This window comes from Tritonibacter scottomollicae (assembly GCF_003003215.1).
GTDB classification, from domain to species: Bacteria; Pseudomonadota; Alphaproteobacteria; order Rhodobacterales; family Rhodobacteraceae; genus Epibacterium; species Epibacterium scottomollicae.
The window spans coordinates 224,679-282,049 of sequence record NZ_PVUF01000004.1; the positions used below are offsets into that span (position 1 = coordinate 224,679).

The following is a 57,371-nucleotide window of genomic DNA, read 5'->3' on the forward strand; positions in this document are numbered from 1 at the left end:
TGAGCCGCGACAGTCCCTGCGGGCCCTCATGCACGCTGAGATAGGCGCCGACGCCATGGCCTAGCCCATGGTTGAAGTCCTGACCGGCCATCCACAGGGGCAGGCGGCCGATCGCCTCCAGCTCGCGCCCTGAGCGCCCCTCGGGCCAGCGTAGGCGGGAGATGGCGATCATGCCCTGCAGCACGCGGGTGAAGGCTTCGGCCTCGTCGCGCCCCGGGGTGCCGATGGCGATGGTGCGGGTGATGTCGGTGGTGCCGTCGAGATACTGGCCACCGCTGTCCAGCACCAGCAGGTGGCCGTCCTGCAACGTTGTGTTGGTCTCCTCGGTGACCCGGTAGTGCATCACCGCGCCATTGGGCCCGGTGCCGGAGATGGTCTCGAAGCTGATGTCGCGCAAGCTCGGATCGGCAGCGCGGAAGCCTTCGAGGGTTTTGACCACGTCGATCTCGGTGATGCTGCCGGGGGGCTGCGCGTCGAGCCAGGCGAGGGTTTCCACCACGGCGGCGCCATCACGCAGATGGGCGGCGGCGCTGCCAGCGATCTCGGCGGCATTCTTGCGCGCCTTGGGCAGGGCGCAGGGATCGCCGGTCATGGCCATGCGCCCCTCGAGGAGGTTGGCAAGCGCTTGCGGCAGGCTGCGCTCGTCCACCGCGACCTGTCCGTTGAGGCCCGCGACCGCATCGGCAAAGCCCTCAGGCGCGTGGCAGGTGACATGGGAACCGAGGTCGAGGCCGCCGAGTTTTTGCGCCTCCATGAAGAGGTCCACACGCCCGTCGCTGTGCAGGATGGCAAAGCCATGCGCCACCGGGTTGCGCGGGATGTCGGCGCCGCGGATGTTCAAGAGCCACATGATGCTGTCGGGCAGGGTGATGACGGCGGCGGATTGGCCGGTCTTGCGCAGCCCTTCGGCCAGCCGCGCGGCTTTGGCGGCGGCACTTTCGCCGGCGATATCTTCGGGATGCGCGGTGGCGGGCTGCATCGGCGGCGCGGGCTGATCGGCCCAGATGCGATCCACCAGATTATCCGTCTCCACCAGCGTGATGCCACTGCCCTTGAGCCGTGTCGTCAGTTCGCGGATTTCGCGAGCGGCGTGCAGCCAGGGGTCATAGGCGAGGGTGCCGCCCTCGGGCAGCTGCTCCACCAGCCAGTCGCCCAGCGTGACCTCGGGCCAGGGCACGGGGGTATAGACATCGGCCACCTGCCGCTTCACCTGGGTGCGGTAGCGCCCGTCGATGAAGACGCCGGCACTGTCACGCAGCGCGGCGCAGAAGCCCGCAGAGCCGGTAAAGCCGGTGAGCCACGACAGGCGTTCGTCGCGCGGGGCGACATATTCGCCCTGATGGGCATCGGCGCGGGGGATCAGGAAGCCGTCATAGCCGTCTTTCTCCAGCTCCGCGCGCAGGGCGGCAAGCCGGTCCGGGCCTTGCTCGGGGCGTGCGGTGACGTCGAAGGTCTGGAACATCTCTCTCTCCTGAATGCGGAGCCCGGACCCGAAAGGCGGGCAGCAGGCAAGAATGTGGGGCATCGGTGCTGCCGCTGTGGGGGCCGGGTTACGGCGCGCGGTGACCGGGAGTTGTTTTGTTACAGATCACGCCTGCGCAGACAAGCCCATGTGACGTGATGACTGTGGAGCGTCGGGGGGGGGGCTCCCGCCCGTTGCCCAGGGTCCCTTGCAGGACCCCGTGCGCCCGTTGGGCCGGGCGCCGCGCCTCCCGAGGGGAGGCGCGGCGCGGTTGCGCCTTGATTGGGCCGAAGCACGACGGTCGCATGGGAGTGCGGGCGCCGCGCGCCGCAAGGCGCGCGGCCGGGCCCAAGGCTTTGGCTCGCATCTGTGATGCGGGGCAAAGGGGCGGGAGCCCTGCGCCCGCCGCAGGCGATGTCAGCTAACCTTGCGCATGCCCATGACGCGGGCACGGGCGCGCGGGTCGCTGTCAAACAGCGCGGCCAGCTGTTCGGTCATGGCACCGGCCAGCTGCTCCACATCGGTGATCGTCACCGCGCGGTCATAATAGCGGGTCACGTCATGGCCGATGCCGATCGCCAGCAGTTCCACCTGCTTTTTCTTCTCCACCATGGCGATCACGTCGCGCAGGTGTTTCTCAAGATAGTTGGCCGGGTTCACCGAGAGCGTGGAATCATCCACCGGCGCGCCATCGGAGATCACCATGAGGATCTTGCGCGCCTCGGGACGGCCCGCCATGCGGCGATGGGCCCATTCCAGTGCCTCGCCGTCGATGTTCTCCTTCAGGAGGCCTTCCTTCATCATCAGACCAAGGTTCGGGCGCACCCGGCGCCAGGGCGCATCGGCGCTCTTGTAGATGATGTGGCGCAGGTCGTTCAGGCGCCCGGGCAGCTGCGGGCGACCGTCGTTGAGCCAGGCCTCGCGCGACAAGCCGCCTTTCCAGGCCTTGGTGGTGAAGCCGAGGATCTCCACTTTGACGTTACAGCGCTCCAGCGTGCGGGCCAGAACGTCGGCGCAGATCGCGGCGATGGAGATCGGGCGACCGCGCATCGAGCCGGAGTTGTCCAGCAGCAGCGTCACCACGGTATCGCGGAATTCGGTGTCCTTCTCGACCTTGAACGACAGCGGCGTCGTGGGGTTGGCCACCACGCGCGCCAGTCGGCCGGCGTCCAGAACGCCTTCTTCCTTGTCGAACTCCCAGGAGCGGTTCTGCTGTGCCTGCAGGCGCCGCTGCAGCTTGTTGGCCAGACGCGAGACCGCGCCTTTCAGCGGCTCCAGCTGCTGGTCGAGATAGGCGCGCAGCCGTTCCAGCTCCTGCGGTTCGGCCAGATCCTCGGCGGCGATCTCCTCGTCATGGGTGTCGAGGAAGACCCGGTAATCCGGGTCAGCATCCGAGACCGGTTGCGGTGCGGGCGGCTCCAACGGCGCTTCGCCGTCGGGCATCTCGGTCTCGTCAGTGACCTCTTCCTCGGCCATGTCGTCGGCGGAGACCTGCGCCTGGCTCTCGTCCTGCTGCTGTTCCTGCGCCTGTTCGGGGGAGGCGTCGGCCTCTTCCTCGTCGCTGTCGTCCTGACCGGAGCTGTCGGGCTGTTCCTCTTCCTCGGCGGTCTCTTCCGACTCGTCGTTCATCTCGTCATCGAGATCATCCGGGTCGTCGCCCAGCTGGTCACCATAGCCGAGATCGGAAATCACCCGCCGGGCGAATTTGGCAAAAGCGGCCTGATCGGCAATCGTTTCATCTAGGTTTTCCAGCGTTTCGCCGGCCTGTGCCTCGATAAAGCCACGCCACAGGTCCATCACGTTGGCCGCGGCCTCGGGCAGAGGTCTGCCGGTGGCGAGGTGGCGGATCAGGTAGCCTGCGGAGACTGCCAGTGGCGCCTCGGAGGCGGAGGTCACCTGATCGTAGCCGCGCCGCAGCGCTTCGGTCTTGATCTTAACGTCGATGTTGGAGGCGGTGCCGGGCATGTCGCGGGCGCCGACGGCCTCGCAACGGGCGCTTTCCATCGCGTCATAGAGTTCGCGCGCCATGTCGCCGGAGGGGGCATAGCGGCTGGCGACGCCCTCGTCATGGTACTTGCGGCGCAGGGCAAGTGCGTCGGCGGTGCCACGGGCCAGCAGCACTTCCTCGCGGGTCATCCGGCGCGAGACCTGCGGCAGACGCATGGTGTCGCCGCTCATGCCGGAGGGGTCGACCGAGTAGTTCACCGTCAGTTCGGTGTCATCGGCCATCACCTTGGTGGCCTCGGCGAGGGCCTTCTTGAACGGATCTGCCGGGTTGTCGTTTGGTTTGCTCATGAACCGGTGCTCCTACGGGGCAAGCATTCGTCCTTTGCGCGGCGCTGTCCAGTCATTTGAAAAATGACCGTCCCCGCCCCGCCGGGGGCGGGGTGCCGAGACCCCCGTCGAGGGGGCCTCGGCACCGGTCGGACGGCGAAGCCGTCCGATCCCCGCTCCTTAGCCGAGGCTGACGTTTGCAGCACTTTCGGGCAGTTCTTCATCAAAGCAGCGCTGATAGAACTCTGCCACGGTCTGGCGTTCTAACTCGTCGCATTTGTTGAGGAAGGACAGGCGGAAGGCATAGCCTACGTCGCGGAAGATCTCGGCGTTCTGGGCCCAGTTGATCACCGTCCGGGGCGACATCACGGTGGAGAGGTCGCCGTTCATGAAGGCGGTGCGGGTCAGGTCGGCAACCGTCACCATGCGGGCGATCTGCTGACGGCCCTCGGCGGTGTTGTAATGCGGGGCCTTTGACAGCACGATCGCGGTTTCCGCATCATGGCTGAGGTAGTTCAGCGTTGCCACCAGCGACCAGCGGTCCATCTGGGCCTGGTTGATCTGCTGAGTGCCGTGATAGAGCCCGGTGGTGTCGCCGAGGCCCACGGTATTGGCGGTGGCAAACAGGCGGAAGAACGGGTTCGGCGTGATGATCTCGTTCTGATCGAGGAGCGTCAGCTTGCCGTCATGTTCCAGCACCCGCTGGATCACGAACATCACGTCGGCGCGGCCGGCGTCATATTCGTCGAACACGATCGCCACCGGGTTGCGCAGGGCCCAGGGCAGGATGCCCTCGTGGAACTCGGTGACCTGCTTGCCGTCGCGCAGCTTGATCGCGTCCTTGCCGATGAGGTCGATCCGGGAGATGTGGCTGTCGAGGTTGACCCGCACGGAGGGCCAGTTCAGGCGCGCCGCGACCTGTTCGATATGGGTGGATTTGCCGGTGCCGTGGTAGCCTTGGATCATCACACGGCGGTTGTGGCTGAAGCCTGCAAGGATCGCCAGCGTGGTGTCGGGGTCGAACTTGTAGGTCGAATCCATGGCTGGCACCCGGTCGGAGCCCTCAGCGAAGCCCTTCACCGTCATGTCGGTGTCGATGCCAAAGACCTCGCGGACCGAGATCGTCTCGGTGGGTTTTGCGTTCATGTCCTGCAGGCCGTTGGTCATAGGTGTCAGTCCTTGTCTTGTCAGTCTCGGCGCGGGCGTGGTGGCGTCTGTCAGGCGGCCCGTCGGCCAATCTCGGGATGCGTCTTGCGCACAATCGCAGGATTGGTGCCTGAAGATGCCGGGGAGGGCAAGGGAAACTCGTGTGTCGATACGCCAGAGCCGCAACGGTGAGCGGTTTTATCGCGGGCGTGGCTGCGTGCGGGCGCAAAGCTGGCATAAAAAGGCCCTGCACGCGGTGGACGCGGCAGGGCCAATCTGTCCCGGAATATGGCGCCTGAGCGCGTCGCCTCTGAAAGGGCCTCGGAGGGGGGCGTCAGAGCGCGGCGCGCAGGCGCTCCAGGCTGCGTTCGTCAACAAAGCGCGGTGTTGAGCGCATGTAGTCGGCAAAGGCCTGGCCGTAGCCTTTCATCAGCCAGCGTTCCTCGTTCAGCACAAACAGGAAATAGAGCGCAAACAGCACCAGTGCCAGCGCGACGGTCAGCCAGGAGCCGGTGGTGATGCCGAGGCCGATGGTCGCCAGCACCGAGGTCACATACTGCGGATTGCGGGAATACTCATACATGCCGCCTGTGACCAGCCCGCCGCTGTCGCAATAGGTGTTGTCCAGCCCCAGAAAGCGGTAGCCCCAGAGGGTGATGCCAAAGGCCACCACCATGATCGGCAGGCCCACCACATAGCGCAGCCAGTGGCCCCAGCCGTTGACGCCGATTTCGGCAAGCGCAAACACCACGGTGGCGCCGCAGAAGATCCGGAACAGGCCAAAGGCCAGGTGGTGGCGCCAGCCCTCAGAAGCGGGCCAGAGGCCGAGGTCGGGCCGCTTCAGGCTGTAACCGAGATGGGCGGCCAGGGCGAGGGCGGCCCCGGCGGCGATGAGGAGGGCGATGTCATGCAAGGTCAGGACAAGGTCGTACATGGCGGCAATTGATCCCTTTCTGGAGGTCTGGACGTCTGCTCTGAACGGTCGGTCCGGAACGTGGATCCGGTGTGCCGGGCGCACACCCGGTTGACGCCTCGCGTAGCAATTCAATGTAACAGAAAAGTGGTGCCGACCTGCGTGTCAGGCGGTTCAAACCGTGTCACGCCTGCGCGATTTTCCCAAAAGGAAACCGCCCGGACGCTGGGGGGCGTCGGGCGGTCTGGGCAATCGGATGTGGCACCGGCAGGGCGCAGCGCGGGGAGGGCGCAGCGCGTAGCCTACTTGAAGCTGCGGCTGTCCTTGACCTGGTCCCAGGCCCACATGACCTCCTGCAGCTGTTCTTCCTGGCTGCGGTCGCCGCCGTTCATGTCCGGGTGCAGCACCTTGATGAGCTTCTTGTAAGCTTTGCGAATCTCGGCCTTTGTCCAGTCATCCTTGGCCTCGAGGATCTCCAGCGCGCGGCGTTCTGGCGGCGGCAGGCGGCGGCCTGCGGCCTGGCCGTTCTTGCCGGGGTTCTGTGTCGCGTTTGCGCCGAGCACCTGATGCGGGTCCTCTATCCCGAGGCGGGCCCAGGCACGCGCCTCGGGATCGCCCAGCGGCTTGGTGGTGCGTTCCCACACCTTGTCCTTGGAGGCCTGTGCGTTCAGCTCGGCCTCGGTGGTGCCTTCGAAGAAGTTCCACTTCTGGTTGTACTCGCGCACATGCTGCTGGCAGAACCAGAAGAAATCGTCGAGAACATCGGGGGCCTTGGGGGCGCGGAACTTGCCGGCCTCCTCGCAACCTTCATGATCGCAGAGACGCACGGAGGTTTCGGAGGCGCCAGACATGCTGCGCCGCCCCCGCGGATTTTTCTTCTTCGCGGAGCGGATCGACATATCGAATCCAAAGGGATCGGATTTGGTCATGCGGGAGCACCTTCTAGACGCATCTGTTCGACTCGGAGGCAGCAGTTTAGTCTAACGGTCGAGAGATAAAAGGGGGGCGGGCACAGTTTTATGAACTACAGACGGAGTGACGCAGACATGAGCGTAAGAGACGAGATCGAAACGAGCCTGCGAGCCGCCTTTGACCCCAGAGAGATGGAGGTCGAAGATGACAGTGACAGTCATGTGGGTCACGCAGGGCATGACGGCAAGGGGGAAAGCCATTTCAATGTCAAAATCAGGGCCGCGGCCTTCGAGGGCATGAGCCGCGTCGCGCAGCATCGCGCGGTGCACAAGGCTATGGGCGACATTGTACCACGCATCCATGCGCTGGCCCTGGATATCGGGTCCTGACGGTCCTTACATCCGGCACGATCAACGCGTCCCCGGTCACCGCATGGTGACCGGGGCACAGAGATCAGACCACTGAAGCGATGAGCCTCACTCGTCCGGTTTGCCCCGACTGGCCCGTGCCTTCAGCGCGGCGGTGAGGCCGGAGACCGGGCTCAATTCTTCCACCCCATCATCGGAGACCATGCGTCGGGCACCGGGTCCCGGCACGGGAATCGCTTCTGGCGGGGCCTCTGGGTCGCCGGCAATGGCAGTCAGCGGTGCTGGCGCGGCTGCCGGCTGGGCGGATGGCGCAGCGACGCGCTCGGTTTCCGCGATCAGTTCTGCATTCGGCTCGGGGGCCGCGGCTTCGGAGGGTGTGGTTGCGGCGACAACGGGCTGTGCCGCGGTCGCGGGCGTCGGCTCTGTGGTCGCAAGCGTTGGAGTAGTACGGCTCGCGGCGGACAGCGCCCGGCGGAACACCAACAGGTTACGCCAGGTGGTCTTGGTGCCGGTCAGCCCGGAGCGTTCCTCGCTGGGCAGCATTTCGGCGCGCTGGTACTCCCAGCCCTCTGCCGCCATTTCGTTCAGCACGCCCTCAATTCCATTGGCAAAGCGGGCCTCTGGCGTTTTCACGCCGCGCGCCTTCTTGCCACGGTTGGGGGCGGGGACGACCTTGTACTCGTAGTTCTGCATCAATTGTTCCTGTGCGGCCCACGCCTGCAATCTAGCAGCATTGCGGGGCAGAGAGAAAGAAGATCAAAGGCAGATGTCACTTTTGCGTGGCGGCGGCACGGGCTGCCAGCTTCAGGCACATCTGCGTCGCCAGCGACATATCCTGAACCGAGATCCACTCCAAGGGGCCATGAATGCATTGCATGCCGGTAAAGACATTCGGCGTAGGTGTGCCGAATTCGGTCAGGCGGGAGCCGTCGGTGCCACCGCGGATCGGCACCGAGACCGGCTCCAGCCCGAGATCGCGGCAGGCGTCGCGGGCCAGCTCCACCGGAGTCATGTCCTGTTCCAGCCAGTAGCGCATGTTGCGGTATTGCGGCGTGATCTCGCAGGTGATCTCGGCCCTCGGTTCCGTGGCGGCGACCGCGGCACAGACCTGACGCAGCAGCGCGCCCTTGGCCTCCAGCCCGTCACGTTCGAAGTCGCGCAGGATGAAGCGGATCTCCATCTCGGAGGAGCCGCCCAGCATGTCGGTGGCATGGATGAAGCCGTCGCGCGCATCGGTGGTTTCCGGCGTCATGGTGGCCTGCGGCAGGGTCTGAACGATCTTTGAGGCGAGGTGGATGGCGTTGACCATCTTTTCCTTGGCAAAGCCCGGGTGGATCGACACGCCGGTGATTTTCACCACGGCGCGGTCGGCAGAAAAGCTCTCATATTCGATCTCGCCCACTCTGCCACCGTCGAGCGTATAGGCAAAATTTGCCCCCAGGTCCTGTTCCAGCTGTGGCTGCACGCCACGGCCGATTTCCTCATCCGGGGTGAAGGCTATGCGGATCGGCGGGCGGGGGGCATCGGGGGTTTGCAGCAGATGTTCGGCCATAGTCATGATGATCGCGACGCCGGCCTTGTCATCCGCGCCCAGCAGCGTGGTGCCGGAGGCGGTGATCAGGTCGTGGCCGATCTTTTCGGCCAGATAGGGGTGGTCGGCGGGGGAGAGTACCAGGTCGGGATCGTCCGGAAAGCTGATGTCGCCGCCGTTGTAGCCTTTGATGACGCGGGGTTTGACGCCGGTCGCGTTGAACTGCGGTGCGGTGTCCACATGGGCGAGGAAACCCACGGTGGGGGCGTCCGTTGTGCCGGGTATGGTGGCGAGCACAGCGCCGTAGCCGGTGAGAGTGACGTCCTGCGCGCCTATCGCGGTCAGCTCGTCCCGCAGGAGGTTCAGCATGTCGAACTGGATTTCGGTGCTGGGCGCGGTGGGGGAGTTTTCGTCGCTCTGGCTGTCGATGGCGGCGTAGCGGGTCAGGCGGGATTCGAGGACGGCGTTGAAGGCGTTGGACATCGGGGTGGCTCCTGCTGTTGGCGGCAAGATCGCGGAGGGGCGCGGGGAGGTCAAGCGCCCTTGCGGTGCAGCACGCGCCGGGGCAGGGTGCAGGGATTGGATGGGGACGGTTTGGGCAGGCAATGGTTCAGGTTGAAGAGATTACGGATCGCGAGAGTTTTGAGGTGTGGCTGGAGGCGCTGCCGGAGGATCGGCGCTATGAGGTCGCGGTCACTTTGGCGACACGCTGCGCGCTGCGGGTGTTTCCGATCTGGGCCGCGGCGATGCAGCAGCGCTGGGCGCGCACAGGTGATTTGATACCCTTACCGTCATTGCGCAGCATGTTGATATCCGGGGGGGCGGTCAAAACGCCAACCCCGGATATCAGAAACGCCGTCCGCGCCGCCGCCGCCGACGCCTACGCCTACGCCGCCGTCCGCGTCGCCGCCGCCGCCGCCGCCGCCGCCGCCGTCCGCGCCTCCGCCGCCTCCGCCGCCGCCGCCGACGCCGCCGCCTACGTCAACGCCTCCGCCGCCTACGCCGCCGACGCCGCCGACGCCGCCTACGCCTCCGCCGAAATATGGGGTCTTCTCCGTCAAGATATTCAGGTGATTGTTCGTGGGGACGACCTGCTGACGCTGCCACTTTGGCCCGAGGCGACCCCGGACAATATTGCAACCGCTTGGACCAGCGGTCGGACCTGGATGCAGGACACTCCCGGCTACAGCTTCTGGATACGCTGGTATGAGGCCATTCTAGAAGGGCGCCCGCTGACGGGTGACTGGCAGAGCCATTGGCGGTTGATGCATGACATCGCCCTGATCGCGCCAGAGGATTGGGACAAGGGGGCAGAGCATTTGGCGGGGGTGGTTGAGGAGATCGAAGATCGGAATAGACAAAAGAACCCGCCGGTTTCGACCCAGACTGCAACACTGTCCCAGATTTCTACGCGAACTGTGCAAGCCGCCCTTCGCAGTAATCGTTTGACGCTTCCACCGACACTGGATGCCATCTATGGGCACCTTGATCTTGAAATTCAACGTCTTAAGGGCATCAATCACTGGCCGGATCAGGCAACTCTGGATGAAGCGCGCGCGCTGATTGCGCGGCTTTGTGCAATGCTGGAGGCTGTGCGGCAGCTGAAAGAGGAAAGTGAGGCGCTGCCGCAGGTCCCGACGATGGAGGATGCAGAAAGGGTAAAATTCTCGCTCAGTAAGCTCCATCGCGAACTGACGTCTTGGCCCGCCGGAAAAGAGCCTGAACTTGCAGACGCCTCCTGGAGAATGGGGCTTGTTGGCTTGTCGGCAGGTGTCTTTTGCATGTTTGGTGCCCCAGCTTTGGTCGGTGCCGGGGTAGGGGCGATGTTCTTCGGTTCAAAGCACTTGGAGCAGGGGGCAAAAGCTGTGAAGTCTCTTCAGGGAATAAAGGTTGGTGCCGGTGACGGTGACGCTTGAACACGAAGGGCAGCGCCCGACCGAGGAGGGGCAAAGCCCCCGCCGTTTTGCCGGAGGCAAACCTGCGGTTTGACGCGGCGGGCGGGGGCTGCCCGGCCTGTCGTCCGGGCCGAGGGCTTGAATGGCTGTTTCATACCCACCCGAGGTCGGGCGCTGTCCAGTTGTTGCAAAACGAAAGAGGGCGACCCGATGGGCCGCCCTTTGTCATTCGATTGATCCCGAGCCTCAGCCCAGTTTCTTGGCAACCAGCTCGTTCACCGCCTTGGGGTTGGCCTTGCCACCGGTGGCTTTCATCACCTGACCGACGAACCAGCCCGCGAGTTTCGGGTTCTGTTTCGCCTTTTCCACCTGTGCGGGGTTGGCGGCGATGATCTCGTCCAGGGCGGACTCGATGGCGCCGGTATCCGTCACCTGCTTCATGCCGCGCTCTTCGACGATCTGCGCCGGGTCGCCGCCTTCGGTATAGACGATCTCGAACAGATCCTTGGCGATCTTGCCGGAGATGGCGTCCGAGGCGATGAGGTCGATCACGCCACCGAGTTGCGCCGGGGAGACCGGGCTGTCGGTGATGTCCTTGTCATCCTTCTTCAGGCGACCGAAGAGTTCGTTGATAACCCAGTTTGCAGACAGCTTGCCGCTGCGTCCCTCGGCCACGGCGTCGAAGTAATTGGCGCTCTCCAAGTCTGCGGTCAGCACCGAGGCATCGTAGTCGGTAAGGCCGAAGTCCTTGATGAAACGCGCTTTCTTTTCGTCCGGCAGCTCGGGCAGGTTGGCTTTGATACCGTCCACCCAATCCTGTTCGATCTCCAGCGGCAGCAGGTCCGGGTCGGGGAAGTAGCGGTAGTCATGCGCCTCTTCCTTGGAGCGCATCGAGCGCGTCTCGCCCTTGTCGGGATCATAAAGCCGGGTTTCCTGATCCACAGTGCCGCCACCTTCGACGATGGCGATTTGCCGGCGGGCCTCGACCTCGATCGCCTGCTGGATAAAGCGCATGGAGTTCATGTTCTTGATCTCGCAGCGGGTGCCGAGATGGGAGAAATCCTGTGTTTCTTGATATTTCTCATACTGACCGGCGCGGCAGATGGAGACGTTCACATCGGCGCGCAGGTTGCCGTTTTGCATGTTGCCGTCGCAGGTGCCCAAGTAGCGCAGGATCTGGCGCAGCTTGACGATATAGGCGGCGGCCTCTTCGGGGCCACGGATGTCAGGGCGCGAGACGATCTCCATCAGGCAGACGCCCGTGCGGTTCAGGTCCACAAAGGACATCGACGGGTCCATGTCGTGGATCGACTTGCCGGCGTCCTGCTCCATGTGGATGCGCTCAATCCGCACTGTGCGCGCGGTGCCGTCGCCCAGTTCCACCAGCACTTCGCCTTCACCCACGATAGGATGGTAGAGCTGCGAGATCTGATAGCCCTGCGGCAGATCGGGGTAGAAATAGTTCTTGCGATCAAAGGCGGACCAGAGGTTGATGTCAGCCTTGAGGCCCAACCCGGTGCGCACGGCCTGTTCGACGCAGTAGTCGTTGATGACGGGCAGCATGCCGGGCATGGCCGCATCCACAAAGGCGACGTTGGAGTTCGGCTCGGCGCCAAACTGGGTGGAGGCACCGGAAAACAGCTTCGCATTGGAGCTGACCTGGGCATGCACCTCCATGCCGATGACCAGTTCCCAGTCATGCTTGGCGCCCGCGATCACCTTGGGCTTGGGGAGTTCATATGTCAGGTCGAGCATGTGCAGCCCTTTTTTGATTGATCCATCTGTTCCCTCGCGTTCTAGGCGGGCGCGGGCAGAGGGGCAAGGGGGCAATGGTCCAAACCGTCGTCCACTGTGGCCTGCGAGGGGCCGCCGGTGGTGCAATGCCCTCTTGGCGGGCGTCGCGCGCGTCGGTATGACGGATGTCCCGGCGCGTCGTCGTGCCGCGAGAATTCTGACAGGAGGCCGTTCCTTGGACACCACGCCCGAGACCCATGTGCGCATTGCCCAGACGATTGCAGGCGAAATCAACGCCAGCGCCAAACAAGTCAGCGCCGCGGTGGCGCTGCTGGACGAAGGGGCGACCGTGCCCTTCGTTGCGCGCTACCGCAAGGAAGCCACGGGCGGGCTGGATGACACCCAGCTGCGGACGCTGAATGAACGGCTGGACTACCTGCGTGAGATGGAAAAGCGCCGCGCGGCGATCCTCGAGTCGATCCGGTCGCAGGACAAGCTGAGTGATGACCTGGCGCGCGCCATCGCCAAGGCGGAGACCAAGGCGCAGTTGGAAGACATCTATCTTCCCTACAAGCCCAAGCGCCGCACCAAGGCGATGATCGCGCGGGAAAACGGGCTGGAGCCGCTGCTGGAGGCCATTCTTGCGGATCGCAGCGCCGATCCCGAAGCGCTCGCGGCGGGCTACCTGTCAGAGGCGGTGCCGGGCAGCAAGGACGCGCTGAACGGTGCGCGCGACATCCTGACCGAGCGCTTGACGGAAAACGCCGATCTGCTGGGCCGCCTGCGTGGATATATGCAAAGCGAGGCGGTGCTGACCGCCAAGCTGGTCGAGGGACAAGAGCAGGCGGGGGCGAAATTCTCCGACTATTTCGATCATTCCGAGGCCTGGAAAAACGTGCCTTCGCACCGGGCGCTGGCGATGCTGCGGGGATCGAACGAAGGCGTGTTGACGCTGGACATCGCCCCGCCGGGCGAGGAGGGCGTGACCCGCGCCGAGGAAATGGTTGCGGCCGTCCTCGATGTGCGCGGCAGTGCACCGGGTGACAAATGGCTGCGCAAGGTGGCGGGCTGGTGCTGGCGGGTGAAGCTGTCGCTGTCGATGATGCTGGAGCTGATGGGCGATCTGCGGGGTCGTGCGCAGGACGAGGCAATCCAGGTCTTTGCCCGCAATCTCAAGGATTTGCTGTTTGCCGCCCCGGCCGGTGCGCGACCGACTCTCGGGCTGGACCCGGGCATTCGCACCGGCGTCAAGGCGGCGGTGGTTGACGCCACCGGGAAAGTGGTGGCCACCGAGACCCTGTACCCATTCCAGCCGAAGAACGATCTGCGCGGGGCGCAGGTCTCCATCCTGAAGCTGATCGCAGAACATGGCGTCGAGTTGATCGCCATCGGCAATGGCACCGCCAGCCGCGAGACCGAGCGCATGGTGGCCGAGGTCATCAAGAACCTACCCGCAAAGGTGAAGACCCCGACCAAGGTGGTGGTCTCCGAAGCGGGGGCCTCGGTCTACTCGGCCTCCGAGCTGGCGGCGCGGGAGTTCCCGGATCTGGACGTCAGCTTGCGCGGTGCAGTGTCGATCGCCCGCCGCCTGCAGGACCCGCTGGCGGAACTGGTCAAGATCGAACCCAAGAGCATCGGCGTGGGGCAATACCAGCACGATGTGGACCAGCACAAACTCTCCAAATCGCTGGAGGCAGTCATCGAGGATGTGGTGAACGCGGTGGGCGTCGACCTCAACATGGCCTCGGCGCCGCTCTTGGCGCATGTCTCGGGCCTTGGTCCCGGTTTGGCCGAAGCCATTGTGGCCCATCGCGACATCAACGGGGCCTTTGCCACCCGCAAGGAGCTGCTGAAAGTCGCCCGCCTCGGTCCCAAGGTGTTTGAGCAATGCGCCGGGTTCCTGCGTATCCAGAGCGGAAAGGAGCCGCTGGACGCCTCCGCCGTGCACCCCGAAAGCTATGACGTGGCGCGCAAGATCGTCGCCGCCTGCGGGCGTGACATCCGCCAGATCATGGGCGACGACAGCGCCCTCAAGGGCGTGCGGGCAGAAGAGTTCGTCGCCGGGGATGTCGGCCTGCCGACGGTGCGCGACATCTTTGCCGAGCTGGAAAAACCGGGCCGCGACCCGCGTCCGAGTTTCGTGACAGCAAGCTTCACCGATGGGGTGGAGCAGATCACCGACCTCAAACCCGGCATGGTGCTGGAAGGCACGGTGACCAATGTCGCGGCCTTCGGGGCCTTTGTCGACGTCGGCGTGCATCAGGACGGGTTGGTGCATGTCAGCCAGCTGGCGGATAAATTCGTCAAGGATCCGCATGAGGTGGTCAAGACCGGTCAGGTGGTGAAGGTCACCGTGGTCGAGGTGGATGTGCCCAGAAAGCGCATTGGCCTGACCATGAAGAAGGACGGCGGTGCCTCGGCACGGGATGAGCGCAACGCCCGTGGCCCGGCCAAAGGCGACAGCAAGGGCGGCCCCAGGGGGCGCGGTGCGCAGGCGCCACGGGGCAAGATGTCCGCGGCACCAAAGGGCAGCAAGCCGGGCAATGACACCGGGGCGCTGGGCGCGGCCCTGATGGACGCGTTCAAGAAGAAATGAAGCGACAGAGGGGGCCCGGCGCCCCCTCTTTTACATTCAGTCGAAGATCCCGGAGCTGAGGGGGCAAGGCCTGGGCCTCTTAGCCCGCCATCACCTCTGGTCCATCGGGGGTGAACACCACCCGGTGGCCAGCCTCGATCTCGTCCCGGAACAGATCGGCAATGGCGCGCAGGGCATCCTTGCGGCCCCGCTCGGCAAATTGCCGGACAGAACGCACCTGGGCATCATTGTCGAACCCCGCCGCCGCATGAGCCCAGATCATCGGATGCAGTTCGCGCAGGTGATTGCGGATCAGCCAATGGGCGGCCTCGGCGATCTCGGCGCGCACCTGTGCGGCTGCTGGCGGGGTGTCCTGTCCGGGTTTCAGCGCAATGCTGCAATAGGCCGACAGCAGGTTGATGCGCTCCTGACTGGGAGCGCGGGCCACGATATCGGCCACCCCGTCCAGAAAGAACGCCACATCCACCCCGAGACAGGCCGCATCGGAGCGGGCCAGCGCGTCGAAATAGACCCACGTGTAACCGGCGGCACCCCAGTGGTCCTGCACCTGCGCCGCGACACGGCGGGCCTCCAGCTCCAGCGCCGAAAGGCCGCTTGGGCCCTGTTCGGCCAGATGGGTGCCCAAGGCGCGCAGGTGGCGCGGATTGAGCGGATCAAGCCGGATCAGACCGATATAATCATCAGCGATCTGGCGCAGGTCGGAGCCGGTGTCGCCACAATAGAGCGCGCAGCGCGCGGCGGCCACGAAGGGGCGCGCGGCATCAGGTACTTGCGACAGGAGCGCGCTGGCGCGGCTCTGATGAGCCTCGGCGCGGCTGGTCAGCGAGGCCCGTGCCCTGTGGTGCGGCTTGCGGGCGAGGGTGCGGCGGCAGGCCCAGGCAATATCCAGATGCGTCAGCGCCACCATCGTCGACAACAGCGGCGCGCGGGCCTGCTCCAGGCGCACCCGTTCCAGTGACATGATACCATCCAGCGTGACCCGCTCTGTCAGGGCCAGACCTTCGTTCAGTGCGTGCTCAACAGCATTCACCACATCGGCGCGGGCGCCATAGGCGATGAGGTCGGCCATGGGCGCCCCGCCCGGGGTCGCCTCGCGCGCGGCATCGGCGGCGGCGATGCGCTGTTCCAGCGCCTCCCAGCGCTCCTGTCGGGCGAAGAACCGGCCTTCGGCAATGGCGGCATCGGCGGCCTCGTCCTCGGCATTGGTGGCAAGCACCGGGATCGACAGCACGTCCTCCAGGCTGAGGGGGGCGGCACGATCCGGCGCAGCATCGCCCTTGCGGGACAGCGGCATGGAGCGCGGCAGGGATAGCCCGCCGGACGACCGCAGCGGTGGTACGTGGCTGGAGATCAGGCGCAGCGCCTTCTTCAAGCCGTCTTTTGCCGGAAGAGCAGAGAGTGGCATCAGGTGGTCCCGGAGTTGTTCAGCAGTCTTTGGTCTGTCTCCGAGTGTCGGCAAGGTTTGGGGCGCAAACATGGCAATGAAGGGGTGTTCGGCGGATGAATTTCGACAGGTCGCCGAGGAATGGCGGCAAAAGCGCGGCATTCTGCCGAATGCGAGCGAGAACTGCGCGAAATTCGGCTGATTGATGCAGCTCAGAGAACAGTAAAATGCTGTCTTTTAACGACGATAGACCGTTTGGCCAACGCTTCTTCCAGCGCCTGCGGCTTTGGCGTGACTTCGGCCGGAATGCGGTGATGGGTGCCGATCTTGGTATGCACGGTGGCCCGGATGGAGAAATCCCAGCGAGTGACCAGCATCACATGGTCGATCTCGTGCAGCGCAATGTCGGCGGTGCTGCGCGCAGCTTGCCAGCGCAGGTGGTCATCCGTCAGTTCCAGCCAGGCGGCGGGGTTGCGCCACAGCTCCCACAGGGCGGGCAGCACCGGCAGGGCCAGCAGTACCACGATCCAGCCGCGCGCCTGAAATACCGCCCAGAGTGCGATGAGCGCACAGAGCCAGGCGGCCAGCACGAGCAGGGCGGCGACAGAGCGCGCGTTCCGTGTGAAACGGAACGCGCCGGGGGCGCCGGGATCAGGCATCGAGGATGCGGCTCACCATCTCATTGGTGTCGCGGCTGAGGCCCGAAGTCGATTTGATGCGCTCCAGCTCGGCCAGCATCAAGGCCTGCCGGGCGTCGTCATAGCGCTTCCAGGTCTGGAAGGCGGTACACATGCGCGCGGTGGTCTGCGGGTTCAGCGCGTCCAGCGCGATCAACTGATCGGCCAGCAGGCGATAGCCGCTGCCATCCGCCTGATGGAAGCCTGCGTGGTTCATCGACAGCGCCCCCATCACCGCGCGGAACCGGTTGGGGTTCTTGATGGTAAACAGCCGGTGCTTGGTCAGTTCCGCCGCCACGGTGGGCGCGCGTTCAGGACGGGCCGTGGCGACCTGCAGGGCAAACCACTTGTCCATCACCAGCCGGTCGTCTTGCCATTGTTCGAAGAAGGCGCGGCTTTGGCTCTCGCCCTTTTCGGCCTTCAACAGGCAGGCCAGCGCGGTGTTCTGCACCGTCATGTTGTCGGCCTCTTCGTATTGCCGCGCCGCCGCTTCGCCGCCGTCGATGCGGGTCATGAGGCCGAGCAGGCGACCGTTGAGGGCGCGCGAACCGGCGCCGATGGCATCGGGCTGATAGGGGCCGTCGACCAGCGTGGCGGCAAACAGGCGCGGCAAGCTGTCGGAGAGGCTCTGCGCCAGGGTTTGGGAGAAGGTCTCTGCCGCGTCGTGGATCGCATCCGGGTCCGGGGTGACGCCCTGATCCGCCAGCGCCTGGGCAATCTCGCTCTCGCTGGGCGGGGATAGCACGAGGGCGCGGAAGGCCGGATCAAGCGTGTCGTCGCGGACCAGCGTTTTCAGCGCCTCCAGATAGGCCGCATCCGGGCTGGCGCCGTCCTTTACCATGGCGATGCGCGAGGCCTTGGCCAGTTCGCGCCCCGCTTCCCAGCGGGTGAAGGGGTCGGTGTCATGGGCCAGCAGGAAGGCACGTTCCTGCGCCGAGGTTTCGCGGTCAAGGATCACCGGCGCGGAGAAATCGCGCAGGATCGACGGCACCGGCTGGGCGTCGAGACCCTCAAAGGAGAAACTCTGCTCCGCCTGCGTCATCTCCAGCACCGTGGTCGGGACCAGCTCCGCGCCCTCGGCGCTCAGCAGGCCAACGGCGATGGGGATCACCTTGGGATCCTTGTGGTCCTGACCCGGCGTCGGCGGGGTGCTCTGGCGGAAGGTCAGCGTATAGGTGCCATCGGCGAATGTCTCCGAGACCTTGAGGCGCGGGGTGCCGGCCTGACTGTACCAGTTTTTGAACTGCTGCAGATCGCGGCCGGTGCTGTCCTCGAAGACCTTGATCCAGTCCTCGATGGTGCAGGCCTGACCGTCGTGACGGTCGAAATAGAGATCCACCGCGGTGTAGTAGGCCGCATCGCCAACCAGTCGTTTCAGCATGCCGATCACCTCGGCGCCCTTCTCGTAGACGGTGGCGGTGTAGAAGTTGTTGATCTCCTGAAAGGACTCGGGCCGCACCGGGTGGGCGAGGGGGCCGTTGTCCTCGGGGAACTGACGGGCGCGCAGGTCGATGGCATCCTCGATCCGCTTCACCGGGGCGGAGCGCATGTCGGCGGTGAACTGCGCGTCGCGATAGACCGTCAGACCCTCTTTGAGGCAGAGCTGGAACCAGTCGCGGCAGGTGATCCGGTTGCCGGTCCAGTTGTGAAAATACTCATGGGCGATAATCGCCTCAATTCTCTCAAAATTGGAATCAGTTGAGGTCTCAGGGCTGGCGAGGACGCAGGAAGAGTTGAAAATGTTCAAGCCCTTGTTCTCCATCGCTCCCATGTTGAAGTCATCCACGGCGACGATATTGAACACGTCGAGGTCGTATTCGCGGCCATAGACTTCCTCGTCCCAGGTCATCGACTTCTTTAGCGCGTCCATGCCAAAGGCGCATTTGTGCTCATCGCCCGGACGCACCCAGATGTTGAGCATAACCTCCTTGCCCGATCGGGTGGTGAAGCGGTCGGGGTGGTTGACCAGATCGCCCGCCACCAGTGCAAAGAGGTAGGCCGGTTTGGGCCAGGGATCGTGCCATTCGGCAAAACCGCCACCAGCATCCACCGGGTTGCCGTTCGACAGCATCACCTTTTCGTCGCCCTCGATGCGCACGCTGAAGGTGGACATCACGTCGGGGCGGTCGGGGTAGTAGGTGATCTTGCGAAAGCCCTCGGCCTCGCATTGGGTGCAATACATGCCGTTGGACATATATAGCCCTTCGAGCGCGGTATTGGCCTGTGGGTTGATCTCCACCTCGGCTTCCCAGACGAAGGGCTGGTCCGGCACATCGCAGGTGAGGCCGCTGGCAGTGAGCTCGGGCGTGACCTCGGCGCCGTCGATGCGGGCGGAGATCAGCGACAGCTGCTCGCCATGCAGAAAAAATGTTCGATCCGCGGCATCTGATTTCGGGGTGAAATGGATCTTTGACAGCACCCGCGTGGTGTCCGGAGCGAGGCGAAAGATCAGCTCGACACGATCCACCTCAAAACCGAATGGCGTGTAATCTTTCAGGTAAAAGGTCTCGGGCTGCGTGGCTGGAGCGGCATCGTTCATAAAAGCATCCTTCGAGAAATTTTGGAACCTGCGCGGCGGACGCGCGTTTGTCTACCAAGACCTATGCAAGAGAGGGCAGGCGGGCAAGCGCCCTTCGTGCTCTCGCTATGAAAGGAGAAGCTCATGGCTGAAGCTGATACACCAATGACCACCCAGCGTGAGGTCCGTGAACGCAAGCGCGGGCTATATTGGCTGATCGCGGCACTTGTTCTGCTCGTGCTCTGCTTTGCCGTCTTTGGCCTGGCATATGACTTCGCTGAGGAAGGTGCCGCGACGCTGGGCGATGATAGCAGCGCTGTCGTTTCCGGAGAGGCCGAAGCCGTCGGTGTCGACGGGGAATAGTTCCCGGCCGAGAGGCGCTCCCGCCAAGAAATACCCTAAACGCACAGACCCGGAGGTCACATGTCCGCACCTGACACCAACATCGAAAAAGAAGAGAAGCGCCACAAACCCAGCCTGATTGCCATTCGCGTCTCCATCGTCGTTGTATTGGTGATGCTTGGGGTTTTCCTGCTGTCCGTCGCCAACAACGCGTCTGATGAGGAGGTGGCCACCGATGAGGTTCCCTCGCTGACGGATGAGCAGGTCGGTGTGAGCGACTAAGATTTGTTGAGCGCGAATATGTAGAACTCGCGGTTCAGGTGCAGCCCGTCATCGTAAAGGGCAGGGTGGTCGTGTGCGGTCGTTGAAAGATGCAGCGACCCTCGTCGGTGTATCGCGCTCTCGTCCCTCGGTGGTTGCTGGAAATTTTGAGCACTTTCTTGGAAAACAAGAAGATGCGTTTGCATTTCCAGTTTGCCGGTTTTGTTGCCGATGCGAAACTTTTCCCGTATCACACGGCATGCAATCGTGTACCGCCAAGAGGGGTGAACTATGAGCCGGATCGAACGGAATGGACTTCAGGTGGCCTCCACACTGGCGGCCTTTGTCGAAGAAAGCGCCCTTCCGGGCACAGGGATCAGCGCCGACGCGTTCTGGGACGGGCTGTCCGGTCTGGTGAACGGAATGGGCGACGAGAACCGCGCACTTCTGGCCAAACGTGAGTCCATTCAGGGTCAGATTGACGCCTGGCATCTTGAGCGGCGCGGTCAGCCCCATGACGCTGCTGCCTACAAGAGTTTTCTCGAAGAGATCGGCTATCTGGTACCTGAGGGCGCGGATTTTGAGGTGGAGACCACCGATGTCGATCCCGAGATCGCGCATATTCCCGGCCCTCAACTGGTGGTGCCGATCACCAATGCGCGCTTTGCGCTGAACGCGGCGAATGCCCGTTGGGGCAGCCTCTACGATGCGCTCTATGGCACTGATGCCATGGGCGATCTGCCGACCGGCAAAGGCTATGACGCCGCGCGCGGTGCACGGGTGATTGCCTGGGGGCGCAGCTTCTTGGATGAGATTTTCCCGCTGGCCGAGGGATCGTGGAGTGACGTGGCCGCGCTGGCGGTCAAAGACGGACAGTTGGTGCCTGGACTGCAAGACGCTGCAAAATTCGCCGGCTTTGCTGGCGACGCGGCTACACCCTCACGTGTTTTCTTGAAAAACAATGGCTTGCACCTGATCCTTGAAGTGGACCGCTCCGGCAATATCGGCGCTGTGGACACTGCTGGGATCAATGACATCACGCTTGAGTCGGCGCTGTCCACGATCATGGACTGCGAAGATTCCGTGGCCTGTGTTGATGCCGAAGACAAGGTGACGGCCTATGCCAACTGGCTTGGCCTGATGAGACGTGACCTGGCCGAAGAGGTCTCCAAGGGCGGCAAGAGCTTTACCCGCGTGCTGAACGGCGATGTGGACTACACAACCCCCGCAGGCGAGGCGGCATCCCTGAAGGGGCGCTCGCTCCTGCTGGTGCGCAACGTGGGCCACCTCATGACCAACCCGGCGGTGCTGGACAGCGAGGGCCGCGAGGCGGGCGAGGGGTTCCTTGACGCCATGATCACCGTGCTGATCGCGATGCACGACCTGAAAGCAGAGGGCGGCAACTCGCTGCATGGCTCTGTCTATGTGGTCAAGCCGAAGATGCACGGGCCGGAGGAAGTCGCCTTTGCGGTGAAGATCTTTGATCATGTCGAGGACGCGCTGGACCTGCCGCGCAACACCGTCAAGATCGGCATCATGGACGAGGAGCGCCGCACCTCGGTGAACCTCAAGGAATGTATCCGCGCCGCAAAATCGCGTGTGGCCTTTATCAACACCGGGTTCCTTGACCGCACGGGGGATGAGATTCACACTTCGATGGAGGCCGGCCCGATGCTCATGAAGGGTGAGATGAAGGGCACCGCCTGGATCGCCTCCTACGAGGATCGCAATGTCGATATCGGGCTGGCCTGTGGTCTCAAGGGGCGCGCGCAGATCGGCAAGGGCATGTGGGCCATGCCGGATCGTATGGGCGAGATGCTGGAGGCGAAAGTCGGCCATCCGCAGTCCGGTGCGACCTGCGCCTGGGTGCCATCGCCCACCGCCGCGACCCTGCACGCAACCCACTACCACCGTGTCGATGTGCATGCCCGTCAGGACGCGCTGAAGGCGGCGGGCGCCCGTGGGACGCTGGCTGATCTGCTGACCATTCCAGTCATGGACGGCCAGAACCTGTCAGATATCGAGATCGCGCGCGAAATCGAGAACAATGCGCAAGGCATCCTCGGCTATGTCGTGCGCTGGGTCGATCAGGGCGTTGGCTGCTCCAAGGTGCCGGACATCAACGACGTGGGCCTGATGGAAGACCGCGCCACCTGCCGGATCTCCAGCCAGGCGCTGGCAAACTGGCTGCACCATGGCGTTGTGTCCGAGGAACAGGTGATGGCTGCGATGCAGAAGATGGCCGCCGTGGTTGACGGGCAGAACGCGTCTGATCCGACCTACCACGCGATGTCGCCGGGGTTCGACGGTGTCGCGTTTCAGGCCGCCTGTGATCTGGTGTTCAAAGGTCGTGTGCAGCCCTCAGGCTATACCGAACCAGTGCTGCATGCGCGGCGTCTGGAGTTGAAAGCAAAAGGCTAAGTCGCCTGCTTGATTGATTTTGAATGTCCGGTTGAGCCGTATGGCTGACCTGAACAGAAAGCCGGGGGCGCACCCCGGCTTTTCTTTTGGGGACGCGCGCGCCGCTCTCTCGGTGCTATCTGTCGTCGCGTATCTTTCATGCAAAGGTGTGCCGACTGAGTGTGTCCGATTTATCAACGATTTGCGTACACCATGCGCGTAGCGCGCGCAGAATACGTCAGCGAAGACGCAGATGCGGTCATGTGCGTCAGTGAACAGAGCTTTGCGCCATTGGCGGACTTGCGCTAAAATCGAAAGGCGCTTTAGGGTGATGTGCAGCGTCTGATCTCATGAACAAACCTGAACTGGAGACCTCTATCGTGCGCCCCACAGTCGGCATTATCGGCAATTCCTACCTGATGAATGATCAATATCCGACCCATGCGGGAGGGACGATGAACTCGGATGCGGTGGCCAATGTTTCTGGCTGTCTGCCGCTGCTGATCCCGACCGATCCGCGCTACGTGAGCGTTGAGGAGCTTCTGGAGAGTTTTGACGGTTTCCTGCTCACCGGTGGGCGCCCCAACGTGCACCCGGAGGAATACGGCGAGGATCCGACGGAGGCGCATGGGGATTTCGATCGGGCGCGGGATGCGATTACGCTGCCGCTGGTGCGGGCCTGCGTGGAGCGCGGTCAGCCGTTTCTAGGGATCTGTCGCGGTTTTCAGGAGGTGAATGTTGCGCTTGGCGGGACGCTCTATCCGGAAATTCGTGATTTGCCGGGGCGGTCCAACCACCGGATGCCCCCCGATGGCACCATCGAAGAGAAATTCGCACTGCGCCATCCGGTGACGCTGACCGAGGGCGGCCTGTTCCACCAGCTGTTCGGTGCGACCGAAGTGATGACCAATACGTTGCATGGGCAGGGCATCAAGACGGCTGGCGCGCGTATCGTCATCGACGGTCAGGCGCAGGACGGCACGCCGGAGGCGATTTACGTCAAGGACGCGCCGGGGTTCACGCTCGCGGTGCAATGGCACCCGGAGTATCGCGCTGGCGAAGACCCGGTGTCGAGGCCGCTGTTCGAGGCCTTTGGCACCGCAGCGCGATCCTGGCTGGCGGGGGTGAGACCGGCCCCCCTGCAGCTCTCGGCCTGAAGCCGCCGGGGTTGGCAGCGAGGCTCTGCCTCGCGCTCCGAGATATTTTTGAAAAGATGAAAACAGGGCCGTGCGCTCTGCGTCTGGCCCGGGAAGAACTTCAGGATCAGGGGGTGAGGCCCAATCTCCGATGCGCTGGCGCAACTTAGATCTGTCCGCCGGCGATCTCGATGGCCTGGCCGCTGACCGACTCCGACCCTGGCCCACAGAGCCATAGGGCGGCGGCGGCGACCTCTTCCGGGGCGATCAGTCGTTTGTGGCGGTTCGACTTCACCATCATCTGCAGCGCCGCGTCGGGGTCTATCCCGGCACGGTCGGCGATGGAGGCGGTATTGCGCGCCACGATCGGGGTGTCGACATATCCCGGGCAGAGGGCGTTGAAGGTGAACGGTGTGCCAAGGTAATCCTCGCTCAGCGACCGGGTCAGACCGATCAGCCCGTGTTTGCTGGCGCTGTAGCAGGGCGCGCCCTTCAGCCCCCGGACCCCGGCGATGGAGGAAATGGTGAGCACACGTCCCCAATCCGTCTGGTGCATCGATTTCATGCATTCGCGAATGGTCAGAAAGGCGCCGTCCAGATTGGTGGCCATCATGTCGCGCCAGAACTGCAGGCTCATTTTGTGCAACGCCTTGCCTTCGGCCACGCCGGCATTGGCGACGCAGATCTGGATCGGCCCGCGCGCCGCGACCGCAGCGGCCACCCGGGTGCGCACATCCTCTTCGTCGCGTACATCCATCGTCATTGCGTGCAGCCCTGCGGTGGCGACCTCCTCGAGCACCTGTTGGCGCCGTCCGGTGATGGTGACCTGCGCGCCTTCGGCGGCGAGCGCCCGCGCAATGGCAAGACCGATCCCGGTGCCGCCGCCGGTGACAAGCGCGTGTTTTCCAGAAATGCTCATGACGAAGTCCTCCCTTGATGACTGAGCCTATCCCGAGCCTGCGCCAGGGCAAGCACGCCGTCCCGTCATAATGTTGTGCCGGATTGGACAATCTGGCAGTTTGCGGGGTGAAATTGGCGCGAACAGAGGTTGAATTGTCGCAATGGGCGAGAATTCTGAGGAGGATGCTTTTCATTCTCGCGCACATCTGTTGCTTTGAGCGCGAGCGTCCGGTGTCCAGTGACTGGTAGGTTCCATGCAAGACGCGGAACTGCCTGATATCCCATGGACTTGCCGCGACGCAGCGAAAAGCTTGCGCAATAATATTGCGCCGTGTATGTAGGGTATTTGCGAAACGTGCGCAGCCGGTCGAGGTGATCGGTGCAGACAGGGGGAAGACTGGTGAAAATAGGCACACCAAAAGAGATAGCTGAGGGCGAGGCACGCGTTGCAATGACGCCTGCGTCGGCTCTGGATCTTCAGAAACTGGGGTTTGAATGCTGTATCGAGGCCGGGGCCGGACAGGCGGCGGGCTTTACCGATGCAGCCTATTCCGAGGCTGGCGTTGAGGTGGTCAAGACCGCCGCCGCGCTGTGGAAAACAGCCGACATCATCGCCAAGGTGCGGCAGCCAAACGAGACCGAGCTGAAGCGATTGACCAAGGCAAAAACGCTGATCTCCTTCTTCAACCCGGGCGGCAATAAGGATGGGCTTGAGCTGGCCAAATCCAAGGGCGCCACGGTGATCGCCATGGAAATGGTGCCGCGGATCTCCCGCGCGCAGAAGATGGACGCGTTGAGTTCGATGGCGAATATCGCCGGCTATCGCGCGGTGATCGAGGCAGGCAACAACTTTGATCGCTTCTTCACTGGCCAGATTACCGCGGCGGGCAAGGTGCCCCCGGCCAAGGTGCTGGTGGTGGGCGCGGGCGTGGCGGGGCTGGCTGCCATCGGCACGTCCACCAGCCTCGGCGCTGTGACCTATGCCTTTGACGTGCGCCCCGAAGTGGCGGAGCAGGTCGAGTCCATGGGCGCGGAATTTGTCTACCTCGATTTCGAGGAAGAACAGCAGGATGGCGCGGCCACCGGCGGCTACGCCGCTGTGTCGAGCCCGGAGTTCCGCGAGGCCCAGCTGGCCAAGTTCCGTGAGCTGGCACCTGAGGTCGATATCGTCATCACCACCGCGCTGATCCCTAACCGCGAGGCGCCCAAGCTGTGGCTGGCCGATATGGTCGCCGCGATGAAGCGTGGCTCGGTCATTGTGGACCTTGCGGCAGAGCGCGGCGGCAATGTCGAGGGCACCGTTCGGGATGAGAAGATCATCACCGACAATGGTGTGACCATCGTCGGCTACACCGATTTCCCCAGCCGGATGGCGAGCCAGTCCTCCAGCCTCTATGCCACCAACATCCGCCACATGATGACCGACCTGACGCCTGAAAAGGACGGCCAGGTGGTGCATGACATGGAGGATGACGTGATCCGTGGCTCCACCGTGACCCACGCGGGCGAGATCACCTTCCCGCCGCCGCCGCCAAAGGTGCAGGCGATCGCGGCGCAGAAGAAACCCGAGCCGCCCAAAGAGCTGACGGCAGAGGAAAAACGCGCTCAGGAAGTCGCTGCCTTCAAGCAGCAGACCAAGAACCAGGTCACCCTTCTGGCGGTGGGCGCAGCCCTGCTGCTCGGCGTTGGTCTGGTGGCCCCTGCGAGCTTCATGCAGCACTTCATCGTCTTTGTGCTGGCGGTCTTTGTCGGCTTCCAGGTGATCTGGAACGTCTCGCACTCCCTGCACACGCCTTTGATGGCTGTCACAAATGCGATCTCCTCGATCATCATCCTGGGCGCGCTGATGCAGATCGGCTCTGGCTCCTGGCTGGTGATTTTCCTTGCGGCGCTTAGCGTCTTTATGGCCGGAATTAACATCTTCGGCGGCTTCCTCGTGACACGGCGCATGCTCGCCATGTTCCAGAAATCCTGAAGGAGGAGAGATCATGGACTATGGATTCACGACGGCGGCCTATGTGGTCGCGGCGGTTCTCTTTATCCTCAGCCTCGGCGGTCTGTCGGGACAGGAAAGCGCCAAGCGCGCGGTCTGGTACGGCATTGCCGGCATGGGGCTGGCGGTCTTTGCAACCCTGATTGGGCCGGGCTCCGGCCTTTGGTTCCTGTCGTTGGTGCTGATCGGTGCCGGCGGTGTGATCGGCTATATGCTGGCCTCGAAGGTCGAAATGACCCAGATGCCGGAGCTGGTGGCAGGCATGCATGCGCTGGTCGGTCTGGCCGCCGTTCTGGTGGGCTTCAACGCCCATATCGAGCTGGGCCGGGTGCTGGCGATGGACGAAGGCACGCGCAAGACGTTGGAAGGCTTTGCCGCGCTGTTGGCCAAGAAAGACAGCGTCGAGATCAACATCCTGCGGGTCGAGGTCTTCCTCGGCGTGTTCATCGGCGCGGTGACATTCACCGGCTCGGTGATCGCCTATGGCAAGCTGTCGGGCAAGGTGTCGTCGAAGGCGGAGAAGCTGCCGGGCGGGCATATGCTGAACCTCGGCGCTGCGGTGCTGTCGCTCCTGTGCCTGTTCTGGTATCTCGGCTCCGGTGGTTTTGTGCCGCTGGCCCTGATGACGCTGGCCGCATTGTTCATCGGCTATCACCTGATCATGGGCATCGGCGGCGCCGACATGCCGGTGGTGGTTTCCATGCTGAACAGCTACTCTGGCTGGGCGGCGGCGGCGATCGGCTTCTCCTTGGGCAATGACCTCCTGATCGTGGTCGGCGCACTGGTGGGCTCGTCTGGCGCGATCCTCAGCTACATCATGTGCAAGGCGATGAACCGGTCGTTCGTGTCGGTGATCCTGGGCGGCTTTGGCGGCACCACGGGCCCTGCAATGGAGGTCGAGGGCGAGCAGGTGGCGATCGACGCCGACGGTGTTGCCACGGCGCTGGACGAGGCCGACAGCATCGTGATCATCCCCGGCTACGGCATGGCGGTGGCGCAGGCGCAGCAGAATGTGGCGGAACTCACCCGTCGCCTGCGCGCCAAGGGCAAAAACGTGCGCTTTGCGATCCACCCGGTGGCGGGCCGTCTGCCGGGGCATATGAACGTGCTCTTGGCCGAGGCGAAAGTTCCTTACGACATCGTGCTGGAGATGGACGAGATCAACGACGACTTCCCGGAGACGGATGTGGCCATCGTGATCGGTTCCAACGACATCGTGAACCCGGCCGCACAAGAAGACCCCAACTCTCCGATCGCCGGCATGCCGGTGCTGGAGTGCTGGAAGGCGAAACAGGTGTTTGTCTCCAAACGCGGTCAGGGCACCGGATATTCCGGCATCGAGAACCCGCTGTTCTTCAAGGACAACACCCGCATGTTCTACGGTGACGCAAAACAGTCACTCAGCACGCTGCTCAACCTGATCAGCTGATCGCGACCAGCTACAAGAGAACAGAGGGCGCCCCGTTTGGAGCGCCCTTTTTGCTTTCACCTTTTCCATAAATATCTCGGGGAGGCCCGCTCAGGGCCGGGGGCAGCGCCCCCAGCTCCCTTCGCAGAAGAGACCGCCCCCATCACAACACGCGCCAGAGCATTTATGCGGATCTTCGAAAGGCGGGGCCGCTTGATGGCCGTCTGGTCGCCGCAACCAACGATCTCAATGCCGCAAACGATGTGTTCGGGGCAAAAATGTGCTGTTCTGTATACCGTTGCATCCCGCTAACATATTGATTGGGAAGTAAAACTTTACAACACACGCCCGCTTTGGCTAGGATCTGGCAACTCATGCCGGAAGGGTGCCATGGCCGCGATAGAAGATCATCCCCTGCGCTATCAGCTTGTCAACGAGCTGCACGCGCGACCGTTTCCCACCATTGGGGTGCCCGCCACCGTGGCCTATCTGGCGGTGAAACAGCCCAAGGAGGCAGTGCATCGGGACCGGATGGCAGACCTTCAACACCTGAAGGATCTGCTGGATCGCCATGGCGCGCCGCATCCGCAGCCGGGCGCCACACACCACACCGCGCAGCTGGGCCGCCACACCTTGAAGTGGGAGCAGCACACCGAATTTGTCTCCTACACGCTGCATGGCGATGGGGTCAGCGACCGTGTCTTTGATCCGCAGGATTTTGAGCTGTTCCCTCCGGACTGGCTGGCGCAGGCGCCGGGACAGCGCGTGACCTCGGCGCTGATCCGCATCGTGCCGCGACCGGCGCAGGAGCAGATCAAGGACAAGGTGCGCAGCTGGTTTGTGCCCGAAAGTCTCGCCATGGCCTCGGTTCTGGATGACAATGCGATGGTGGCGGGCGATTTCCGCATCGACCCGGCCGGGCATGTGCGCTTTGCGCTTTTTGTCAACGAGGACACCGGCCCGCAGCGGGTGGGACGGGTGGTGCAGCGGCTTTGTGAGATCGAGACCTATCGCGCGATGTCGATGCTCGGGTTCTCGCGGGCGCGGGGCCTGACGCCGACCATCAGCGCCATGGATGCCTCCCTGTCCGAGATGATGGGTGAGATGACCCGCGGCCACGTGCCGGCGGAGCAGACGCTGACACAGCTTCTGACGATCTCGGCAGAGCTGGAGGCAATGGCGGCGCAATCGGCGTTCCGGTTTGGAGCCACTGGCGCCTATGAAGCGCTGGTGAACCAGCGCATCGCCCTGTTGCGGGAAGAGCGGTTCGAGGGCTTCCAGACCATGGCGGAGTTCATGCTGCGCCGGTTCGAACCTGCGATGCGCACGGTGCAATCCACCGAGAAACGGCTGGCGGTGCTGGCGGACAGGGCGCGGCGCGCAGGGGAGCTGCTGCGGACACGGGTGGATGTGGAACGCTCGGCACAGAACCAGGAATTGTTGGAGAGTATGGACCGGCGTGCGGATCTGCAGTTGCGGCTGCAACACACGGTCGAGGGGCTCTCGGTGGTGGCGATCAGCTATTACGCGGTGTCGCTGGCGGCCTATGCGCTCTATCCGCTGGGCAAGGCGCTGGACCTCAGCAAGGGGATGCTGACGGCGATCATCACGCCTGTGGTGATCGGGGCGGTGTTCCTGGCGGTGCGGCGCATCCGCAAGAGCCTGCATTGATAGGCGGGGGCGTGGAGAACCAATAGAACAGCCTTGTTCGGGCGAGAGGCCGGACAGCGCCCGACCCTCCCCCCGGGAGGGCGCTTTGCACCCAGCCAGGCTCGGGCGCTGCGCTCTCAAATCAAAAAAGGCCGCCTCATCGGGCGGCCTTTTCTACTTGAGTTGCTGCCTCAGCGGCCCCGGATGCGCGGATCCAGCGCGTCGCGCAGGCCGTCCCCGAGGTAGTTCACCGACAGCACCGTCAGCGAGATCAGGATACCGGGCCAGAGCACGCGCTCCGGGAACAGGGTCATCCGGTCCACGGCGTCATTCAGCAGGCGGCCCCAGGTCGGGAAGTCCGGCGGGAAGCCAAAGCCGAGGAACGACAGCGCCGACTCGGTGATGATCGCGGTCGCAATCCCGAGGGTGGCCGACACCATGATGGGCGACAGCACGTTGGGCAGGATGTGGCGCGAGATGATGTTGCTTGGCTTGGTGCCGATGGAGCGTGCCGCGAGCACGAACTCGCGTTCCTTGATCGCCAGCACATCACCGCGCACGATCCGCGCGGTCGGCATCCAGGAGGTGATCCCGATCAGGCAGACGATAAGCACGAATATGCCGCCTTCTGGCCCGATGGACTGCGACAGCGACTCGCGAAACAAGACCGCCGCCACCAGGATCATCGGCAGGAGGGGCAGGGCCAGGAACAGGTCGGTCAACCGCATCAGGAGACCGTCGAGCTTTTTGAAGTAGCCCGCAATCACACCGATGAAGCTGCCGAGGATCAGTGCCAGGATCATCGCGGCCATACCGACCGCGAGGGATACCCGCCCCCCGAACATCAGCCGCGCCAGCGTGTCACGACCAAGGTTGTCCGTGCCCAAAGGATAGGCCCAGTCCATCTTGGCCGAGGGATCCCACAGCACGTGATAGATCGGGCGCATGTCGCGCAGGGTGATGAAATCCCGGCCCGTGGGCACGAATTTCGCATCGTTCCAGTAAACGAACGGGCCGACAACGACGCCAAGCACGATGCCGAGGAACAGGCAGCCGCCGAACAGTGCGCCACGGTGGGATTTGAACTGGTCCCAGATGTCGCGCCATTGGCTGCGTGGTGGTTTGGACAGCTCGTCCTGCACGCTGGAATGCTGCAGGCTCTGGTCTTTTGCAGCGTCAGTCATAGCGGATCCTCGGGTCGAGAATGCCATAGAGCACATCGGCGATCAGGTTGAACAGCACGATGAGCACGGCAAAGATGAAGGTCAGGGTTTGCACCATGGGCAGGTCGTTGGCCTGAATGGCGCCGATCAGGAGCTGGCCGATGCCGTTCACCTTGAACACCTGTTCTGTGATAATGGCGCCGCCAAAGATCGACGGAACCCCCAGCGCGATCACGGTGACCACAGGGATCATCGAATTGCGCAGAACATGCACCATGACCACGACATATTCGCCCAGACCCTTGGCCCGCGCGGTGCGCACATAGTCCTGGTTGAGGTTGTCGAGCATCGAGGCGCGCATGAAGCGGCTGAGCTGTGCGGTGATCTGCAGCGCCAGCACCATCACCGGCATTACCATCTGCTGCAGCTGCTTCACGAAGGTCTCCCAGCTGGTGACCTCCAGCGTGGTGTCATAGATCGACGGGAACCAGCCCAGCTGGACCGAGAAGATCACGATCACCAGCACGCCTGAAAAGAACGGCGGCACGGAGAAGCCGACCATCGACACGAAGGTGCCGAGCTGGTCGAACCAGCTGTACTGGCGATAGGCCGAATAGATGCCGATCGGCAGCGCGATCAGGATCGCGACGATATAGGCGGTGCCAACGACCATCAGGGTCTGCGGCAGGCGCTGCACCACGATGTCCATCACCGGGGAACGGGTCTGCCAGGAGATCACGCGCAGATCGCCGGCGGAAAAGGACGTGCCGAAGATATGGTCGATCAGAACCTGGGGTTCGATCCAGAAGAACTGCACGATCCATTTCCAGAACCGGATATGGACGGGCTCGCCAAGGCCGAGGGCCAGGCGCATCTTCTCTTTCACTTCGGGGGGGACGGTCAGGGGAACCTGCGCCATGGGGTCGCCGGGGGCGAGCTCCAGCAGCAGGAAGATCACGAGACTGATAAACAGCAGAGTTGGTACTGCTATGATCAGCCGTCGGATGGTAAAAGTCAGCATCAGCCAGGCGCCTTTGCAAATGGGTTGTCGACAGGTCCGCGTTTGCCTTGCCCTTGCGGGGTGGGGATCGCGTGATGCCGGGCCTCTTAAGTCATGTCCGGCGTGACGACAATGCCGGGCGTCTCAGGAGAACGGTAACGCGAATACCAGCGGGCCCCGGCATGAAAACCGGGGCCCCTGTTGATCGCGGACGAACGTTTATTCGGTGCGGTACCAGTCAGCTGCGTTCCACAGCTCGCTGTCCCACACGTTCAGGTCGACACCACCCAGTGTGTTGGACACACCGGACAGACGGCCACGGTGAACAAGCGGGATCATACCGCCTTTTTCAAACACGATGGTGTTGAGCTTCTGACCGATTTCGATGCGTTTTGCGGCATCTGCGGTCTGGCTCAGCTCTGCATGCAGCGCATCGAACTCTTCATCGCAGAAGCGGGAGATGTTCTCACCCTGCCACTGGGATGCCGGTGTCGGTGCCTTGTCGCACAGACCGTTGCCGAAGTAGGACTGCGGGTCGGTGCCGTTGAAGGTGTTGGCATACATTTCAACGTCAGCATAGAACTTCTGGAAGGTGTCCGGGGAGCCCGGGTCGCCACCGAAGAAGACAGAGCCGTTGACGTTGCGCAGCTCGGTTTCAACACCGATCTGGTTCCACCACTGCTTGATCAGCGCCTGGAAGTCCTGACGTACGGCGTTGGTGGAGGTCTGGTAGAGGATCTCCAGCGGGACACCGTCCTTTTCACGGATGCCGTCACCGTCGGTGTCGACGATACCAGCCTGATCGAGCAGGGCATTTGCACCCTCGATGTCCTGGACGTCACAGCCTTCGGGGTTGATGCCATAGGCTTCCGGTGCCGGAACCCAGGAACAGGACACGCGGCCGGCTTTGCCGTAGCCGATCTCGACCAGCAGCTCGCGGTCGATCGCCATGGACAGCGCCTTGTAGACGGCCGGGTCAGACAGGAACGGGTGCGGACGGATCACAGAACGCTCTTCCGGGCCGAGCTCGGGCGATGGGTTGGTGTTGTTGAGCATGATACGCTCAAGCAGCGGACCAAAGCCTGCAACGGCCTTGCCTTTGCCGCCAGCTTCCATCTGCGCGATGACATCGGGTGCCAGCTGCAGGTTCCATGCGTAGTCAAACTCGCCGGTTTCCATCACCGCACGGCCTGCCGCAGTCGCGTCGCCGCCACCTTTCAGCAGAACTTTTGCGAAGGCGGGTTTCGCCGGGTCGCGGTAGTTCGGGTTTGCCGACAGGGTGATCACGTCGTTGGGCTTGAACTCATCCACAACAAACGGGCCGGTGCCGATCGGGTTGAAGTTCGCTTCGGTACACTCGGGCGCTTTGGCACCGAGGCATTCGCCGAACTGTGCGGCCTGAATGATCGGGCTCTCACCGCCTACGAAGGGACCGTAGGGGTAGGGGGTCGCTTTTTCAAAGGACACCACAACGGTGTGATCGTCCGGGGTTTCAACACCGGTCACGCCTTCGAATTTGGTAACCTGCGCGCAGCCGCCTTCGGGGTGGGTGCAATACTCGTAGGTGAATTTAACGTCGGCAGCCGTCAGATCGGTGCCGTCGGACCACTTGATGCCGGGCTTCAGCTTCCAGGTGATCTGGGTCAGGTCTTCGCTGACGCCACCGTTGTCGACTGTCGGGATTTCCTCGACCAGCCACGGAACCATCTCGCCGGAGGCGTTGAACCGCGCCAGCGGCTCGATCACGAGCGATGCGGCTTCCACGTCCTTGGTGCCGCCGGACAGGAACGGGGTCATGATGGACGGGGCTTGCCAATAGATGATGTTGACCTGACCGTCCGAGCCACGCTCGGCAAAGGCAGCGGGCGCAAATGCGGCAGAGGCCACAGCACCCAGCAATAGGGTTTTCAATGTCATTACACTCTCCTTGTCGGAACCGACATAGTGTTTTTGTTGTAAAGGCAGCGCCTGTTTGAATGGCACAACCCGTGACCGCAAGCGCGGCCAGAAAATTGCGTCCACCTAGGACGTTAGGATGTCACGAAGATCCGCAAGCTGGTGCTGCGGATGAGCGGGTCCGTTGTGTCGGACCTGTTTTCTTAACCCCCTGTCGCCTTTGGCGTTCACTGTCGATATCGAACACAGAGTTTTGATAAAATGCAAGACCTGGCCGTCAGGAAAACGATCCGGGGTTTGACGGTCCGCGCCGCATAGGCTTAGATCGCCGCCAAACAGGCACCGCCAAGGTGCCGTCAAAATAGACAGGATGAACGGATGCTCGACCACCCCATTGCACAGATCAAAGGCCTGCGGGTTGAATTCGAAACAAAGGACGGGCCGGTTGTCGGTGTTGAGAATGTTTCGTTTGACATCGCCTCTGGTGAAACTTTGTGCATCGTGGGTGAGTCCGGATCGGGTAAATCTGTCTCGTCGCTCTCTTTGATGCGTCTGGTGGAGTATGGTGGCGGCACCATCGCGGCGGGCGAATTGCTGTTTGATCCGGGCGATGACACGCCTGTGGATCTGGCCAAGGCCGAGGGTAATCTGATGCGCCAGATTCGCGGCAATCAGATCGGAATGATTTTTCAGGAACCGATGACGGCGCTCAATCCGGTGTTCACGGTGGGCCGCCAGTTGACCGAAGGCCTGCGAATCCACAAGGGGATGAGCAAAAAAGAGGCAGAGGCCCGCGCCATCGAGATTCTGCGCGAGGTGCGCATCCCCGAAGCCGAACGGCGCATGAAACAATACCCGCATGAACTCTCTGGCGGGATGCGCCAGCGCGTGGTGATCGCCATGGCAATGGCGTGCGAGCCACGCTTGCTGATCGCGGATGAGCCGACAACGGCGCTCGACGTGACCATTCAGGCCGAAATCCTCGCCCTGATGGACCGTTTGAAGCGTGAAACCGGCACTGCGGTGATGTTCATCACCCACGATATGGCGGTGGTGGCGCAGATGGCCGACCGCGTGGTCGTCATGTTCCGCGGCAACAAGGTCGAGGAGGGCACCGTCCACGAGATCTTTGAATCGCCCAAGGAAGACTACACCAAGGCGCTGCTGGCTGCGGTGCCGAAGCTGGGCGAGATGCGTGGCAAGGACTATCCCGAGCCGATGAAGCTGATGGGCGTTGAACAGCGCGAGATCGCGCCGATCAAGGGCACCGATGAGGTGTTGCTGAACGTCGAAAACCTGGTCACGCGCTTCCCGGTCAAGGGCGGGCTGCTGCGGCGCACGGTGGCGCAGGTGCATGCGGTCGAGGATGTGTCCTTCAAGGTGTTCAAGGGACAGACCCTGAGCCTGGTGGGCGAATCCGGCTGCGGCAAATCCACCTGCGGTCGCTCGATCCTGCGGTTGGTGGAGCCGAACTCCGGCAAGGTCGAGTTCGAGGGCCGTGATGTCATCGGGCTCAACCAGCATGATCTGCACAAGGCGCGCCTTGATATGCAGATGATTTTTCAGGACCCCTTTGCCTCGCTCAATCCGCAGATGCAGCTGATGGACCAGGTCGCCGAGCCGATGAGGAACTACAAGATCGCGTCGGGGTCGGAGATCCAGGACCGGGTGGCCGCGCTGTTTGACCGGGTGCATCTGCCGCGCAGCTTCATGCGCCGCTTCCCGCACGAGATGTCCGGCGGTCAGCGCCAGCGGATCGCCATTGCCCGCGCGCTGGCGCTCAATCCCAAGCTGATCGTCGCGGACGAGGCGGTCTCGGCGCTGGATGTCTCGGTGCAGGCGCAGGTGCTGAACTTGATGATGGAGCTGCAGGCGGATCTGGAGCTGTCCTTCCTCTTCATCAGCCACGACATGGCGGTGGTAGAGCGCGTCAGTCATCAGGTCGGTGTGATGTACCTTGGTCGTCTGGTGGAGATCGGACCGCGCGCCCGCGTGTTCGAGAACCCGGCCCATGCCTATACCCAGGCGCTGATGAAGGCGGTGCCGATCGCCGATCCCAACAAGCGCAAGACCGAGCAGGATCTGAATTTCAAACCGATCCCGTCGCCGATCCATGACATGAGCTACCAGCCGGAGCCCTCCGATTATGTCGAGATCGAGCCGGGCCATTTCGTGCTGATGACCGATTCCGGGTATTGAGGCATGGTCGACCGTCTGTCCCCGCTGGAGATCATGACGCGGCTGGTCTCCTTTCCAACTGTAAGCAGTGACACCAATCTGCCGCTCGTCGAGTGGACCGCAGGCTACCTCAGCTCTCACGGGATTGAACACTACATCTGGAACGACCCGGAACAGCCTGAAAAGGCTGGGCTATATGCGCATGTCGGTCCAAAAATCGACGGCGGCGTGCTGCTGTCGGGGCATACGGATGTGGTGCCGGTTGAGGGGCAGAACTGGACGTCTGATCCTTTTGTTGTGGTGGAACGGGACGGCAAGTATTTTGGCCGTGGCTGCGTCGACATGAAGGGCTTTGACGCGCTGGCGCTCTGGGCACTGGTCGAAGGGCACTATGCGGACCTGCAGCGTCCGCTCCAGCTTGCCTATACCTTTGACGAGGAAATCGGTTGCACCGGCGCGCCGCCGCTGATTGCTCAGATGCAGAAACATCTGCCCAAGGCGGAGGCCGTTGTTGTAGGCGAGCCGTCGATGCTGAAAGCCGTGACCGGTCACAAGGGCGCATTTGCCATGGCAACCCATGTGCGCGGGTTTGAGGTCCACAGCTCCCTGATGCATCAGGGCGTAAGCGCGGTGATGGAAGCCGCGCGCGTCATCGACTGGGCCAATCACCGCAACACCGAGAACCGTGCCAAGCCGCAGACCGAGGTGGCGGCGATGTTCACGCCGCCCTGGACGACGGTCCATGTCGGTAAGGTGTCTGGCGGCACGGCCCACAACATAACCGCAGGAGATTGCAATTTCTGGATGGATTTCCGGGCTGTTCCGGGCGAAAATCTTGAAGATTGGCAATCCCAGTATGAGGCGGAAATCACCCGTATCGAGGCGGAGATGCAGACCGTCAGCCCCCAGTCGGGTATCAGCATCGAGAAGGTCTTCAGTGTGCCGGGGCTTGTGCCGGAAACGGACGGTGCGGCGGAAACGCTGGTCCGCACACTCACCGGCGACAACGCGCGCCATGTGGTGAGTTACGGCACGGAGGCCGGTCACTATCAGGTTGCGGGCTATTCTGCTGTTGTCTGTGGCCCCGGTGATATTGCCCAGGCGCACCAGGCGGATGAGTTCATCACGGTGCAGCAGTTTGAGGCGGGCACCCAGTTCATGCGCGATCTGGTCAAGCGCCTCGCGGCCTGACACCGCTGCCTGACACTGTGGCCTGATACGCTGAATAAATCGAATGTTGTAAACCGTCCTTCGCGCCGGGATGACCTGCCGTGAAGGGCGCGGTTCAGCCTCCTGCTTTGAGGCGTGGCACCCTTTGGTTCAATTGTGCAACAAGCCTTGCCTTCTGATCCGCCTTGCGGCACTCATTTCGCTAACACGTTAAGGAGAGAGACCATGCCCGTCCGGAATCGCTTTGCCGAGTTGCTGCCCGAAATCACCGCGTGGCGTCATGATTTTCATGAAAATCCCGAGTTGATGTATGACGTTCATCGCACCGCAGGATTGGTGCAGGAACGGCTGACTGGTTTTGGCTGTGATGAGGTGGTGCCGGGCATTGGCAAGACCGGCGTGGTGGGGGTGATCAAGGGCAAGAGCACCGCCTCCGGCAAGGTCATCGCGCTCCGCGCCGACATGGACGCGTTGCCGATCCATGAGGAAACCGGGCTGGACTATGCCTCCAAGACACCTGGCAAGATGCACGCCTGTGGTCATGACGGCCACACCGCGATCCTGCTTGGTGCTGCAAAATACCTCTCTGAGACGCGCAATTTCGACGGCACCGTGGTGCTGTTGTTCCAACCTGCCGAGGAAGGCGGGGCCGGGGGCAAGGCCATGGTCGATGATGGCGTGATGGACCGCTGGGGCGTGCAGGAGGTCTACGGCCTGCACAATATGCCGGGCCTTCCTGTGGGCCATATCGCCACCCGTGTTGGTGGGCTCTTGGCCTCCTCAGATGAGTTCGAGATCGAAGTCACCGGCAAGGGCGGCCATGCTGCCGCGCCGCATGATGCCATCGACACCACACTGGTGGCCTCGCAGATCGTGGTCTCGCTGCACTCCATCGTGTCGCGCACCGTGAACCCGATCCACCGTGTGGTGCTGACGGTTGGCACGTTTGAGACCGACAGCACCGCCTCCAATGTGATCGCCCATCGTGCCAAGCTGAAGGGCACCGTGCGCACGTTGGATACGGAAAACCGCACATTGGCCGAAGACCGCGTGCGCCGCGTCGCGGAGGATACCGCGTCGGCCTTTGGGGCCACCGCGAAGGTCACATGGACGCCCGGCTACCCGGTGACAGAAAACACCGCCGAGGAAGTCGCTCACGCGGTCGAGGCTGCACATGCTGTCACCGACAGCGTTGACTCCGAAACCGCGCCCATCATGCCGTCCGAGGATTTCGCCTACATGCTAGAAGCCCGCCCCGGCGCCTATATCTTCCTCGGGAATGGCGACACTGCGATGTGCCACCACCCGGCCTATCAGTTCGACGACAGCGCCATCCCACTTGGCTGCAGCTGGTTTGTAGAGCTTTGCGAACGCCGGATGCCTGCAAGCTGATTATTTCGGGGTCTGACGTTCAGGCCCCCGGCGACCTGCCTCCCGTGCGCGGGTTGCCATATTTCGATAGACAAGGAGAAAGACCCATGCCCGTTAAGAACCGTTTTGCCGAACTGCAGGCAGAGATCACCACGTGGCGCCGTGATCTGCACGAAAACCCCGAGATCCTGTTTGAAACACATCGCACCAGCGCGCTGGTGGAGGAAAAGCTCAAGGAATTCGGCTGCGACGAGGTGGTCACGGGCATTGGCCGCACGGGCGTCGTGGGCGTTATCAAGGGCAAATCCGACACGGCGGGCAAGGTCATCGGTCTGCGTGCCGACATGGACGCGCTGCCCATCCACGAGGAAACCGGTCTGGACTATGCTTCCAAGACCGCCAATGCCATGCATGCCTGCGGTCATGATGGCCACACAGCGATGCTCTTGGGTGCGGCGAAATACCTCTCCGAGACCCGCAACTTTGACGGCACCGTGGTGGTGATCTTCCAGCCCGCAGAAGAAGGCGGCGGCGGCGGCAAGGAAATGTGCGACGATGGCATGATGGACCGCTGGGGCATCCAGGAGGTCTACGGCATGCACAACTGGCCGGGCCGTCCGGTGGGCAGCTTTGCCATTCGTCCGGGGGCCTTCTTTGCCGCGACCGACCAGTTCGACATCACCTTCACCGGTAAGGGCGGCCATGCCGCGAAACCGCATGAAACCATCGATTCCACCGTGATGGCGGCGCAGGCCGTGCTGGCGCTGCAAACCATCGCGGCGCGGAATGCCGACCCCGTGCATCAGATCGTGGTCTCCGTGACCGCGTTTGAGACCTCCTCCAAGGCCTTCAACGTGATCCCCGAGCGCGTGCAGATCAAAGGCACCGTGCGGACCATGGCGACCGAGATGCGCGATCTTGCCGAAAAGCGGATCAAGGAGATCTGCTCTGGCATCGCGGCCACCTTTGGCGGTGAGACGGATGTAACCTATTATCGTGGCTATCCGGTGATGGTGAACCACGAGGAGCAGACTGAGTTTGCTGCCAAAGTGGCGCGCGACATCTCCGGTCAGTGCGACGAGGCCCCGCTGGTCATGGGCGGTGAAGATTTTGCCTTCATGCTGGAAGAGCGCCCCGGTGCCTATATCCTCGTGGGCAATGGCGACACCGCGGCTGTGCACCACCCGAAATACAACTTCACCGACGAGGCGATCCCGGCTGGCTGCAGCTGGTGGGCTGAAATCGTCGAGCAGCGCATGCCCGCTGCTTGATCACGCACATTGGATCAAACACAAGAAAGGGGGCCAATCTGGCCCCCTTTCACATGGGAAACACTCCTGCCTTGCGCAGACAAAACACGTCTGCTCCATGACGGGGCAGGTTACTTGGTAAAGCTCTGGCCAATAATGGCACAGCGTTCAAAGCCGTCGGGCAGGCTTTCCTCGCACTGGCTCAAGGCTGCAACATCGGCAGCTTTCTGGTCACTGAATCCCCAGGATTGACCAGTTGGCAGCACGGCTGCGGGTTCGGCACAGTCGATTGTCGCGCTTGCAGGGTAGACCGGCACCGCATAGGATCCGTGGCCGTCGATTTTCGCGGCCCAGTCCACCATGGCTTCCTTCGCGCTGGTGCAGACGCTCGCGTCAACGCGCAGCATTCGCAGGTCCTTGTCGACCATTGGGTTTGCGGATTGAGCAAAGGCCGGGGCGGAAAGTGCGATTGCGGAGCCAAGGGTGATTACGGTGAGAGAAACCTTATTGAACATTTAAACCTCCTGCATCATGACGCGCATGACAGCTGTTACGTCTGTGTTGGCGCCTGACGCGCCGTCTGAGATGGTAACCTCCAACAGGAGAGAAAGTTCCGATAATTTTATAGACCCGGCACCCTTTGAATGCGGGCTCGTGGCGAAAACCAATCCGAAACAGTAAGTTAGAGGACAGAGATTTCTGAGTTGGTTTGGCTATTCTGACCGCAGCCTCGGAATGAAAAGCCTGCGGCCCGGGCCTGTCGATGGCGTCGCGTCACACCGCTGTGTGACCGAACAGAGCTTATAAGATGAGATTGGACGTCAGGCGGCGCATGCGCGCATCGCAAAAGGGCGGGCCGCGTGCTGCGTTGCGCCGCACAGGACGCGCCCTTGGGCGAAAGGTGATGACCTGCTCGAGGGCATGGAATGATCCCCTTCCGCGCCGGTGCGGAGATCAGCAGAACTCTCGCGCACCATGTAAAATCACGGCGGGTCCTGCGCGGGGCAGGCACTCCGCTCTGGTCATAGCTGTGTAAAGCTATTGCTGTAGCAACGCGCGATAGATGGAAATGAGCGTCTCGGCTTCGCGTTCCAGCGTGAAATGCGCGGCGACACGCTGACGCGATGCGGCCGCCCATTGTTCCAGACGTCCATCCGTTGTCAGAACCGCGTCGATGGCCTCTACCATCTGCGCGGTATCCCCGGCTTCAATCAGCTTGCCGGTCTCGTCCTGTGCTATCAGCTCTTCAAAGGCGCCGACCCGGGTTGCGACCACGGGCACAGCGCAGGACATCGCCTCCAGTGGCGTGAGGCCGAACCCTTCCCAGCGTTGCGGAGCGACATAGAGGTCAAGTGCCTGATACCATTGCGCAACCTCCCAGACGGGCACTTCCGGCGGGAATAGAAGCCGGTCTTGCATCCTGGCAGCAGCCACGCGCGCGCGCAACTCGCGCTCAAAATCGGCGTGTTTCTCAGTGGCGCGTCCCATGACCACACCGACAGATTTGGGATGGCTCTTCAGGATTTCGAGCATCGCATCGACAAAGACATCCGTGCCCTTCTGCGCCCGAATACGGCCGTAACAGCCGATCAAAATGGCGTCTTCCGGCAGGCCGAGGCTGCGCCGTAGTGCGGCCTTGTCAGCGGCGGGGGCAAAGTCGCGCATGTTGATGCCGTGATGGACGACCTGTGCCGGGACCTCCAGATAGGCGGCGCCCTTGGCTGAGGTGGCAATGACCTGATCCATTTTGGAAATCAGCCATTTGGTATAGCCACTGTGCTTGCGCTGCGACGCTGAGGTAAAGAGCAGCTTTAGCTTTTTGCCCAGCAGCTTCTTGAGGAGCAGCCCGCCCAGCATCTCGACGTTGCGCCGGGCATGCCAGACGCGCGCGCCGTGCGGGCCCTTGCGCGGCATGGTCAGAAGCTGGGTTGCCGACAGATGCGGCAGCTCCGCGGGCAGGCCGCTGCCTGCAGTGGCGATTGCGATCTCTTGCGCCTGAAGGGGAACAAGCCTCACGATGGTGGATGTCACACCCGACAGGCGGCGCTTGAAATTGGGTGCAATGACCTCGACCGACTTTGCATCAACCTGCGTCATCAGGTTCTCCTGTTCGAGGCGGCAGCAGCTCAACAAGCGCCGTCACGGTTTGATCCATTTGGTCCGATTGGCGCGCAAGGAACCCGCGCGCCCGGTCGCGCGCCGTGTCTAGGGCATGCGGTTCGTCGAGCCAAGTCCGCACCGCCGTCGCCAGCGTTTCGGCGCTGGTGACTTCTTTTGCGGCGCCGATCCCGATCAGCTCGGCAAAGGATTCGGCAAAGTTATACGCACCCGGCCCGGTGAGGACCGCGCCGCCCGCCTGCATCACCTCAAACGGGTTGTGACCGCCGATCTCGCGCAGCGAGCCGCCCAGAAAAACCAGCGGGCATAGCGTGTACCAGATGCCCACCTCGCCCAATGTGTCGGCCAGATAGACCTGCGTGGAGGTGCGGGGCAGGGCATCGCGGCTGCGTCGGATCGAGGTCAGGCCAGCCTCGGCAATCATTGCCTCCAGCTGATCGCCGCGGTTCGGGTGGCGCGGGGCCAGCAACAGCAGCAGGTCGGGATGCTGCGCGAGCAATGCCTTATGCGCCGCCAGCACGGTTTCTTCTTCGCCTTCGTGGGTGGAGGAGGCCACCCAGACGGGCCGTGCGCCTATGGCCTCTTGCACCTGCGCCAAGGTGTTCTGATCCACTGGCAACGGGTCGGAGAGCGCCTTGAGATTGCTGCCTTCCTTCAGGCGGGCGGGATCAGCGCCCATGGCCCGCAGGTTGACAGCGGTCTTCGCATTCTGCGTTAGCATCAGCGTGAACTGATCGAGCAAGAACTGCGCTGTGGCGTGACGTTTGGTCCAATTGGCGACAGACTTCGGCGACAGACGTGCGTTGAGCAACACCAGTGGCACATCAGCGGCGCGGGCGCGCACCAGCATCTGCGGCCAGAGCTCGCTTTCGACAAAGATGCCGAGGTCAGGTCGCCAATGATCCAGAAACCGCGAAACAGCCGCGCCGGTATCCAGCGGCGGAAACTGGTGGCGGGTGCGCGGTGGCAGTCGTTTGGCGATCAGATCGGCGGAGGTCGGCGTGCCGGAGGTGATCAGAAACTCCAGATCCGGCGCGGCCTCGCCCAGGCGGTGGATCAGGGTCAGCACCGACAGGCTCTCTCCGACCGAGGCGGCGTGAAACCACACCAGTCGGCCAGTAGGGCGTGGCAGCGTCGCATGGCCAAGCCGTTCGCGCACGCGCGGCTCTGCCACACCATGCTGACGCAGCTTTCCAGCCACCTTCGACCAGACAAACGGGGCCAGAAGGGTGCTGGCGCCACGGTAGAGGTGATAAAGCAGAGTGGGCCGCACCTGCGATGTGTCGGACATCAGATTGTGCCTTACCCGCCGGTATGGCTCATGTGGCGGGTCATCTGACCATCCACGGTTTGGCGGGAATAGTCGAAGTCATGGCCCTTGGGCTTGAGGTTGATGGCGGCGCGGATGGCCTCTTCCAGCGGGGCTTCTGTGTCGGGGTGGTCGCGTAGTGGGCCGCGCAGGTCGGCCATGTCCTCCTGACCGAGGCACATGTACAATTCGCCGGTACAGGTCAGCCTTACCCGGTTGCAGCTTTCGCAGAAATTATGGCTGAGCGGGGTGATGAAGCCGATCTGCTGGCCGGTTTCCTCCAGCCGCACATAGCGGGCCGGGCCACCGGTGCGTTCGGCCAGATCGGTGACCTGATAGCCACCCTCATAGGCCTTGCGCACATCCTTCAGCGACCAATATTGGCCGATGCGGTTCTCATTTCCGATATCGCCCATCGGCATCACTTCGATCCAGGTGAGGTCGATGCCGCGCTCGGCGCACCACTCGGTCATGCTGAACAGCTCGTCCTCGTTGAACCCCTTGAGGGCGACCGCGTTGATCTTGACCCGGAGGCCCGCAGCCTGCGCCGCGTCGATGCCGCGCAGCACCTGCGACAGGCGGCCCCAGCGGGTCACTTCGGCAAATTTGGTCTCATCCAGCGTGTCCAGCGAGACATTGACCCGCCGCACCCCGGCGTCAAAAAGCGCCTGCGCGTGTTTCTCCAGCTGCGAGCCATTGGTGGTCAGCGTGAGCTCCTTCAGCGCGCCGCTGTCCAGGTGCCGTGTCATTGACCGGAAGAAGGTCATGATATCCCGGCGCACCAGCGGCTCGCCGCCGGTGATGCGCAGCTTTTCAACGCCAAGTGAGACGAAGGTGGAACACATGCGGTCCAGCTCTTCCAGCGTCAGAAGCTCTTTCTTGGGCAGAAAGGTCATGTTCTCGGACATGCAGTAGACGCAGCGGAAATCGCAGCGGTCGGTGACCGAGACCCGAAGGTAGGTGATCGCGCGTGCGAAGGGATCAATAAGTGGTGCTGTCATACGAACATAGGTAAGGCGGGAAAACGCTCAGGACAATAGCGCCCTGCTCTCGAATGGTGCCATTCTGTCTGGCATCCTTGTCACGGGGCGGTTAGGGTCGCGCCATGACTCGACGTGCGCTCAAATATCTTACCCTGGCCGCTCTGGCCGCCGGCGGTGTGTCCGCGTGTAACGCCCTAGGGGGCGTGCACCTGAATTCTCAAGTGATGCAAGGGCTTGGCTCCGGTGTGCAGATGGAGCCGATGACCCCGGTTTCGCCAGATGCTCCGCCTGCGGTTGAGACCGAAGCGCTGTCCTCGTCGAGCGGGAAATCCTGGTCGTCGCCCGCCGCGCGTCAAGACGCTCAGAGTGTTGCGCCTGCTCAGCAGGTCGCGCCGCAAACGCAGGTGGCAGCGGTCAGCCAGCCTGCCGCGCCGGCCCGAAGCAACGTACCGGCGCCTGTGGTTGCTTCGGCGCAGTCTTTTGTCGGCCAGAAGACCACCATCGCAGGTTTGGGAGATCCCGGCCGTGACGGTTTGTGGATGGAAACACCGCTGGTCTCTGCGCGTCGCAATGCACGGGTGACGGCTCCAAACGGCAAGTCGGTCGTGGTAACGCTGGAGCCGATCTCGGGTAGCGCGGGGCAGGGCAGCAGATTGTCTATCGACGGCATGCGTGCATTGGGCTTGCCACTCACCGAACTGGTGGAAGTGCGCGTCGGACCGGCCTGAGGCGGGTCCGATACCTCAGATCAGACCCTCATGTCAGGTATTTTGCCGCTTCCTTGCGGGCAAAGGCTTTCATGTCGTCACCATGGGTGTCGAGAAAGGCGCGCGTGCGGGCCGCATCGTGCTTTGACAGGTCCCTCAGCCACCAGCCGATAGATTTCTGGATGAACCAGTTGCGGTCCGGCACATATCCTGCCGCCCATGCCAGAACACGTTCGCGCGCCACCAGATCTGCGGGCTTCGGGTTTGCAAGCTTGGCCCATGGCAAGGTGCAGACCAGCGCCGCACGGCGCGTCCACATATGATCAGATGATGTCCAGCCTTCGACAACGTCCAGACGCTCCGGGTCGGCTTGCAGGCGTTTCGAGATCGCTGACGCGGCCTGATCCGCGATCGCCCAACTGTCGAACTCCGGCACCCAGCTTTGCAGCAGCGCCCAGACGGGCCCATCGGCGGCGATGCGGGCCTGTGTCAGCAGCTTGGCCGCGGTGATGCGTGCCTCGAAAATATCGCTCGCCCAAAGGGCAGAGGCAAGGTCGACCCGCTCGTCGAGGGTCATCCCCTGTCGCCATTCCCGCGACAGGGTGTTCAGGATCTCATTGCCGACGCCCAGCACCTCGCGGCTCTGTTTATGGTAGGCAACCATCTGCGCAGCGCGCCCCGGTTCGATTTCGGCCCGCAGCGCGGCAAGCGCGGCCTCCGGCGTCATTCGACTGTCACGGATTTGGCGAGGTTGCGCGGCTGGTCCACGTCGGTGCCCTTCGCGATGGCGGTGAAATAGGCGATTTGCTGTGCCGGAATCGCATAAAGGATCGGGGCCAGCGTATCAGGAACCTTGGGAAGCGTGATCACGTCCGCGGTGCCATCAGCCGCTTCGCGCGCGCCGTCTGCATCGGTGATCAGCACGACACGTCCACCACGGGCCATGACCTCCTGCATGTTGGAGATTGTCTTTTCAAACAGGGCATCCTTCGGAGCCATGACGATGACCGGCACGCTTTCGTCGATCAGCGCGATCGGGCCGTGCTTCAGCTCGCCCGAGGCATAGCCCTCGGCATGAATGTAGCTGAGTTCCTTGAGTTTTAGTGCGCCTTCCAGCGCCAGCGGATAGAGTGCGCCGCGGCCCAGGAAGATTATGTCGCGTGCATTGGCCAAATCGCGGCATGCTGCAGCAATCTGCGCTTCGGAGGCGAGCGACTGGTGGATCAGGCCGGGCAGGGCGTGCAGGTCGTCGGGCATGCCTTCGGGCAGCGGAAGCCCCTTCGCCTTGGCGGCCTTGATCGCCAGCAGCAGCAAGACGGTAAGCTGGCAGGTAAACGCCTTGGTGGACGCCACGGAGATTTCCGGGCCTGCGTGGATCGGCAGAACCACATCACTCTCGCGGGCGATGGAGCTTTCGGGAACATTCACCAGTCCGGCGATCACATCGGCCTTGTCGCGCATGTAGCGCAGGGCTGCCAGCGTGTCGGCTGTCTCGCCAGACTGGCTGACAAACAGCGCCAGTGTGCCCGGGCTGACGGGCGGCTCGCGGTAGCGGAACTCTGATGCGACATCCACCTCGACCGGCAGGCGCGCGATGGTTTCGAACCAGTATTTTGCAACCATGCAGGCATAGTATGCCGTACCACAGGCGACCAGCGAGAGGCGTTCGATCTGCGTGAAGTCCAGCCCGTCGGGCAGGGTGATCGCGTCGTTCTCATCCAGATAGGCCTTCAGGGCGGTGTCCACCGCGACGGGCTGCTCGGCGATTTCCTTGGCCATGAAATGCTTGTGGCCATCCTTGTCGACGCGGGTGTTTTCCAGCTTGATCTGGCGCATCTCGCGGTTGGCGAGGTTGCCTTTCGCATCGGTGATTTCAAGGCTTTGGCGTGTCAGAACGGCAAAGTCGCCTTCTTCCAGATAGGTGATCTGATCGGTCATCGGGGCCAGGGCAATGGCATCTGAGCCGACGTACATTTCGCCGTCGCCGTGCCCGATTGCCAGGGGCGACCCTTTGCGCGCCGCGACAAGCAGGTCCTCCTCGCCGTCAAACAGGAACGCGAGCGCGAAGGCGCCATCGAGCCGGGCGACCGTCTTGCGCGCGGCCTCGACAGGAGAAGATCCGTCGCGCATGTTGAATTCACACAGCAAGGCCACGGTTTCGGTATCGGTCTCGGTGACAAAGGTAATGCCGTGGCTTGCCAGTTCGGCGCGCAGCTCCTTGAAGTTCTCGATGATGCCGTTGTGAACCACGGCGACCTGACCTGCGCGATGCGGGTGGGCGTTGGTGACCGTGGGGGCGCCATGCGTGGCCCACCGCGTGTGACCGATGCCGGATTTACCGGGCAGGGGCTCGTGCACAAGCGTGTCCGACAAGTTGACGAGCTTGCCCACTGCGCGGCGTCGGTCCAGGTGACCGTTATGCAACGTGGCGATGCCGGCGCTGTCATATCCGCGATACTCCAGCCGCTTCAACGCTTCGACCAAAATGGGCGATACCTCGTGGGTGCCCAGAACTCCGATAATACCACACATACGCGTTATCCTTTAACCTTCGCGGCCTTCTTTGCGCGCAGCATGTCCATCAGCTTGCGGGCGCGGCCCGGTTTGTTTGTTTGTACGGCACGCGCGATCGCAAGATCGCCGTCCTCGACATTCTTGGTGATCACCGTGCCGGTTGCTGTCATCGCGTCGTCACCCACCTTGACCGGGGCCACGAGGCAGGTGTTGGAGCCGATAAAGGCGCGCGCGCCGATCTCGGTGCGGTGCTTCATGACGCCGTCGTAGTTGCAGGTGATGGTGCCCGCGCCGATGTTGGTTGCCTCGCCAACCGAGGCATCACCGATGTAGCTCAGGTGGTTGACCTTCGCGCCTGCGGCGATTTCTGCATTCTTGATTTCGACGAAATTACCGACATGCGTGTCCTCGGCAAGCTCAGCGCCTGGACGCAGGCGGGCATAGGGACCGACCTTGGCGCCGCGCGACACATGACAGCCCTCGAGGTGCGAAAATGCCCGGATCAGGGCGCCGCTCTCGACGGTGACACCGGGGCCGAAGACCACGTTGGGCTCGATCACCGTGTCGCGGCCGACGATGGTGTCGAAGGCGAGGTACACCGTCTCTGGCGCCATCAGTGTGACGCCGAGGTCCAACAGCTCCGCCCGTGCGCGCGACTGAAATACGGCATCTGCCGTTGCCAGATCGTTGCGTGAATTGACCCCCAGCGTTTCGTCCTCGGGGCAGGAGACTGCAGTGACAGCCAGCCCCTCGTCGCGGGCAAGCTCCACCAGATCGGTCAGATAATATTCGCCGGAGGCATTGTCGTTGCCGACCTTGTCCAGAAGTCGGAACATCACGTCGGCGTCACAGGCCATCAGGCCAGAATTACAAAAGGTGATCGCGCGTTCAGCGTCAGTCGCGTCCTTGTATTCGACAATCTTTTCAAGGCTGTCACCGTCCATCACCAGGCGACCATAGCGGGCGGGGTCTGCCGCCTCAAAGCCAAGGATCACCAGGTCGGCGCGGCTACGGGCCGAGACCATGCGTTCGAGCGTGTCCTGTGACACAAACGGTGTATCGCCATAAAGCACGACCACGTCGCCCACGAAGCCCTGCAGCGCCTCGCGCGCCTGCTGGACCGCATGCCCGGTGCCAAGCTGTTCTTCCTGCAAGACCACCTGCGCCGTCTCGTCAATCTCTGCCACGGCGGCACGGACCAGCTCGGCCTCGTGACCTGCCACCACCACATTGCGCTCCGGGTCAAGCGCGCGCCCGGCGGCCATCGCATGTTCCAACATGGAGGCGTGGGCGATCGGGTGCAGGACCTTCGGCAGGTCGGAGTTCATCCTAGTGCCTTTGCCCGCGGCAAGAATGATGAGGGCGGTGCTCATAAAGCGATTTCCCTTTGAATTTTAGGTGCCCCCGTTCTATCCGCTAAGAGAGGATGCGCAAGGTGCGTGACCATAAACTTCAGTTGCGACTTGCAATATGCGACGGCGAAATCGCGCCGAACGGGGGAATTCCATGCGCACAGTGATCTTTGACCTCGACGGCACGCTGGCCGACACTTCGATCGACCTGTTGGCCGCGGCCAATCACTGCTTTCGCGTGATGGGTCTGGGGGATATGCTTTCTCACCCGGATGACGCCAAGATCGCCCTGCGGGGTGGCAAGCGGATGCTGACCGAGGGGCTGACCCGCGCGGGGCAGTTCAAGGAGGCAACGGTTGAGGAATACTACCCGGTTCTTCTGGAGGCCTATCGTGAGGGGATCGACACGCATACGGTGATGTATCCCGGCGCGATGGACGCCGTCGAGGCCTTGAAAACCGCAGGCTACGGCGTCGGCATTTGCACCAACAAACCCGAAGGTCTGGCCGAGCTGTTGATGCAGCGGCTGGGCGTGCGGGATGCGTTTGCCGCCTTGGTCGGTGCTGACACCTTGTCCGTGCGCAAACCCGACCCGGCCCCCCTGTTCGAGGCCGCCCGACGGTCGGGTGGTGCGCCGGAGCATTGCGTGCTGATTGGCGACAGCGATACGGATCGCAATACCTCGGCCAATGCAGGCGTGCCCTCGGTGCTCGTCACCTTTGGACCTGCAGGCCCCGATATGGCGGCGCTGAACCCTGAGGCATTGCTGCACGACTATGCTGACCTGCCAGAGATTGTCGCCGGATTGATCGGCATCAACCCGGCGCGCTGACGGCGCCGACATCTGCGGGTTATTGCATTATGATGTCCGCGCGCTGAAATTCTGCCTCGTCGGTGCTGAGGTCGTCATAGACCAGCCTCACTTTGATCCGCTCTACGGAACCGAGCTCAAATGCGCGATAGGGCTCGCCATCGCCGCTCTTGATCGCGCCCGGAGAGCCGCCCTCGGTATAGCAATCCGGCATCTGCCAGATTTCGTAAGCGGCGTCATTGAGCGCCACTTCCATCTGCGCCAGCCCACAGCGCCACGCCCAGAGATGCGTCACATAGACCAGATCCTGGCCGTTGAATTCACGCACGGAGACCCAGTTTCCCTGAGTGGCGGACAGGACCGGTTTCACCTCGGTTGCGGTCAGGAACTTCCCGGTGATGGTTTGCGGCTCTGCCACCATGCCGGAGGTGTCCTGTGCAAGGGCGCGCGCACCAGCGCCAAGCGCCAGGACAAGCGCGGCTGATCTGAGAATGAAATGCATGTCGTAATGTCCTCTTTCAATGGAATGACCATAGGTTACCACATCTCCTAAGGGCTGTACGATGGCGTGGAAACCTTCAAATCATCAGGGCAGTCGACGTGACGGTTAATGATACGCCCGTCAGTGTTGCCCATGCGGGGGCAAGTGAGCCGTGTTCCAAAACGGCGCGCACCCCGCCTATAATGCCACGCGACAAAAGGGTTTGCGCACCACGCCATGGTGAAAATTCGTTGATTATCCAACCCGGCACCCATGTCGGTGGTGCGATGCCGCGCTGTGTCATGGGAGTGACTTGCCGCGCGTCACTGGTCAATGGACGGCAACACCCTCCCAGTTCCGGCCCTCAACGCTCCGCGCTGCGGCAAAACGATCCGTTTGCAGCTCTTGACCTTGGTGGGGCGGCGGCTCATGACTTTGCCATGACAGAGCATTTTACCGGCAATTTCACCCAGCAAGAGCCCCTCCCGGAGGAGGCCATCACGGCCGCCGTGGAGGTCATGCGTCACGGGCGTATCCACCGCTACAACCTCGCAGGTGCAGAAGCTGGCGAGGTCGCACTGCTGGAGCAAGAGTTTGCCGCGCAGGTGGGGGCGAAATACTGCCTTGCCGTGGCCTCGGGGGGCTACGCGCTGGCCACCGCGTTGCGGGCTGTCGGTGTCGCACATGGTGACAAGGTGCTGACCAATGCCTTCACTCTGGCGCCGGTGCCGGGGGCGATCGCCTCTGTCGGGGCGGAGCCGGTTTACGTAGGCGTGACCGAGGATCTGACCATCGACCTTGCGGATCTGGCGGCCAAGGCGGGGCAGGCGCGGGTGCTGATGCTCAGCCATATGCGCGGGCATCTGTGCGACATGGACAGGCTGCTGGAGATCTGCGACGCCGCCGGCATCATCGTGATCGAGGATTGCGCCCATACCATGGGTGCGGCCTGGAACGGGGTGCCCTCGGGTCGCCACGGCGCGATCGGTTGCTATTCCTGCCAGACCTACAAGCACGTGAATTCTGGCGAAGGCGGCCTGCTGATCACTGACGACGAGGAGGTCGCAGCCCGCGCCATCATGCTGTCGGGGTCTTATATGCTCTATTCCCGGCATCTGGCTGCACCGGGGCCAGAGGCGTTCGAGCGTGTGAAATACGACACCCCCAACATCTCCGGCCGGATGGACAATCTGCGCGCGGCGATTTTGCGCCCGCAGCTGCGGGACCTCGATGCGCAGGTCACACGTTGGAACGAACGGTACCGCATGCTTGAGGCAGGGCTGCGCGACACCCCGGGCCTCACGGTGGTCGAGCGGCCCGAGCAGGAGACCTATGTGGGCTCCTCGATCCAGTTTCTGCTGCTTGATTGGGCCCCTGAGGCGGTGCAAGAGGTGTTGACGCGCTGCGGCGCGCGTGGGGTTGAGTTGAAGTGGTTCGGCGTGCCGGAACCCGTCGCCTTTACCTCGCGGTATGACAGCTGGCGCTATGCCCCCGCGCAAAGCTTGCCGGACAGTGACCGCATCCTTGCGGGCATTATTGATATGCGGGTGCCGCTGACCTTCAGCCTTGAGGACTGCGCATTGATCGCCCGCATCATTCGCGCCGAGGTCAGCGCTATCTGGCAGGCGCAAGGGGCAGACAGCTGATCTGAGGTCACGCTAGACTGCGATCTGCGTGACCGACGGCGGCTCCAGCAGCGCATGTTGGTTTTTCAGCGCCCGCTCAATCAGCCGTTTCTGACGCGCGGTGCGCGGAATGGGCCGGGCAGGGGGCGTCAGAACGCGGCCCATCGCTGCCAGGTCCGGGAACAGATAGGTAATCTCTGCCCGTGCTTCCGGGGTGACTGCAGAAAGCGACCGCTCCGTGACCAGAAAGCTCTCGCTTGGTGCGCCATTGGCATAGACCACCTCATGCGCGTCAAACAGCATGTGAAAATAGGTCACTGGCCCGGCGGCCTCACACAGGCTGACATCCGGATGGTCCAGCAAACGGGCCGCGGCCACAAACACCTCTGCCTCGCCAAACATCCGCTGCGCAATCCGCGAGCGCACCAGCATGCGATGCTGACGTGAGACATAGAGCGGCTGATGCGGCACCCCGTCTCCCAGCGCGCCGCGCCCGATGCGCACCGGGCGCAATTTCGGGTTCTGCGCAACGTGCTGCCGCGACAGTGGACGCCGCCCCGCCCAGCGCAAGGACCGCAGGCCGCGCGCAGTGACGATCCGGTCGCCGGGACGCAGATCCTCAACGGGGCGTTGGCCGTGTTCGGTTGCAATCAGGGTCCCTGCGCAGAAACACACCATCATCTCGATGTTGTCGACAATGGCGCCAAGGCTGTCATCTGGCCCCAGTTCGGTAAAGCGCAGCGTATAGTCGCCTGCCGCAGGAAACGTGATATCCAGCGAGACCTGGTTGAAGCTGTTGGTGGTGGGCAGGACCGACATCGAAGAGACGACATTGCCCGCATCATCAAGGATCTCGACTTCAAATCCCTCTATGCCTGCATTGGCATTGGAGGCCGTGCGCAGCGCCACATCAAAGGTCAGCTGAGTGGTGATTGGACTGTCGACGCTAAAGCTCTGCTGCATCACAGTCGTCTGGCCGCGGTGGCCATCAATCTCCGCCACGCGATTGTTTGATCCGCCTGCGATATAGGACGACTGATTGTACGAGGCTTCGATATCGTTGCCCGTCCAATGCGCCGCACCGGCGTCAAACGTCCCATTCAGGATCAGATTGTGAAGTGGCATCGGCTCTGCCCGCTCTCGTGGTCAATTCATGGTTAATTATCGGCAGTCAATATGTCCCAAATGAGGCGCAGTTTCGGCTTCAAGGCGGGTGTTGGCTGTTTGGGTGCCTTGAGCTGCGCTGAAACATCAGCGTTGACCGATCCGCGGCGCTGTGTCATTTATTGAACAAGTGTTCATTAAATATCGTGACTCGGGAGGAGACGCGCAGATGTTCAACGCAAGCATGACATTCGACCTTGGTGAGGACGTAAACGCGCTGCGCGACATGGTGCATCGCTGGGCGCAGGAACGCGTCAAGCCGATGGCGCAGGAGATCGACCAGACCAATGAGTTCCCCGCCGATCTCTGGAAGGAGATGGGAGAGCTGGGTCTGCTGGGGATTACCGTCGACGAGGAGTTCGGCGGCGCTGGCATGTCCTATCTCGCGCATACTGTCGCGGTAGAGGAAATCGCGCGGGCCTCGGCCTCGGTGTCGCTGTCTTACGGCGCGCACTCAAACCTCTGCGTCAATCAGATCAAGCTGAACGGCAATGCCGAGCAGAAGGCAAAATACCTGCCGCGCCTGGTTTCCGGCGAACATGTCGGTGCGCTGGCTATGTCCGAGGCGGGTGCTGGTTCTGACGTGGTGTCGATGTCCCTGCGTGCTGAAAAACGCAACGACCGCTATGTGCTCAACGGCAACAAGTACTGGATCACCAACGGTCCCGACGCGGACACGCTGGTGGTCTATGCCAAGACCGACCCGGACGCAGGCTCCAAAGGCATGACAGCCTTCCTGATCGAGAAGGAATTCAAGGGGTTTTCGACCTCCAAACATTTCGACAAGCTCGGGATGCGAGGCTCCAATACCGCCGAGCTGGTGTTTGAGGACGTCGAAGTGCCGTTTGAAAACGTGCTGGGCGAGGAAGGCAAGGGCGTGCGCGTCCTGATGTCCGGACTGGATTACGAGCGCGTGGTGCTGGCGGGCATCGGCACCGGCATCATGGCCTCCTGCATGGATGAGATGATGCCCTATATGGCCGAGCGCAAGCAGTTCGGCCAGCCGATCGGGAACTTCCAGCTGATGCAGGGCAAAATCGCCGATATGTACACCGCGATGAACTCCGCGCGCGCCTATGTCTATGAGGTCGCCAAGGCCTGCGACAAGGGCACGGTGACCCGTCAGGATGCGGCGGCCTGCTGTCTCTATGCCTCCGAGGTGGCGATGACGCAGGCGCATCAGGCGGTGCAGGCCTTTGGCGGGGCCGGCTATCTGAGTGACAACCCGGTCGGTCGGATCTTCCGCGATGCCAAGCTGATGGAAATCGGCGCAGGGACTTCTGAAATCCGCCGCATGCTGATCGGCCGCGAACTGATGGAGTCGATGGCGTGAAAGGCTGGTCGGTCTGGATGATGCTGCTGCTGTCGGGGCCAGCGCTGGCCGCGCCGGACACGGTGGCGCTGACCGAGTTCGAAACCTGCGTGGCAGAGACGTTTGTGAGCGAGCAGAACAATCCATTTGCGAAACTTGGTGTTCCGGTAATCTGTGGCGAGCGACATATCCCAATCGAGCAAAGTTGTTCGCTACTGAAGCGGCTGGCCAGCCCGGTAGACTGTCTTGATGCGGATCACGCCTACTGGAAGGGTGAGTTCGAGGCGATATTGACGACCGAAGGAGTAGAAGAGCCTGCCGAACCGTCGCTGTTCCGATCTGGCATTGAACGTTGCGCGGGGACATCTGAGGAGGGCTTTGCACTTCGCGGTTGTGAGGCGGAGGTCTATTGGAGAGCGGTGCTTATCATGTGGGCCATACCAGTGATCGAACAGGTCGTGGCTCAAGGAGGCGATTGATGTCACTTTGCAAGTTCTTCGTGCCGCCGACGGTGCTGACTTGTTGCGATTCGGTGCTGATCGGGCGCGAATCGATGTCGCATATGAGCTGATGCGGATCGCCTACTGGATCCCGGTCGCGCTGCTGGCGTTGATGCTGGCGGGGATCGGGTTCCGCTATGGGCTGATCCGGCAGGGGATTTCCGAGACCGATGTGATCACCCTTTATGCGCAGAAATACCTCGCTGATCATGCGGCTTCGGGCGTGGCCGGCGTTGCGCAAACCAGCGATTGCGCGGCGCGACCCGGGTCTGGGATCTGGACGTGGTTGGTGGTCACCTGCCGTCCCGCAAACACTGTCGGTGGCGGGGGGTATAGCTACAGGATCAACTGGTTAGGTGGTCTTGTTGACGCCAACACGCCGAGGCAGGCGGCTCCTCTGCCGCCCGAGACCTGACAGATGCCGGGTCTCAAAGGCGTCAGGCCGGATGGGATGCCGAATAAAAAAGGCGCCGCACAGAGGCAGCGCCACTTGGACTGAAAAGCCGGGCAGGCAAGGCCGACCCGGCATGTGGAAGGGATCAGAAGCGGTGCACGTAGGAGACACCCACAGTGATCGGATCAATCTCTGCGGTGCCGATGGACGCGCCGTTGAGGCTCGCATCGGTGTCGATGTCCATGTAGCGCACGTTCAGGCGCAGCGATCCGCGCTCGGAGATTTTCCAGTCCGCGCCCACGGTTGCGGCGACACCAAAGCTGTTGTCCAGGTCGAGGGTTCCCAATGCGGTCTCTTCGGAGAAGAACGTGGTGTAGTTCACACCAAGACCCACGAAGGGCGTGATCTTGCCATTGGTGGGAATGTGGTAGACCAGCGACAGGGTCGGCGGCAGGTGTTTGGTGGAGCCGATGTTGGTGCCCCCGAGCGCGATGTCATGCTCAAACGGCGAAGCGGCCAGCAGCTCGATCCCGAGGTTGTCACGGATGAAATACTCCGCCGTGAGCGACAGCTGGGTGTCATTATCCACCGTGGCCGCAGCACCGGCGAGAGTGCCATTGTCGGATTTCGGGTTCACGTTGATGATCCCGACGCCAACGGTCCAGTCGCCCTGCGATTGCGCCATGGCGGGGGCGGCGAAGCTCGACGCGGCAACGCCCAGTGCGAGGGCGGAAACCAGAGTTTTCATGGGGGTAATCCCTTCTTCAATCAGTATGCCGCGACAATGCCATCGCTGGTGCAGGGCGTCTCTGATCCAGATCAAATCGCGCCCGGCTTTCCCCTTGGAAAGACAGAAAAAAATCGCATAACCGCTATGCGCTACGTGCAGGGTGAAACATGACTATCAAACGCATCATTCCGGGGCTGACAGCGGCGGGCGCATGGGACATTCCGGAGCGGCTCAATATGGCAGCTCAGGTGATGGATCATGCCGCCGATAAGCTGGCGATCATCGACCTTACCTCCGGGACCCGCCGTGATGTGAGCCATGGCGATCTGGCTGTGATGGTTGGCGGTCTGGCGCGCGCATTGGTGCAACGTGTCGCCCCCGGTGATCGGGTTGGTGTGCTGCTATCTCAGTCTCCGTGGTGTGCGGCGGCGCATCTGGCGATCTGGAAGATCGGCGCCATCTCGGTGCCGCTGTTCAAACTGTTCCAGCATGACGCATTGGCAAACCGCATTGAGGATGCTGGTGCAAATTACGTGCTGACCGACTCTGAGGGCGCGGCGCAGCTTGGCGATCTGGCTAGGCCTCTGATCGCCGCCGAGATCGGCATTGATGGCGATCCCGTGCCTTTCGCCGACACCACGTCCGAAGATCCGGCGGTCATCATCTACACCTCCGGCACCACCGGCAAACCCAAAGGGGCACTGCACGGGCACCGGATGCTGACAGGGCATCTGCCGGGCGTGTCGATCAGTCACGACCATCTGGGCCAGCCCGGTGATTGTCTCTGGACGCCCGCGGATTGGGCGTGGATCGGCGGGCTGTTCGACGTCGCCATGCCGGGCCTTGCGCTGGGCGTGCCGGTGGTGGCCGCGCGGCTGGATAAGTTCACGCCAGACACCTGCGCCGAGGTGATCCGCTTGGGCGAGGTCCGCAACGTCTTCTTTCCCCCCACCGCCCTGCGCATGCTGAAAGCGGCGGGGCAGGGGCTTCGGGCCTTGCGCTCTGTTGCCTCCGGTGGAGAGCCCCTGGGCGCGGAGATGCTCGCTTGGGGCCAGCGTCACTTGGGCGTCACCATCAATGAATTCTACGGCCAGACCGAATGCAATATGACGGTCTCCTCCTGTGGCGCGGACTTCCCCGTGCGCCCCGGCTGCATTGGCAAACCGGTGCCGGGGCATGTGGTTGAGGTGATCGACGCAGACGGCCAACCCACCCGTGAGGAAGGCGATGTGGCGGTGCGCCGTGGTTCTGGGTCCATGATGCTGGAATACTGGAACCGCCCCGACGCCACGGCCGAGAAGTTTCACGGCGACTGGCTGGTGACCGGGGATCGCGGCATCTGGGAGGAGGGCTATCTGCGCTTTGTGGGGCGTGAGGATGATGTGATTACCTCTGCCGGTTACCGCATCGGCCCCTCCGAGATCGAGGATTGCCTGATGACCCACCCGGCCGTTGCCACCGTCGGTGTGGTCGGCAAGCCCGACGCCCTGCGCACCGAGATCGTCAAGGCCTACGTGGTGCTGAAACCGGACCACGCCCCGAGCGAAAAAGAGCTGCAGGACTACGTCAAAGAGCGCCTTGCCAGCTATTCCTATCCCCGCGAGATCGCCTTTCTTGAGGCCCTGCCGATGACGGTCACGGGCAAGGTGATCCGCAAAGAACTGAAACGCCGCGCTGCGGCGGAAGTGGAGGACTGATCCAATGAAACTCCAATCCAAGGCAATGCCTTCCTCCGAGGGCTTCAAGCAAAATACCAGGACGCATCTTGATGCTCTTGACGAGATCGACAAGGCGGCTGATGCCGCGCGCTTTGGCGGCGGCGAGAAATCCCGTGCCCGGCATG

The 57,371-nt window shown here is 62.7% G+C and carries 47 protein-coding genes (2 of these 47 cut by a window edge); 22 read left to right on the top strand and 25 right to left on the bottom strand.

Going from position 1 to position 57,371, the window contains the following annotated elements; all coding sequences use genetic code 11:
• From CLV89_RS09040 to CLV89_RS09060, 5 genes are all read right to left on the bottom strand, one after another.
• Nucleotides 1–1,462: the 5' portion of an aminopeptidase P family protein gene (locus CLV89_RS09040; protein ID WP_106163328.1), read on the bottom strand. Its footprint begins 323 nt before the window's first position; only the first 1,462 of its 1,785 coding nucleotides appear in the window; the start codon lies at nt 1,460–1,462; its stop codon lies off the left edge, out of view.
• A gap of 417 nt (nt 1,463–1,879) precedes the next feature.
• Nucleotides 1,880–3,757, bottom strand: coding sequence for a cobaltochelatase subunit CobT (gene cobT, locus CLV89_RS09045; RefSeq protein WP_106163329.1), 1,878 nt, complete (start codon nt 3,755–3,757; stop codon nt 1,880–1,882).
• A 159-nt stretch (nt 3,758–3,916) separates the two neighbouring features.
• On the bottom strand, nt 3,917–4,903 hold the full coding sequence (cobS, locus tag CLV89_RS09050; protein ID WP_106163330.1) for a cobaltochelatase subunit CobS: 987 nt from the start codon (nt 4,901–4,903) through the stop codon (nt 3,917–3,919).
• A gap of 313 nt (nt 4,904–5,216) precedes the next feature.
• On the bottom strand, nt 5,217–5,816 hold the full coding sequence (locus CLV89_RS09055; protein ID WP_106163331.1) for a methyltransferase family protein: 600 nt from the start codon (nt 5,814–5,816) through the stop codon (nt 5,217–5,219).
• Between the two features lie 281 nt (nt 5,817–6,097).
• Nucleotides 6,098–6,724, bottom strand: coding sequence for a DnaJ domain-containing protein (locus CLV89_RS09060; RefSeq protein WP_106163332.1), 627 nt, complete (start codon nt 6,722–6,724; stop codon nt 6,098–6,100).
• A 117-nt stretch (nt 6,725–6,841) separates the two neighbouring features.
• On the opposite strand from CLV89_RS09060, the gene CLV89_RS09065 reads away from it, so the two are divergent.
• Nucleotides 6,842–7,096 (top strand): BolA family protein, encoded by a 255-nt coding sequence (locus CLV89_RS09065; RefSeq protein WP_106163333.1) that lies wholly within the window; start codon nt 6,842–6,844, stop codon nt 7,094–7,096.
• Nucleotides 7,097–7,183: 87 nt separating this feature from the next.
• Here the strand turns inward: CLV89_RS09065 and CLV89_RS09070 are convergent, their stop codons facing one another.
• Nucleotides 7,184–7,768 carry a DUF4177 domain-containing protein gene (locus tag CLV89_RS09070; protein WP_106163334.1) on the bottom strand — a complete coding sequence of 195 codons (585 nt, stop codon included), beginning with the start codon at nt 7,766–7,768 and terminating at the stop codon, nt 7,184–7,186.
• Nucleotides 7,769–7,844: 76 nt separating this feature from the next.
• Nucleotides 7,845–9,089 (bottom strand): peptidase T, encoded by a 1,245-nt coding sequence (gene pepT / locus CLV89_RS09075; RefSeq protein ID WP_106163335.1) that lies wholly within the window; start codon nt 9,087–9,089, stop codon nt 7,845–7,847.
• A gap of 122 nt (nt 9,090–9,211) precedes the next feature.
• Here pepT and CLV89_RS09080 point away from each other — a divergent pair, with 122 nt between their 5' ends.
• A complete protein-coding gene (locus CLV89_RS09080; protein ID WP_106163336.1) occupies nt 9,212–10,522 on the top strand; it encodes a hypothetical protein in 1,311 nt (436 codons plus the stop codon).
• A 225-nt stretch (nt 10,523–10,747) separates the two neighbouring features.
• Here the strand turns inward: CLV89_RS09080 and gatB are convergent, their stop codons facing one another.
• Nucleotides 10,748–12,256 (bottom strand): Asp-tRNA(Asn)/Glu-tRNA(Gln) amidotransferase subunit GatB, encoded by a 1,509-nt coding sequence (gatB, locus tag CLV89_RS09090; protein WP_106163337.1) that lies wholly within the window; start codon nt 12,254–12,256, stop codon nt 10,748–10,750.
• A 157-nt stretch (nt 12,257–12,413) separates the two neighbouring features.
• Between gatB and CLV89_RS09095 the strand changes: the two genes are divergently transcribed.
• Nucleotides 12,414–14,831 carry a Tex family protein gene (locus tag CLV89_RS09095; protein ID WP_243394974.1) on the top strand — a complete coding sequence of 806 codons (2,418 nt, stop codon included), beginning with the start codon at nt 12,414–12,416 and terminating at the stop codon, nt 14,829–14,831.
• A gap of 79 nt (nt 14,832–14,910) precedes the next feature.
• On the opposite strand, the gene CLV89_RS09100 is transcribed toward CLV89_RS09095, so the two are convergent.
• The 3 genes from CLV89_RS09100 to pepN form a co-directional block, all read right to left on the bottom strand.
• Nucleotides 14,911–16,236, bottom strand: a complete 1,326-nt coding sequence (locus CLV89_RS09100) for a hypothetical protein (RefSeq protein ID WP_106163338.1) — start codon at nt 16,234–16,236, stop codon at nt 14,911–14,913.
• A gap of 191 nt (nt 16,237–16,427) precedes the next feature.
• Entirely contained in the window at nt 16,428–16,874 is a 447-nt protein-coding gene (locus CLV89_RS09105; RefSeq protein ID WP_165798112.1) for a hypothetical protein, read from the bottom strand.
• A complete protein-coding gene (gene pepN, locus CLV89_RS09110) occupies nt 16,867–19,431 on the bottom strand; it encodes an aminopeptidase N (protein ID WP_106163339.1) in 2,565 nt (854 codons plus the stop codon). Before pepN ends, CLV89_RS09105 begins: the two co-directional genes overlap by 8 nt.
• A gap of 123 nt (nt 19,432–19,554) precedes the next feature.
• On the opposite strand from pepN, the gene CLV89_RS09115 reads away from it, so the two are divergent.
• The 4 genes from CLV89_RS09115 to CLV89_RS09130 all read left to right on the top strand — a co-directional run bounded on the left by CLV89_RS09115 (nt 19,555) and on the right by CLV89_RS09130 (nt 23,570).
• Nucleotides 19,555–19,773 (top strand): hypothetical protein, encoded by a 219-nt coding sequence (locus CLV89_RS09115; RefSeq protein ID WP_106163340.1) that lies wholly within the window; start codon nt 19,555–19,557, stop codon nt 19,771–19,773.
• Between the two features lie 60 nt (nt 19,774–19,833).
• Entirely contained in the window at nt 19,834–20,034 is a 201-nt protein-coding gene (locus tag CLV89_RS09120) for a hypothetical protein (RefSeq protein WP_106163341.1), read from the top strand.
• A gap of 270 nt (nt 20,035–20,304) precedes the next feature.
• Complete coding sequence (locus CLV89_RS09125) at nt 20,305–22,434, top strand: malate synthase G (RefSeq protein WP_106163342.1); 2,130 nt, start codon at nt 20,305–20,307, stop codon at nt 22,432–22,434.
• 356 nt (nt 22,435–22,790) lie between these two features.
• Nucleotides 22,791–23,570, top strand: a complete 780-nt coding sequence (locus CLV89_RS09130) for a gamma-glutamyl-gamma-aminobutyrate hydrolase family protein (protein WP_207796909.1) — start codon at nt 22,791–22,793, stop codon at nt 23,568–23,570.
• A gap of 145 nt (nt 23,571–23,715) precedes the next feature.
• On the opposite strand, the gene CLV89_RS09135 is transcribed toward CLV89_RS09130, so the two are convergent.
• Entirely contained in the window at nt 23,716–24,468 is a 753-nt protein-coding gene (locus tag CLV89_RS09135; RefSeq protein WP_106163343.1) for an SDR family NAD(P)-dependent oxidoreductase, read from the bottom strand.
• 381 nt (nt 24,469–24,849) lie between these two features.
• Here CLV89_RS09135 and CLV89_RS09140 point away from each other — a divergent pair, with 381 nt between their 5' ends.
• From CLV89_RS09140 to CLV89_RS09150, 3 genes are all read left to right on the top strand, one after another.
• A complete protein-coding gene (locus CLV89_RS09140) occupies nt 24,850–26,424 on the top strand; it encodes a Re/Si-specific NAD(P)(+) transhydrogenase subunit alpha (RefSeq protein ID WP_106163344.1) in 1,575 nt (524 codons plus the stop codon).
• A gap of 13 nt (nt 26,425–26,437) precedes the next feature.
• Nucleotides 26,438–27,871 (top strand): NAD(P)(+) transhydrogenase (Re/Si-specific) subunit beta, encoded by a 1,434-nt coding sequence (locus CLV89_RS09145; protein ID WP_106163345.1) that lies wholly within the window; start codon nt 26,438–26,440, stop codon nt 27,869–27,871.
• Nucleotides 27,872–28,240: 369 nt separating this feature from the next.
• Entirely contained in the window at nt 28,241–29,521 is a 1,281-nt protein-coding gene (locus CLV89_RS09150; RefSeq protein WP_106163346.1) for a DUF3422 family protein, read from the top strand.
• Between the two features lie 170 nt (nt 29,522–29,691).
• On the opposite strand, the gene CLV89_RS09155 is transcribed toward CLV89_RS09150, so the two are convergent.
• The 3 genes from CLV89_RS09155 to CLV89_RS09165 all read right to left on the bottom strand — a co-directional run bounded on the left by CLV89_RS09155 (nt 29,692) and on the right by CLV89_RS09165 (nt 33,580).
• On the bottom strand, nt 29,692–30,684 hold the full coding sequence (locus tag CLV89_RS09155) for an ABC transporter permease (RefSeq protein ID WP_106163347.1): 993 nt from the start codon (nt 30,682–30,684) through the stop codon (nt 29,692–29,694).
• Nucleotides 30,677–31,684 (bottom strand): ABC transporter permease, encoded by a 1,008-nt coding sequence (locus tag CLV89_RS09160; RefSeq protein WP_106163348.1) that lies wholly within the window; start codon nt 31,682–31,684, stop codon nt 30,677–30,679. Before CLV89_RS09160 ends, CLV89_RS09155 begins: the two co-directional genes overlap by 8 nt.
• Nucleotides 31,685–31,882: 198 nt before the next feature.
• Nucleotides 31,883–33,580 carry a peptide ABC transporter substrate-binding protein gene (locus tag CLV89_RS09165; protein ID WP_106163349.1) on the bottom strand — a complete coding sequence of 566 codons (1,698 nt, stop codon included), beginning with the start codon at nt 33,578–33,580 and terminating at the stop codon, nt 31,883–31,885.
• Nucleotides 33,581–33,937: 357 nt separating this feature from the next.
• On the opposite strand from CLV89_RS09165, the gene CLV89_RS09170 reads away from it, so the two are divergent.
• From CLV89_RS09170 to CLV89_RS09185, 4 genes are all read left to right on the top strand, one after another.
• Nucleotides 33,938–35,758, top strand: coding sequence for an ABC transporter ATP-binding protein (locus tag CLV89_RS09170; RefSeq protein ID WP_106163350.1), 1,821 nt, complete (start codon nt 33,938–33,940; stop codon nt 35,756–35,758).
• Nucleotides 35,759–35,761: 3 nt separating this feature from the next.
• Nucleotides 35,762–36,928, top strand: a complete 1,167-nt coding sequence (gene argE / locus CLV89_RS09175; RefSeq protein WP_106163351.1) for an acetylornithine deacetylase — start codon at nt 35,762–35,764, stop codon at nt 36,926–36,928.
• Nucleotides 36,929–37,132: 204 nt separating this feature from the next.
• Nucleotides 37,133–38,299 (top strand): M20 aminoacylase family protein, encoded by a 1,167-nt coding sequence (locus tag CLV89_RS09180; protein WP_106163352.1) that lies wholly within the window; start codon nt 37,133–37,135, stop codon nt 38,297–38,299.
• 86 nt (nt 38,300–38,385) lie between these two features.
• On the top strand, nt 38,386–39,549 hold the full coding sequence (locus tag CLV89_RS09185) for a M20 aminoacylase family protein (RefSeq protein ID WP_106163353.1): 1,164 nt from the start codon (nt 38,386–38,388) through the stop codon (nt 39,547–39,549).
• Nucleotides 39,550–39,659: 110 nt separating this feature from the next.
• Here the strand turns inward: CLV89_RS09185 and CLV89_RS09190 are convergent, their stop codons facing one another.
• The 4 genes from CLV89_RS09190 to moaA form a co-directional block, all read right to left on the bottom strand.
• On the bottom strand, nt 39,660–40,043 hold the full coding sequence (locus CLV89_RS09190) for a hypothetical protein (RefSeq protein WP_106163354.1): 384 nt from the start codon (nt 40,041–40,043) through the stop codon (nt 39,660–39,662).
• Nucleotides 40,044–40,566: 523 nt separating this feature from the next.
• Nucleotides 40,567–41,625 (bottom strand): glycosyltransferase family 4 protein, encoded by a 1,059-nt coding sequence (locus tag CLV89_RS09195; protein WP_106163355.1) that lies wholly within the window; start codon nt 41,623–41,625, stop codon nt 40,567–40,569.
• Nucleotides 41,612–42,937: a 3-deoxy-D-manno-octulosonic acid transferase gene (locus CLV89_RS09200; RefSeq protein WP_106163356.1), complete on the bottom strand. Its 1,326-nt coding sequence runs from the start codon at nt 42,935–42,937 to the stop codon at nt 41,612–41,614. Before CLV89_RS09200 ends, CLV89_RS09195 begins: the two co-directional genes overlap by 14 nt.
• 11 nt (nt 42,938–42,948) lie before the next feature.
• Nucleotides 42,949–43,956: a GTP 3',8-cyclase MoaA gene (moaA, locus tag CLV89_RS09205; protein WP_106163357.1), complete on the bottom strand. Its 1,008-nt coding sequence runs from the start codon at nt 43,954–43,956 to the stop codon at nt 42,949–42,951.
• A gap of 104 nt (nt 43,957–44,060) precedes the next feature.
• Here moaA and CLV89_RS09210 point away from each other — a divergent pair, with 104 nt between their 5' ends.
• A complete protein-coding gene (locus CLV89_RS09210) occupies nt 44,061–44,666 on the top strand; it encodes a hypothetical protein (RefSeq protein ID WP_106163358.1) in 606 nt (201 codons plus the stop codon).
• Between the two features lie 28 nt (nt 44,667–44,694).
• Here the strand turns inward: CLV89_RS09210 and CLV89_RS09215 are convergent, their stop codons facing one another.
• From CLV89_RS09215 to glmU, 3 genes are read right to left on the bottom strand one after another with little or no spacing between them, the layout of a single operon-like run.
• Nucleotides 44,695–45,372, bottom strand: coding sequence for a DNA alkylation repair protein (locus CLV89_RS09215; protein WP_106163359.1), 678 nt, complete (start codon nt 45,370–45,372; stop codon nt 44,695–44,697).
• Complete coding sequence (gene glmS, locus CLV89_RS09220; protein ID WP_106163360.1) at nt 45,369–47,177, bottom strand: glutamine--fructose-6-phosphate transaminase (isomerizing); 1,809 nt, start codon at nt 47,175–47,177, stop codon at nt 45,369–45,371. The genes CLV89_RS09215 and glmS overlap by 4 nt, the downstream gene beginning before the upstream one ends.
• A 5-nt stretch (nt 47,178–47,182) precedes the next feature.
• Entirely contained in the window at nt 47,183–48,532 is a 1,350-nt protein-coding gene (glmU, locus tag CLV89_RS09225; RefSeq protein ID WP_106163361.1) for a bifunctional UDP-N-acetylglucosamine diphosphorylase/glucosamine-1-phosphate N-acetyltransferase GlmU, read from the bottom strand.
• A gap of 133 nt (nt 48,533–48,665) precedes the next feature.
• Between glmU and CLV89_RS09230 the strand changes: the two genes are divergently transcribed.
• A complete protein-coding gene (locus CLV89_RS09230) occupies nt 48,666–49,343 on the top strand; it encodes an HAD-IA family hydrolase (RefSeq protein ID WP_106163362.1) in 678 nt (225 codons plus the stop codon).
• 19 nt (nt 49,344–49,362) lie between these two features.
• Here CLV89_RS09230 and CLV89_RS09235 read toward each other — a convergent pair whose 3' ends face one another.
• Nucleotides 49,363–49,824, bottom strand: a complete 462-nt coding sequence (locus CLV89_RS09235; protein ID WP_106163363.1) for a hypothetical protein — start codon at nt 49,822–49,824, stop codon at nt 49,363–49,365.
• 419 nt (nt 49,825–50,243) lie between these two features.
• Here CLV89_RS09235 and CLV89_RS09240 point away from each other — a divergent pair, with 419 nt between their 5' ends.
• Complete coding sequence (locus CLV89_RS09240; protein ID WP_106163364.1) at nt 50,244–51,449, top strand: DegT/DnrJ/EryC1/StrS family aminotransferase; 1,206 nt, start codon at nt 50,244–50,246, stop codon at nt 51,447–51,449.
• A gap of 12 nt (nt 51,450–51,461) precedes the next feature.
• Here CLV89_RS09240 and CLV89_RS09245 read toward each other — a convergent pair whose 3' ends face one another.
• Nucleotides 51,462–52,553, bottom strand: a complete 1,092-nt coding sequence (locus tag CLV89_RS09245; RefSeq protein ID WP_106163365.1) for a Hint domain-containing protein — start codon at nt 52,551–52,553, stop codon at nt 51,462–51,464.
• 208 nt (nt 52,554–52,761) lie between these two features.
• Between CLV89_RS09245 and CLV89_RS09250 the strand changes: the two genes are divergently transcribed.
• The 3 genes from CLV89_RS09250 to CLV89_RS09260 are packed head-to-tail and all read left to right on the top strand — an operon-like array spanning nt 52,762 to nt 54,819.
• The gene (locus CLV89_RS09250) at nt 52,762–53,925 is read left to right on the top strand and encodes an isovaleryl-CoA dehydrogenase (protein ID WP_106163366.1); all 1,164 of its coding nucleotides are present in this window, start codon (nt 52,762–52,764) and stop codon (nt 53,923–53,925) included.
• Entirely contained in the window at nt 53,922–54,383 is a 462-nt protein-coding gene (locus tag CLV89_RS09255) for a hypothetical protein (RefSeq protein ID WP_106163367.1), read from the top strand. The genes CLV89_RS09250 and CLV89_RS09255 overlap by 4 nt, the downstream gene beginning before the upstream one ends.
• 7 nt (nt 54,384–54,390) lie before the next feature.
• Entirely contained in the window at nt 54,391–54,819 is a 429-nt protein-coding gene (locus tag CLV89_RS09260; RefSeq protein ID WP_243394975.1) for a hypothetical protein, read from the top strand.
• A 124-nt stretch (nt 54,820–54,943) separates the two neighbouring features.
• Here CLV89_RS09260 and CLV89_RS09265 read toward each other — a convergent pair whose 3' ends face one another.
• Nucleotides 54,944–55,546 carry an OmpW/AlkL family protein gene (locus CLV89_RS09265; RefSeq protein WP_106163369.1) on the bottom strand — a complete coding sequence of 201 codons (603 nt, stop codon included), beginning with the start codon at nt 55,544–55,546 and terminating at the stop codon, nt 54,944–54,946.
• A 149-nt stretch (nt 55,547–55,695) separates the two neighbouring features.
• Here CLV89_RS09265 and CLV89_RS09270 point away from each other — a divergent pair, with 149 nt between their 5' ends.
• Together CLV89_RS09270 and CLV89_RS09275 are read left to right on the top strand one after the other, a co-directional pair.
• A complete protein-coding gene (locus CLV89_RS09270) occupies nt 55,696–57,225 on the top strand; it encodes an AMP-binding protein (protein WP_106163370.1) in 1,530 nt (509 codons plus the stop codon).
• Between the two features lie 4 nt (nt 57,226–57,229).
• Nucleotides 57,230–57,371: the 5' end (the start) of a carboxyl transferase domain-containing protein gene (locus tag CLV89_RS09275; protein ID WP_106163371.1), read on the top strand. 1,463 nt of this gene lie beyond the right edge of the window; only the first 142 of its 1,605 coding nucleotides appear in the window; the start codon lies at nt 57,230–57,232; the stop codon falls past the right edge of the window.

Excerpts from the sequence above, each read along its gene's own strand:
- cobT (WP_106163329.1), bottom strand. The coding sequence starts at position 3,757 with ATGAGCAAACCAAACGACAACCCGGCAGATCCGTTCAAGAAGGCCCTC.
- cobS (WP_106163330.1), bottom strand. The coding sequence starts at position 4,903 with ATGACCAACGGCCTGCAGGACATGAACGCAAAACCCACCGAGACGATC.
- CLV89_RS09055 (WP_106163331.1), bottom strand. The coding sequence starts at position 5,816 with ATGTACGACCTTGTCCTGACCTTGCATGACATCGCCCTCCTCATCGCC.
- CLV89_RS09060 (WP_106163332.1), bottom strand. The coding sequence starts at position 6,724 with ATGACCAAATCCGATCCCTTTGGATTCGATATGTCGATCCGCTCCGCG.
- CLV89_RS09065 (WP_106163333.1), top strand. The coding sequence starts at position 6,842 with ATGAGCGTAAGAGACGAGATCGAAACGAGCCTGCGAGCCGCCTTTGAC.
- CLV89_RS09070 (WP_106163334.1), bottom strand. The coding sequence starts at position 7,768 with ATGCAGAACTACGAGTACAAGGTCGTCCCCGCCCCCAACCGTGGCAAG.
- pepT (WP_106163335.1), bottom strand. The coding sequence starts at position 9,089 with ATGTCCAACGCCTTCAACGCCGTCCTCGAATCCCGCCTGACCCGCTAC.
- CLV89_RS09080 (WP_106163336.1), top strand. The coding sequence starts at position 9,212 with ATGGTTCAGGTTGAAGAGATTACGGATCGCGAGAGTTTTGAGGTGTGG.
- gatB (WP_106163337.1), bottom strand. The coding sequence starts at position 12,256 with ATGCTCGACCTGACATATGAACTCCCCAAGCCCAAGGTGATCGCGGGC.
- CLV89_RS09095 (WP_243394974.1), top strand. The coding sequence starts at position 12,414 with ATGACGGATGTCCCGGCGCGTCGTCGTGCCGCGAGAATTCTGACAGGA.
- CLV89_RS09100 (WP_106163338.1), bottom strand. The coding sequence starts at position 16,236 with ATGCCACTCTCTGCTCTTCCGGCAAAAGACGGCTTGAAGAAGGCGCTG.
- CLV89_RS09105 (WP_165798112.1), bottom strand. The coding sequence starts at position 16,874 with ATGCCTGATCCCGGCGCCCCCGGCGCGTTCCGTTTCACACGGAACGCG.
- pepN (WP_106163339.1), bottom strand. The coding sequence starts at position 19,431 with ATGAACGATGCCGCTCCAGCCACGCAGCCCGAGACCTTTTACCTGAAA.
- CLV89_RS09115 (WP_106163340.1), top strand. The coding sequence starts at position 19,555 with ATGGCTGAAGCTGATACACCAATGACCACCCAGCGTGAGGTCCGTGAA.
- CLV89_RS09120 (WP_106163341.1), top strand. The coding sequence starts at position 19,834 with ATGTCCGCACCTGACACCAACATCGAAAAAGAAGAGAAGCGCCACAAA.
- CLV89_RS09125 (WP_106163342.1), top strand. The coding sequence starts at position 20,305 with ATGAGCCGGATCGAACGGAATGGACTTCAGGTGGCCTCCACACTGGCG.
- CLV89_RS09135 (WP_106163343.1), bottom strand. The coding sequence starts at position 24,468 with ATGAGCATTTCTGGAAAACACGCGCTTGTCACCGGCGGCGGCACCGGG.
- CLV89_RS09145 (WP_106163345.1), top strand. The coding sequence starts at position 26,438 with ATGGACTATGGATTCACGACGGCGGCCTATGTGGTCGCGGCGGTTCTC.
- CLV89_RS09150 (WP_106163346.1), top strand. The coding sequence starts at position 28,241 with ATGGCCGCGATAGAAGATCATCCCCTGCGCTATCAGCTTGTCAACGAG.
- CLV89_RS09155 (WP_106163347.1), bottom strand. The coding sequence starts at position 30,684 with ATGACTGACGCTGCAAAAGACCAGAGCCTGCAGCATTCCAGCGTGCAG.
- CLV89_RS09160 (WP_106163348.1), bottom strand. The coding sequence starts at position 31,684 with ATGCTGACTTTTACCATCCGACGGCTGATCATAGCAGTACCAACTCTG.
- CLV89_RS09165 (WP_106163349.1), bottom strand. The coding sequence starts at position 33,580 with ATGACATTGAAAACCCTATTGCTGGGTGCTGTGGCCTCTGCCGCATTT.
- CLV89_RS09170 (WP_106163350.1), top strand. The coding sequence starts at position 33,938 with ATGCTCGACCACCCCATTGCACAGATCAAAGGCCTGCGGGTTGAATTC.
- argE (WP_106163351.1), top strand. The coding sequence starts at position 35,762 with ATGGTCGACCGTCTGTCCCCGCTGGAGATCATGACGCGGCTGGTCTCC.
- CLV89_RS09180 (WP_106163352.1), top strand. The coding sequence starts at position 37,133 with ATGCCCGTCCGGAATCGCTTTGCCGAGTTGCTGCCCGAAATCACCGCG.
- CLV89_RS09185 (WP_106163353.1), top strand. The coding sequence starts at position 38,386 with ATGCCCGTTAAGAACCGTTTTGCCGAACTGCAGGCAGAGATCACCACG.
- CLV89_RS09190 (WP_106163354.1), bottom strand. The coding sequence starts at position 40,043 with ATGTTCAATAAGGTTTCTCTCACCGTAATCACCCTTGGCTCCGCAATC.
- CLV89_RS09195 (WP_106163355.1), bottom strand. The coding sequence starts at position 41,625 with ATGACGCAGGTTGATGCAAAGTCGGTCGAGGTCATTGCACCCAATTTC.
- CLV89_RS09200 (WP_106163356.1), bottom strand. The coding sequence starts at position 42,937 with ATGTCCGACACATCGCAGGTGCGGCCCACTCTGCTTTATCACCTCTAC.
- moaA (WP_106163357.1), bottom strand. The coding sequence starts at position 43,956 with ATGACAGCACCACTTATTGATCCCTTCGCACGCGCGATCACCTACCTT.
- CLV89_RS09210 (WP_106163358.1), top strand. The coding sequence starts at position 44,061 with ATGACTCGACGTGCGCTCAAATATCTTACCCTGGCCGCTCTGGCCGCC.
- CLV89_RS09215 (WP_106163359.1), bottom strand. The coding sequence starts at position 45,372 with ATGACGCCGGAGGCCGCGCTTGCCGCGCTGCGGGCCGAAATCGAACCG.
- glmS (WP_106163360.1), bottom strand. The coding sequence starts at position 47,177 with ATGTGTGGTATTATCGGAGTTCTGGGCACCCACGAGGTATCGCCCATT.
- glmU (WP_106163361.1), bottom strand. The coding sequence starts at position 48,532 with ATGAGCACCGCCCTCATCATTCTTGCCGCGGGCAAAGGCACTAGGATG.
- CLV89_RS09230 (WP_106163362.1), top strand. The coding sequence starts at position 48,666 with ATGCGCACAGTGATCTTTGACCTCGACGGCACGCTGGCCGACACTTCG.
- CLV89_RS09235 (WP_106163363.1), bottom strand. The coding sequence starts at position 49,824 with ATGCATTTCATTCTCAGATCAGCCGCGCTTGTCCTGGCGCTTGGCGCT.
- CLV89_RS09240 (WP_106163364.1), top strand. The coding sequence starts at position 50,244 with ATGACAGAGCATTTTACCGGCAATTTCACCCAGCAAGAGCCCCTCCCG.
- CLV89_RS09245 (WP_106163365.1), bottom strand. The coding sequence starts at position 52,553 with ATGCCACTTCACAATCTGATCCTGAATGGGACGTTTGACGCCGGTGCG.
- CLV89_RS09250 (WP_106163366.1), top strand. The coding sequence starts at position 52,762 with ATGTTCAACGCAAGCATGACATTCGACCTTGGTGAGGACGTAAACGCG.
- CLV89_RS09265 (WP_106163369.1), bottom strand. The coding sequence starts at position 55,546 with ATGAAAACTCTGGTTTCCGCCCTCGCACTGGGCGTTGCCGCGTCGAGC.
- CLV89_RS09270 (WP_106163370.1), top strand. The coding sequence starts at position 55,696 with ATGACTATCAAACGCATCATTCCGGGGCTGACAGCGGCGGGCGCATGG.